The following is a 57,113-nucleotide window of genomic DNA, read 5'->3' as shown; positions in this document are numbered from 1 at the left end:
GCGTTGTAGTCCGGCCCCAACACCGTATTGAAACTCTCGCAGGCGCCATCGCGCACCTCCCGCAGAAACTGCGCCTTCGGCCCGTCCCCCTGCCAATCCTTGTGCAGCTCGATGCGCTGGCCGTCCTTCAGGCGAAAGCCGGCGATATCCAGCGCGTTGGCCGTGGCGTGCTGGCTGAGCCGGCCTTCGGCACGGTTGTAGACATTGCGGCAGGCATAGCTGCCGAGATGGTCGATCTGCACCACCGGCTGGCCGAACACCCGCTGCGCCGCCGGTTGCAGGCCATGACGCTGGAACAGGGCAAAGGCCACCGCCACAGGGCAGGTGGCGAGAAAGCTGCTGCTCAGACGCACCTCAGCGCCCTGGACCCGCACCACATCGCTCAGCGGACAGCGCGCCGTGGCGGGGCTATCGGCCTGCGGGCTGTAGTGCAGGCCTGACGTGGCCAGGGCGGCGGCGCACAGGCGTGGATCGTCGCGCAGACGGCCGAGCTTCCATGAAGTCAGCAGATTGGGCGGTTGACGCACGTCCAGCGGCGCCCAGGGATTCCAAGGGTCCGGCAGGCGCCAACCCTGCCACCAGCCGAACAGCGCCACGCCGGCCAGCACCGTCAACAGCAGCAGGCCACCATGGCGCATGAGCCGACTCAGCGCCGGAACAGGTCGTTGAGCTGGGCGAAGGACAGCGCCTTGTCGCCATGATCGAAGCGCCCCTCGCCGCGAATCCGCGTCGCGGCCTCAAAGAATGCCCCGTAGGCGACCCGGGCCAGCGACGAGCCAACACTGATGCGCTTGACGCCCAGGGCCTGCAGATCCTCGAACCCGAGGTTGACCCCGGCCAGCCCCATCAGCACGTTGACCGGCTTCGGCGCCACGGCCTTGACCACCCGCTGGATGTCTTCGGCGGTACGCAGGCCGGGGGCGTAGAGCACGTCGGCACCGGCTTCGGCGAAGGCCTGCAGGCGTGCGATGGTGTCATCGAGGTCGTTGCGCCCGTGCAGCAGGTTTTCCGCACGGGCGCAGAGCATGAACGGGAAATCCAGGCTGCGGGCAGCGGCCACGGCCGCCTCGACCCGCTCCACCGCGCGATGGAAGTTGTAGATCGGATCGTCGCTGCGCCCCGTGGCGTCTTCGATGGAGCCGCCCACCAGGCCGATGCGTGCCGCCTGCAGGATGGTTTCGGCACACTCGGCGGGCTCGTCGCTGAAACCGTTTTCCAGGTCGGCGGCGACCGGCAGGGCCGTGGCATCGACAATGGCCGCGGCATTGGCCAGGGTTTCGTCGCGGCTGATCGCACCCTCGGCATCCGGCCTGCCGAGGGCAAACGCCAGGCCGGCGCTGCTGGTGGCCAGGGCCTCGAAGCCGAGGCTGGCGAGCAGTTTCGCCGAGCCGGCATCCCAGGGGTTGGGAATCACGAACGTACCGGGGCGCTCATGCAGCGCTTTGAAGGCTTCGGCACGCAGGGTTTGCACATCCATGGTGGTACTCCCAGGGCAGACGACGGGAAATCACAGCAAGCCGAGTTGTTCGACCTCCGGTCCCCGGTCGGGTTCATGCAGGACCGGCAGCCCCGGCAGGCGCTCCATCAACCCGTGATGGAAGCGCTGGGCCAGGGCTGCGGCCAGGCGGTTGTCAGCGGTATGCAGGAAAACGTAGGGGCTGCGGCCTTCCTCGATCCAGGCGGCGACCTTGTCCAGCCACGGCAGGAGGAACGGCTCGTTGGCGGCAAGCTCGGGATGACCGATGAAACGCACCTGCGGGTGCTGGCTGAAGGCCGTGGGCCGCGGTGGCACCCGTGGTTTCTTCGACTGGGCGTGCAGCACGCTGGCCTCACGGGAGGTGCAGCTGAACAGCGCCCGCGGATCGAGGCAGATGCGTTCGATGCCGCGCGCGTGCAGCAGGCGATTGAGCTGGCGTTCCTCCTCGCCCTTGGCGAAGAAGGCGTCATTGCGCACCTCGACGGCCACCGCCACACCGATCTCGTCGACGAAGTGCATCAGTTCGCCCAGGCGCGCCGGACCGAAACTCGCCGGCAATTGCAGCCAGTACGGCGCGACCCTTCCGCCCAGCGGCTTGAGCAGTTGCACGAAGGCCCGTGCGGCTTCCAGTTGCGCGTACAGATCGCCGCTGTGGCTGATATCACCGGGAAACTTGGCGGTGAAGCGAAAGTGCGCGGGCATGAGCTGCGCCCAGCGCTCGACCGTGGCCGCTGCCGGCCGTGCATAGAACGTGGTGTTGCCCTCGACGGCATTGAACACCTGGCAGTACAGGCCAAGGAAATCGCTGCTTTTCGCGTCGGCGGGATACAGGTAGTCGCGCCAGGCGTTTTCGCTCCAGGAGGGACAACCGAGGAAATAAGGTAGGGATGCTGAGCTCATTGGCTCAAATGTACAGATCCAGCCCCAGTACTTCCATCTCCCAATCGACGAAGCCGGCGGTGGTCAGGTAGCTGGCCAGGGCGCCTGCGGTGCGCCGGTCGCGTGCACGGGGGAAGATCATGTCCTGGGGACGGGCAGGCAGGTTGGCGGTGCTGCGCTGGGCATTGCCCGCATTGCCTGCCGGTTGCGCCTCGACTTCGCCGACGATGTCGTCATCCGACTCCTCCACGCGCACCGGCCCTTTGCGCTGGGGGCGCTTGAGCGGGTAACTCTGCGAGGAAAAACCGTCGATGCGCATGGCGAAAAGTCTCAGGGCGATGATGGCAATTTAGCGGCACCTGAGATCCCTTGCAAATGCGCTACTGATAACTGGACCACATATACACAATTTGGTTTACGGCCAACGGCGATAAACGACGGGAGGTCATCAGCCCTTCTTCGGGGTCGCCACCTTGTCGCGCAGGTAGACCGGTTGGGCCTGCTCGGCGGGAACGCCTTCACCACGCTGCCAGGCGAACTGCGCCAGGGTCAGCAGGTCCAGCGCATGGGGCAGCATGCTGGCATCCTGGCCCTCGACCTTGACCGCCAGGCGCTCCGCGTAACCCCAGCCGGTGCCGGCGCCGAACCACGCGCCATCCGCACCCTCGGCAAGCGTCACCTGCTCGGGCGGCAATACCGCTTCCAGGCCCTGCAGACGCATCTCCCCTGCCACTTCCTCGTAGCAGCCCCAATAGACTTCGTCCATGCGCGCATCGATGGCCGCCGCCACCCGGTGCGCGCCGTGCTCGCGCAAGGCACGCTGGGCCAGCACCGCCAGGTTGGAAATCGGCAGCACCGGACGCTCCAGGGCGAAGGCCAGGCCCTGGACCACGCCGATGGCGATGCGCACACCGGTGAAGGCGCCCGGGCCGCGGCCGAAGGCGATCGCGTCGACGTCCTTGAGGGCGACACCGGCCTCGGCCAGCAGGGTCTGGATCATCGGCAGCAGCTTCTGCGCGTGCAGGCGCGGGATCACCTCGTAGTGGCTGGTGATCTTGCCATCGTGCAGCAAGGCGACAGAGCAGGCTTCAGTGGCGGTATCCAGGGCCAGCAAGGTGGTCATCGAGGGTTCCAGGCGAGAAAAAAAGAGCGGCAGTATAAACGACAACGGCCCGCAAGCGGGCCGTTGGCGACACAACGAACGGGATCAGCTCAGCGCTGCCAGCACCTTGGCGGTGATCGCGTCGACCGAGCCGACGCCTGGAATGTGGCTGACCTTCGGCTTGCCATCGGCGGCTTCCAGCTTCTGGTAGAAGTCCACCAGCGGCTTGGTCTGCTCGTGGTAGACCTTGAGGCGGCCACGCACGGTTTCTTCGTTGTCGTCCGGGCGCTGGATCAGGTCCTCGCCAGTGACGTCGTCCTTGCCCTCGACCTTCGGCGGGTTGTAGACCACGTGGTAGACGCGGCCGGAATCCAGGTGCACGCGGCGCCCGGCGATACGCTGGACGATCTCTTCGTCGTCGACAGCGATCTCGACCACGGCATCCAGCGCGACGCCGGCGGCAACCATGGCTTCAGCTTGAGGAATGGTGCGCGGGAAACCGTCGAACAGGAAACCGTTGGCGCAGTCGGCCTGGGCGATACGGTCCTTGACCAGGTTGATGATCAGGTCGTCGGAAACCAGCTTGCCAGCATCCATCACGGCCTTGGCTTCCAGGCCCAGCGGAGTGCCAGCCTTGACCGCGGCACGCAACATGTCGCCGGTGGAGATCTGCGGAATACCGAATTTCTCGGTGATGAACTTTGCCTGAGTACCTTTACCGGCCCCGGGAGCTCCCAGCAGAATTACGCGCATCTTGTGCTCCTCATTTTTTATAAGCAAATCAATGGATTCGCAGGATTGGCGAATCGCAGGAAATCGGGCGATGACCGCAAATCGGTCAAAAGGCTGCCCAAGATACACAGCGCACCGGGACCATACAAGCGGTCGAAAGTCGGAAAAACCTGCGACACGAAGCCACGGTGCACACGGGTTGCGCCCGGCGCAACCGACTCCTCAATAGGTCATTTCTTACAAGCTTAGGGACATCTTCCGACATCCCAAAGCTATTCATCTGACACTCAACCGGTGTTGCGCAAACCTGCCGCGATACCCGCCACCGTCACCAGCAGGGCCTGCTCCAACGGGCTGTCCAGAGCGGCTTCGCGTCCCCGCGAGCGGGCCAGCAGTTCGGCCTGGAGCAGATGCAGGGGGTCGAGGTAGGTGTTGCGCAGGCGGATGAACTCCAGGGTCGCCGGACTGTGGGCCAGTAGCACTGACTGCCCGGTCAGACCCAGCACCACTTGGCATGCCTGCGACAATAGGTCGCGCAAATGCTCGCCCAAAGGTCGCAGTTCTGGTTGCACCAGACGTTCGTCGTAGGAACGGGCGATTTCCGCGTCGGCCTTGGCCAGGACCATCTCCAGCATGTCGATGCGGGTGCGGAAGAACGGCCATTCCTCGCGCATCTGCGCCAGCAGCGGGCCCTGGCCACGGGCCAGGGCATCGCTCAGCGCCGCCTCCCAGCCGAGCCAGGCCGGCAGCATCAGGCGGGTCTGGGTCCAGCCGAAGATCCACGGAATCGCCCGCAGGCTTTCGATGCCGCCGGCGCGGCGCTTGGCCGGCCGGCTGCCCAGCGGCAGGCGACCGAGCTCCTGCTCCGGCGTGGACTGGCGGAAGTACTCGACGAAGTCCGGATTCTCCCGTACCACGCCACGGTAGGTCCTGACCCCGTCGGCGGCCAGCTGGTCCATCAGCTCGCGCCAGGCCGGCCGCGGCGGTGGCGGAGGCAGCAAGGTGGCTTCGAGGACCGCGGCCAGGTACAGGTTGAGGTTCTGCTCGGCGATATCCGGCAAGCCGAACTTGAAGCGGATCATCTCGCCCTGCTCGGTGGTGCGGAAACGCCCCGCCACCGAGCCCGGCGGCTGCGACAGGATCGCCGCGTGGGCCGGACCGCCACCCCGTCCGACGGTGCCGCCGCGACCGTGGAACAGCAGCAACTCGACCTCCTGCTCGCGGCAGATCCGCACCAGGGTTTCCTGCGCCCGGTACTGCGCCCAGGCCGCGGCGGTGGTGCCGGCGTCCTTGGCCGAATCGGAGTAGCCGATCATCACTTCCTGCGGACCGTGCAGGCCCGCGCGGTAACCCGGCAGGCCCAGCAGGCGCTGCATCACCGGGCCGGCGTTGTCCAGGTCGGCGAGGGTTTCGAACAGCGGCACCACGCGCATCGGCCGCAGCAGCCCGGCCTCCTTGAGCAGCAACTGCACCGCCAGCACGTCCGAGGCGGCGCCCGCCATGGAAATCACGTAGGAGCCCAGCGATGCCGCCGGCGCCGCGGCGATCTCGCGACAGGTGGCAAGCACTTCGGCGGTGTCGGCCTGGGGCTTGAAGTGCGCCGGCAACAGCGGCCGGCGATTGTTCAGCTCGCGCTGGAGGAAATCGATGCGGGTGTCTTCGTCCCACTCGGCGTAGCGGCCAAGACCGAGGTAGTCGGTGATTTCGCTAAGGGCGGCGCTGTGCCGGGCGGAGTCCTGGCGCACGTCGAGACGGACCAGAAACAGGCCGAACGTCACCGCGCGACGCAGGCAGTCGAGCAACGGGCCATCGGCGATCACCCCCATGCCGCACTCGTGCAGGGACTCGAAGCACAGGTGCAGCGGTTCGAACAGTTCGCGGTTGTCCTGCAGCACCTGCGGACCGGGAGCCTGTGCCGTGGTCAAGGCGGCCTGGGCCCAGGCCCGGGTCTCGCGCAGGCGTTCGCGCAGCGGCTTGAGCACCGCGCGATACGGCTCGGCGCAGTCGCCGACCTGGGCGCGCAAGGCCGGACTGGCCTGCTGCATGGACAGCTCGGCGGCGAGGGAATGCACATCGCGCAGGAACAGGTCGGCAGCCATCCAGCGCGCCAGCAGGAGCACTTCGCGGGTTACCGCGGCGGTGACGTTGGGGTTGCCATCGCGGTCGCCGCCCATCCACGACGCGAAGCGGATCGGCGCCGCCTCCAGCGGCAGACGCAGGCCGGTGGCGGCATGCAGGGCCTGGTCGGCCTTGCGCATATGGCTGGGAATGGCCTGCCAGAGGGAATGCTCGATCACCGCGAAGCCCCACTTGGCCTCGTCCACCGGGGTCGGTCGGGTACGGCGGATTTCCTCGGTGTGCCAGGCCTCGGCGATCAGTCGCTGCAGACGCTCGCGGATCTGCTCGCGCTCGGTGGGCGTCAGGTCGCGGTGATCCTGGGCTGCCAGTTGCGCGGCGATGGCATCGTATTTCTGGATCAGCGTGCGCCGCGCCACTTCGGTGGGGTGGGCGGTCAGTACCAGTTCGATATTCAACTTGCCGAGCTGGCGCGCCAGGGCGTCGTCAGTGTGGCCGGCGGCCTTGAGCCGGGCCAGCAGTTCCGGCAGCACCCGCACCTCGAAAGGCTCCGGCTGATCGGCATCGCGGCGGCGAATCAGCTGGTACTGCTCGGCGATATTGGCCAGGTTGAGAAACTGGTTGAAGGCCCGGGCCACCGGCAGCAACTCGTCGTCGGCGAGGTCGGCGAGGGCCGAACTGAGCTGTTCTTCACCACCGCTGCGATCGGCCTTGGCACTGTGCCGGATCGCCTCGATCTTCTGCAGGAAGGCTTCGCCGTGCTGCTCGCGCACGGTATCTCCCAGCAACTCGCCCAACAGATGGACATCTTCCCGCAAGCGCACATCGATATCGGTCATCAACCTTCTCCGTACCTGGAACCATTGCCTTCTTGCAGAGTGCCCCAGTACCGGTCGTGCTTTCAAGGCACGGGCGCGGACGAACTGGCTACGCTTTAACCACTTCCAATGGTTTTACGGAGGACATCATGAAAATTCGCGAACTCGTGCGGTCTTGGGAACAGAACGCCAAAGGACGCCTCAGCCCCACCGGTCACATCCTGCACCTCGATGTCGAAGCCACCGCGCGCCTGGCGGCGCTGGCCGAGATGTATCCCAAGCGCAGTCCGGAGGAACTGCTGGGCGAACTGCTCGGCGCGGCGCTGGAAGAACTGGAAGCCAGCTTTCCCTACGTCCAGGGACAGCAGGTGATCGCCACCGATGAAGAAGGTGACCCGCTGTATGAAGATGTCGGGCCAACCCCGCGTTTTCTTGCCCTTTCGCGTCAGCACCTGCACGCCCTGAGCCAGCCCGGAGACGGCTCGGGCCACTGAAATTCCCGGGGCCGCGAGGCGGCCCCTACCCTCCCTTCACACGAAAAGTTCCCGCCCTTTCGCACTGACCGATCAGTCAGAAAAAGTCGCCATCAAGCGGCACTTTTTCTGAACTTTTGCGAAAACGCCCGACTCCGAGCCATTAGCCACTACGGCAAAAATCCCTCCCGGGTCCTGATCCGGTGAGGCGTGTCGATGGACTGTTACGGACCTCGTCGTTCATCAGGAGTGATCCAATGGAGTTGACCACCATGAAGACCCACATCGAGAAATCCCCGTTCCAGCTGCGCGGGATCAAGCTGGCCGCCCTGGCCCTGGGCAGCAGCCTGGTTCTCGCTGGTTGCGCTGGCAAGCCACCTACCGAGCAGTACGCCGTGACCCAGTCGGCGGTGAACTCGGCTGTCAGCGCCGGTGGTACCGAATACGCCGCTGTTGAAATGAAAGCCGCGCAGGACAAGTTCAAGCAGGCGGAAATCGCCATGCATGACAAGCAGTACGACGAAGCGAAGGTGCTCGCCGAACAGGCCGAATGGGACGCCCGCGTCGCCGAACGCAAGGCCCAGGCGATGAAAGCCCAGAAAGCTGTGCAGGATGCCCGCCAGGGCGTCCAGGACGTGCGCGAGGAAGGCATGCGCGCCGCCGACCCGCTGCAGCCGCAGCCATAAGCGCCGCCGCCCCGTGCATTCGAAATCGATCAAAGGATGAACATTATGCGTAATCACGTGATGATCCCCGCCCTCCTGGCCCTGAGCATGGGCCTGGTCGCCTGCGCCACGCCGCCGAACCCCAACCTGGAATCGGCGCGGACCAACTTCTCCGCCCTGCAGAGCGACCCGCAGTCGAGCAAGGTCGCGGCCCTTGAAACCAAGGACGCCCAGGACTGGCTGAACAAGGCCGACAAGGCGTACATGGACAAGGAAGACACCAAGAAGGTCGACCAGCTGGCCTACCTGACCAACCAGCGCGTCGAGGTGGCCAAGCAGACCATCGCCCTGCGCAGCGCCGAAGCCAACCTGAAAAACGCCGCCGCGCAACGCGCCCAGGCGCGCCTGGATGCCCGCGACGCGCAGATCAGGAAACTGCAGGAAAGCCTCAATGCCAAGCAGACCGAGCGCGGCACCCTGGTGACCTTCGGTGACGTGCTGTTCGACTTCAACAAGGCCGAGCTCAAAGCCAGTGCCTACCCGAACATCACCAAGCTGGCGCAGTTCCTCCAGGAAAACCCCGACCGCAAGGTGATCGTCGAGGGCTACACCGACAGCGTCGGCAGTGCCAACTACAACCAGAGCCTGTCCGAGCGCCGTGCCAACTCGGTGCGCATGGCGCTGGTACGGGCCGGCGTCGACCCGACCCGTATCGTCGCCCAGGGTTACGGCAAGGAGTACCCGGTGGCCGACAACAGCAGCAACTCGGGCCGCGCGCAGAACCGTCGGGTGGAAGTGACCATTTCCAACGACAACCAGCCGGTGGCGCCGCGTAGCGTGAGCAGCCTGCAGTAACGGTTGCCAGCTGGAAGGAAAAAGCCCGCCTTCGAAAGGCGGGTTTTTATTTTAAGCACCAAAAAAAGATTCTTTAAACGCACCTTTAAAAGCACTAACATCAGAGCCCTGCCCGGCAAAACCCTGATCGGCATTCCGCCTGTCGTGGATACGGCATCAGACTACCTGTCTCGTCGCCTGCGCCTGACATCACTCATCTTCAGGAAACGATTCCATGGCAATGACATTCGCGGTCCTGGCCGATGTAGCCGCATCGGTCACCGACCTTAAAAAAGATCCAATGGGCACCCTGCGCGAAGGCAAAGGCGAAACCGTGGTCATCCTCAACAGAAACGCACCCGCTTTCTACGCGGTTCCACCGGACCGCTACGAAGCGATGATGGATCTGATCGACGATGCGCAACTGGCGGAGCTGGTACGCCAGCGACGCGGCGAGCCCTCCGTCAAGGTAGACATCGATGAACTCATCGCCGACGCCGAGGGAAGCGGCAACTGATTACACACTGATGTCCGCAGTGATCTTCCGGGCCCAATCGCTGCACAGGTGTCTACACGTCGTTGAAGGCTTGCCGGGAAACCGCATCAAGGCCACCAGGTGCCTGTCTTGAGTCTTTCAGCGCCCTGAAGATCGAGCGCCGCCCGCGCGGCGCATCGCGGGGAGGCTGTTGGGCTCGGCTCGGTACCGCGTCGAACCAACAAGGCGGTCAACCATGGCCTGTCAGGCATAGGTACGTTGCAACAAATGTGGGAGCGGATTCATCCGCGATGCGCCGCGCGGGCGGCGCTAGATCTCAAGGGCACCGCACCTGTCACGGCGAGCACCTGGCAGCCCTGATGCGGTTCTCAGCGATGAGGCCCGAAAGATCACCCCAGGATCACTTCACTTCCTGCGGCGTCTCCTGCCCCATGCAGCGCACCGCCTGCTTCTTGTTGTCCACCAGCACGCCGGTCAGGCCCTTCTGCTGCATGTCGAACAGCACCAGCACGCCATCGATGCACTGGGCCATCTGCGGCGCGGGGTTGATCGATAGCTTGTAGTCCTCCCCCGGCACGCTCTTGAGCATGGTGAACTCCGACAGCAGCAACGCATCCTCCGGTTTGGCGAAATGCAGGTAGCCGTAGTACCACAGGGCGCAGACCGTACCGACGATGCTGCAGACACCGGTGATGATCAGGGGAATGGCGTTGCGTTCTTCACTCATTGCGACTTCTCGTCAGGATAATTGGGGACTTCGGCCAGGCGACGCAGGCCGTCGAAGTGTTCGGGATCATCGAGGAAACGCAGCATGACCTGGCGCCAGGTCGGGTCGCCGAAGGTCTGCACGTGCCCGCCGCGGACCAGTTGCAGCACCCGCGGCGGCGGGGCGGCCTGGTACAGGCGGATGCCGTTGGCCAGGGGCACCAGGGCATCGTCGATGCTGTGGAAGATCAGTTTCGGCGTGCGCTTGAGTTGCGCGATGGAGTGGATCGCGCTGTCGCCATCGGGGACCAGCCACGACAGCGGCACCTGCAACGGCCAGGTCAGCCAGGAGGTACTCAAGGCGAAGCGTCCCACGTCGCGGTAACTCGCTGGCACGCCATCGAACACCAGCGCCTTGAAGCGCGCCTGCTGCTCGGGATGCTGCGCCAGGTAATGGATCGCCATCGCGCCGCCCAGGCTCTGGCCCAGTAGCACCTGGGGCTTGCCCCGCACCTCCGGGGCCTTGTCCAGCCAGGCGAAGGCGGCGTCGATGTCCTGGTAGACCTCGGGCAACGTCGGCTTGCCCTGGGACAGGCCGTAGCCACGGTAATCGATCATCAGCACCTGGTAGCCCTGCTCCGGCAGCCAGTAGCTGGCGCCGAGATGCCAGGCCAGGTTGCCGCCATTGCCGTGCAGGTGCAGCACCGTGCCCTTCACCTCGACCCCGGCCTTGGCCGGCAGCCACCAGCCATGCAGGCGGGTACCGTCGGCGGCGGTCAGGGTCACGTCGCGCCAGGCGATCCTGGCCTTCTCGGGGGTGAACGGCTGACCGGGCTCGGGATAGAACAACAGCGAACTGCAGCCGGACATCCCCAGCAACGCCAGGCACAGGAAAAGCATCCCGCGCCAGCGTTCAGAGAATGTTCGAGTAGTCGGCTTCAATCCGGTCCAGGCTCAGGTGGTTGAGGAAGTTGGAGAAACACATCCACGCCGACAGGGCGTTGAGGTCACGGAACTGCTCCGGCAGGTACTTGGGCGGCGCCACCAGCCCTTCGTCCACCAGCTGGCGCAGGGTGCGCATGTCTTCCAGGGTGGTCTTGCCGCAGAACAACAGCGGGATCTGCTCGAGCTTGCCCTTGCGCACGGCCAACTGAATGTAGTTGTAAACCATGATGAAGCCCTTGAGGTAGGACAAGTCTTTGGTGAACGGCATGCCATCGGGCACCGAGCCACGGAACACCCGGCTGGCGTTGGAGTAGCTCTCCGCCATCTCGAAGCCCTGGGCGCGGAAGAACTCGAAGACCTGGAGGAAGTCGGCCCCCTCCTCGACCATGTGGATGGCGCGGGTCCGGTTGGTCAGTTTGCGCAGGCGGCTCGGGTAGGAAGCGAAGGCGATCACCTCCATGAGAATCGCCAGGCCTTCCTGGGTCACCGTCGACGAGGGCGGGCCCTTGGCGAGGAAGGTGCAGATCGGCTGGTTGAGGCCGTTGAGGGTGGTGCCGACATGCACCAGGCCCTCGTGCACCTCCAGGGCGCGCACGTCGCGGCTGTTGAACATCGCGTCGGCGCGAATCTTGATGTAGTCGGCGCCCGCCGCGGCATCGGCGACGATACCGTCGGACTCGAACACGCGGATGGTTTCCTCGGCCTCGCCGAACACCTTGTTCAGGCGCTGCTGGAGGATTTCCACGGCCTGCTTGGCGCTGAGGCTCTTCGGCTCGTCCTTGAGGTCGCCGCGACCGTCGATGTTGTTCAGGTAGTCCGAGAGCATCAGGCCGAGGTCGGCCAGGGTCGGATCGCCGGCGTGGAAGGCGTCGGAGGCGGCGCCGTAGAGTTCCTGGGAAATCAGGCCGAAGTCCTCGGTGCCGCGCGCTTCGAGCATGCGCACCACCATGCGGTATTCCTTGCACATGCGCCGCATGATCTGCCCGACCGGGTTGAACTGGCCCAGCTGGCGGGTGATATCACGCTCGATGTTCTGGAATTCCAGCTTCAATGCGGCGGAATCGAACGACAGTGGCCTGTTCAGGTAATAGGCACGGTCCACCGCCGGCGGCTCCTTGCCCTTGGCCTTGAGGAAGCCCTGGCGAATGCTGTCGTCCCATTTCACCGCGTCGAGCACGCGAATCGGCGTCTGTGCCTGGACAATGCGGTCGGACAGGGCCCGGATCGTCTGCTGGTACTCGTCCACACTCACTCCTCGTTGGTCTTTATTTGCCGGCCCGCTGGAAGCGCGCCACTTCGACGAACAGGTCGGAGTTGGCCGGATCATCCAGGTACGCCAGCACACGCTCGGTCGGGCTGTCGATCAACACCCCGTCGCCATTCCCGTCGGGCATTTCGACGGTGCGGCCGCTCAGTTCCTTCTTGTCCAGGGCCTGGGCGACCTGCTCGACGTCGAGGTTGTAGACCACCAGTTCCTTGTTATCGATCACTTCGAAACCGCCGATGAGGAAATTGCCGCCGAGTTTCTTCGGCACACCGGCGGAGAGGTACCAGCGGTTGCCGTGGTGGGACACGGTAAAGGCATACTCCTCGCGCGGCTTGCCCTTGGCGCTGGCCACGGCCTTGTAGGCGTTGCCGCCGGAGCGACTGATCTGCAGGGTCAGCGGTTCGCCCCAGGCATCCTTGCTCGACCAGCTGCCGAGCAGCGCCTTGGGCGCCGCCTCGTTGGCCGGAATGGGCTCGTTGAAAGTCACCAGGCAGCCGTTCAACAGCAGGAAGGACAGGGCCAACAGCACACGCCAGGGGTTCATCGAAATCTCCTTGAAAGCGCTCGCGGTCTATTCCGCCGCCAGCACCAGATGCAGGTAACGGACAAGAATAGCGAGCATCTGCCCTTCAGCCTGCGGTTTTGCGGCATCGAGCAGCCCCTGATACTCCATCTGCTCGATGATTGCCGTCAATACAATGGCGTCCTGTTGCGGCTGGCGCGAGCCCACCACCTGCAGGAGCTGGCAGGTGCCACGCAGGAGAATCTGCTCGTGAGCCTTCACCAGTTCGGCCAGGCGCGGGCACAGCAGGGCCTCCTGGCGGAAGGCCTGCTCGGCCATGAGGAAGTCGCGACGGTTGTGCAACTGGCGCTGGACGTACTCGGCGGTCATCTGCGCCACCTCGTCGGCCAGCCGCGCGCGCGAGGCCGGGCTGCCGTCGCCGCGGGCGACGAGCTGGCGCAGGAGCACCTCGGTGTTCTCCCACAGCTTGGCCATATAGGCGGCGCTGCGTTCGACGTACTGGGCGAAGGTGTCGCTGAGCAGGTCCTGGATATCGTTGAAGTAGTAGGTGGTGGCGGACAGCGGCACTCCCGCCTCCGCCGCGACGGCGCGATGGCGTACGCCACGCACGCCGTCACGCACGACGATGCGCATGGCGGCGTCGAGAATCTGCTGGCGGCGCTGCTCGCTGCCCTGGCGGCTGGCCTTGCGGCCCTGGTACTGGACGCTTTCGGCGACCGCGGTGGCGACGCCGGCGGCGCCTTGTTGAGCCATTGCGGGAGTCACTGGGGTTACCTCGGGTTCGGTGAGCGGGGGCCGCTGTGCGGCCCTTTCGCGGGCAAGCCACGCTCCTACGGGGGGCGCGTTCCTCTGTAGGAGCGTGGCTTGCCCGCGAAAGGACCGCAAAGCGGTCCCCCTGCACATTTTGAAGGACATGAAAAAGCCGCCTCGGAAGGCGGCTTGTTCAGATCACTCAGGCCTGCGGACGCATGTGCGGGAACAGGATCACGTCGCGGATCGACGGCGAGTTGGTCAGCAGCATGACCAGACGGTCGATGCCGATGCCCTCACCCGCAGTCGGCGGCATGCCGTATTCCAGGGCGCGGACGAAGTCGGCGTCGAAGTGCATGGCTTCGTCGTCACCGGCATCCTTCTCGGCCACCTGGGCGAGGAAGCGCTCGGCCTGGTCTTCGGCGTCGTTGAGCTCGGAATAGGCGTTGGCGATCTCGCGGCCACCGATGAACAGCTCGAAACGGTCGGTGACGTTCGGGTTGCGGTCGTTGCGACGGGCCAGCGGCGAGACTTCGAACGGATATTCGGTGATGAAGTGCGGCTGCTCCAGCTTGCTCTCCACCAGTTCTTCGAAAATCATCACCTGCAGCTTGCCCAAGCCTTCGTGGCCGAGGACCTTGGCACCGGCTTTCTTGGCGATTTCACGGGCTTTGTCGACGTCCAGCAGGTCGGCTTCGGTCAGTTCCGGGTTGTACTTGAGGATCGAGTCGAACACCGACAGGCGCACGAACGGCTCGCCGAAGTGGAACACCTTGTCGCCGTACGGCACGTCGGTAGTGCCCAGGACCAGCTGCGCCAGCTCGCGGAACAGTTCCTCGGTGAGGTCCATGTTGTCGGTGTAGTCGGCGTAGGCCTGGTAGAACTCGAGCATGGTGAACTCAGGGTTGTGCCGGGTCGAGACGCCTTCGTTGCGGAAGTTGCGGTTGATCTCGAAGACCTTCTCGAAACCACCGACCACCAGGCGCTTCAGATAGAGCTCCGGCGCGATACGCAGGAACATCGGCATGTCCAGGGCGTTGTGGTGGGTTTCGAACGGCTTGGCCGCGGCGCCGCCAGGGATGGTCTGCAGCATCGGCGTCTCGACTTCGAGGAAGTCGCGCTTGGCCAGGAAGCTGCGGATGTGCGAGATGACCAGGGAACGCACGCGGAAGGTTTCGCGGGTTTCCTCGTTGACGATCAGGTCGACGTAGCGCTGGCGGTAGCGCTGCTCGGTGTCGGTCAGGCCGTGGTGCTTGTCCGGCAGCGGGCGCAGCGACTTGGTCAGCAGGCGCACGCTGGTCATTTCCACGTACAGGTCGCCCTTGCCGGAACGGGCCAGGGTGCCTTCGGCGGCGATGATGTCGCCGAGGTCCCAGGTCTTCACCGCGGCCAGGGTCTCTTCCGGCAGGGTCTTGCGGTTGACGTAGACCTGGATGCGCCCGGTCATGTCCTGGATGACCATGAACGAACCGCGGTTGAGCATGATGCGACCGGCAACCTTGACCGGAATCGCTGCTGCTTCCAGCTCTTCCTTGGTCTTGTCGACATACTGCTTCTGCAGGTCGTTGCAGTAGCTGTCGCGGCGGAAGTCGTTGGGGAAGGCCTGGCCCTTGGCGCGCTCGGCGGCAAGTTTTTCCTTGCGCAGGGCGATCAGGGCGTTTTCTTCCTGTTGCAGGTCTTGCGATTCGGTCTTGAGGTCGCTCATATCGTCATTCTTTCCATCAGGTATTCGTTGCCCTTTCCGGGCAGGGCACGCGCTCCCCGGCGCAAGGCCGGGGTCCCGCGGCAGTGGTGTACGGCTTACAGCCCCTGCTTGAGGCTCGCTTCCAGGTACTGGTCGAGGTCGCCGTCCAGGACCTTCTGGCAGTCGCTGCGCTCGACGCCGGTACGCAGGTCCTTGATGCGCGAGTCATCCAGCACGTAGGAACGGATCTGGTGACCCCAGCCGATGTCCGACTTGCTGTCTTCCAGGGCCTGGGAAGCGGCATTGCGCTTCTGCATCTCCAGCTCGTACAACTTGGCCCGCAGCATTTTCATGGCGGTGTCCTTGTTGGCGTGCTGGGAACGTTCGTTCTGGCAGGCAACCACGGTGTTGGTCGGTACGTGGGTGATACGCACCGCCGAGTCGGTGGTGTTGACGTGCTGACCACCGGCACCCGAGGAGCGGTAGGTGTCGATGCGCAGGTCGGACGGGTTGATCTCGATCTCGACCTTGTCGTCGATCTCGGGCGAGACGAACACCGCCGAGAACGAGGTATGACGGCGCGCGCCGGAGTCGAAGGGGCTCTTGCGCACCAGGCGGTGCACGCCGATCTCGGTGCGCAGCCAGCCGAAGGCGTACTCGCCTTTGATGTGCACGGTAGCGCCCTTGATGCCGGCGACCTCGCCTTCGGACAGTTCGATGATGGTCGCGTCGAACCCGCGCTTGTCGGCCCAGCGCAGGTACATGCGCAGCAGGATGTTGGCCCAGTCCTGCGCTTCGGTACCGCCGGAGCCGGCCTGGATGTCCAGGTAGGCGTTGTTCATGTCCATCTCGCCGCTGAACATGCGACGGAACTCGAGCTGGGCCAGGTGTTCTTCGAGGTTCTGCAACTCGGCCACGACGTCGTCGACGGCACCCTCGTCGTTCTCCTCGACGGCCATGTCGAGCAGGTCCTTGCAGTCGGCCAGGCCGCCGGAGAGCTTGTCCAGGGTTTCGACGACCTGCGCCAGCATGGCGCGCTCGCGGCCCAGGCCCTGGGCGTATTCCGGCTTGTTCCAGACGTTCGGGTCTTCGAGCTCGCGGTTGACTTCGATCAGGCGGTCATGCTTGTGATCGTAGTCAAAGATACCCCCGAATGGACTCGGAACGCTCGGTGAGGTCCTTGATGGTATTCAGAATCGGGTTGATTTCCATGGGCGGGCAGCTCTCGTGCGTAATTCGGTGAAAAGCCGGGGAGTATAGCGCAGGCGGGGGGACGGGCGACAAGCGGCAAGCTACAGGCGGCAACTATCAATGGCCTTGTGCACGTTCCTGTAGGAGCTGGCTTGCCTGCGAAAGGAGCGCAACGCGGTCCCGAAGATCTCATTGCCGCATTCATTCGGGACCGCTACGCGCTCCTTTCGCAGGCAAGCCAGCTCCTACAGGACCACGCACAAGGGCAGTGAGTCGCAGCAGTCGATCAGGCCACGCCGACCCGGTTGCGGCCCTCGTTCTTGGCCCGGTAGAGCGCATCGTCCGCCGCCGAGATCAGTTGCCGGCAATGGCTGCCGATGGCCGGGGTATGGGTGGCCAGGCCGATACTCACGGTCAGCCAGGAATTCTCGGCCGGCCGGGTATGGGCAATCCGCGCCGCTTCCACGGTCTGGCGCAGCTTCTCCGCCACCAGTCGCGCCCCTCCCGGCGAAGTGTTCGGCAGGACCAGGGCGAATTCCTCGCCGCCATAACGCGCCGGCAGATCGCTGGGCCGCGCGCAGCAGGCACGGATCGCCTCGGCGACCTGACGCAGGGCCTCGTCGCCGGCCAGGTGGCCGAAGGTGTCGTTGAACGCCTTGAAATAGTCGACGTCGATCATCAGCAGCGACAACTGCGCCTGTTCGCGCATCGCCCGCCGCCATTCCAGCTCCAGGTACTCGTCGAAATGGCGGCGGTTGGACAGCCCGGTGAGGCCGTCGGAGTTCATCAGGCGCTGCAGCACCAGGTTGGTATCGAGCAGTTGCTGCTGGCTGACGCGCAGGGCGCGGTAGGCCTCGTCGCGCTGCAGCAGGGTCATATAGGAGCGCGAGTGATAACGGATGCGCGCCACCAGCTCGATGTTGTCCGGCAGCTTGACCAGGTAGTCGTTGGCCCCGGCGGCGAAGGCCGCGCTCTTGACCAGCGGGTCTTCCTTGGTCGACAGGACGATGATCGGGATGTCCTGGGTCGCCGGGTTGGCGCGGTACTCGCGGACCAGGGTCAGGCCGTCGAGGCCCGGCATGATCAGGTCCTGCAGGATCACCGTCGGCTTGATCCGGATGGCCTGGGCCACGGCATCGTGCGGATCGGCACAGAAGTGGAAGTCGATGTTGTCTTCCTGGGCCAGGCCGCGGCGCACGGCTTCGCCGATCATCGCCTGGTCGTCGACCAGCAGGACCATCGCCGAATTCTCGTCAGCAGTTGAAAAGCCGTCGATCGGTAGATCATTCATGCGCTGTCACCTGGGCACTGCCGGCTGGCCGGCGTGGCTGAATACATATCGTCATTTCGGGAAAAATTCCATTAGTCGTGGGGCGATCCGCTCCAGCGGACGCACTTCCACGGCCGCGTCAATGGTCACGGCCGCCTTGGGCATGCCGTACACCGCACTGCTTTGCTGGTCCTGGGCGATGGTCAGGAAGCCCTGCTCGCGCATGAGCTTGAGCCCCTGCGCGCCATCGCGGCCCATGCCGGTGAGCAGCACGCCCACCGCATCGCCGCGCCAGAACCGCGCCACACTCTCGAAAAACACGTCGATCGAGGGGCGATAGATTTCGTTCACCGGCTCCGCCGTATAAGCCAGGGTGCAGTCCTTGAGCAGGCGGATGTGGTGGTTGGTGCCGGCCAGCAGGACCTGCCCCGGCTGCGGCGGCTCGCCCTCGCGGGCCAGGCGTACGGCCTGGCCGGAGGTGCTGCTGAGCCATTCGGCCATGCCCGCGGCGAACACCTGGTCGACATGCTGGACCAGCACGATGGAGGCCGGAAACGCCTTGGGCAGCCCCTTGAGCAGGACCTCCAGGGCCGCCGGCCCGCCCGCCGACGAACCGATCGCGACCAGGCCCTGGCGCTGCGCGGCCTGGCGCAGCGGCGCCGAGACCGGGCGCACGCTGCTGGCGCGCTGCTGGCCGATCAGCCAGGAGATATTGAGGATCTTGCGCAGCAACGGCGCCGCCGCCTCTTTCGGGTCGCCGCCACCGAGCACCGGGGTGTCGACCACATCGAGGGCGCCATGGCCCATGGCCTCGAACACCCGGTGCACGTTCTGCCGGCGATCGACGGTGACGATGACGATGGCACAGGGCGACTCGGCCATGATCCGCCTGGTCGCCTCGACCCCGTCCATCTGCGGCATGATCAGGTCCATCAGCAGCAGGTCGGGAGTCTGCTCGGCACAACGGCGCACCGCCTCGGCACCATCGCTGGCGACCCAGATCACCTCGTGCGCCGGCTCGAAGGCCAGCGCCCGGCGCAGGGCCTCGACGGCCAGTGGCATGTCGTTGACGATCGCGATCTTCATCCCTGCGCTCCCCCGATCAATTCGACCACGGCGTCCAGCAAGGCATCGTCATGGAAGCTGGCCTTGGCCAGATAATAGTCGGCGCCAGCATCCAGCCCGCGCCGCCGATCTTCCTCGCGATCCTTGTACGACACCACCATCACCGGCAGCGATTGCAGACGGCTGTCGCGGCGCAGCAGCGTGACCAGCTCGATACCGTCCATGCGCGGCATGTCGATATCGGTGATCAGCAGGTCGAAGTCCTCGCTGCGCAAGGCGTTCCAGCCGTCCATGCCATCCACCGCCACCGCCACCTCGTAGCCGCGGTTGCTCAGCAGCTTGCGTTGCAGCTCGCGCACGGTGAGCGAGTCGTCCACCACCAGCACGCGCTTGCGCGCCACTTCGCGGGCCGCGCCGCGGCGCTCGATACGTTCCAGGCGTCCGGTGCTGAGGAGTTTTTCCACCGAGCGCAGCAGGTCCTCGACGTCGACGATCAACACCACCGAGCCGTCGTCCAGCAGGGCGCCGGCAGAGATGTCCTGGATCTTGCCCAGGCGCGCGTCCAGCGGCATCACCACCAGCACCCGCTCGCCGATCAGGCGGTCCACGGCCACGCCGTAGAGGGTGTCGCGCTCGCGGATCACCACCACCTTGATGCGCTGCTCGCTGTTCTGGCTGGCCGGACGGTTGAGCAACTGGCTGGCCGAGACCAGGCCGATATGCCGCCCCTCGTGCCAGAACTGCTGGCGCCCCTCGATCTGCACGATGGCTTCGGGTGGCAGTTCCAGGGTGCGTTCGATATGGGCCAGGGGGAAGGCATAGGCCTCGCCGCTGACTTCCACCACCAGGCTGCGCACCACCGACAGGGTCAGCGGCACTTCCAGGTGGAAGCGGCTGCCCTGGCCGCCGCTCTGGGTCATCTCGATCTGCCCGCGCAACTGGCGGACCATATGCTGCACCGCGTCCAGGCCGACGCCGCGCCCGGACACCTCGGTGACCTTGTCGCGCAGGCTGAAGCCGGGCAGGAAGAGGAAGGTCAGCAGCTCCGCCTCGCTCATCTGCGCCACGGTCTCGGCGGGCGACAGGTTGCGCTCGACGATGCTGCGCCGCAGACGCTCGAGATCGACCCCGCCACCGTCGTCGCTGAGTTCGAGAATCAGCAGGCCGGCCTGGTGCGACGCACGCAGGCGAATGCTGCCTTCGCTCGGCTTGCCCGCCAGCAGGCGCTGCTCGGGCATTTCGATGCCGTGGTCGACGGCGTTGCGCAGCAGGTGGGTCAGCGGCGCCTCGAGCTTTTCCAGGACATCCCGGTCGACCTGGGTCTTGTCGCCCTCGATCTCCAGGCGCACCTGCTTGCCGAGGGAGCGGCCGAGGTCACGGACCATGCGGCTCTGCCCGGTGAGGACATCGGCGAACGGGCGCATGCGGCAGGCTAGCGCGGTGTCGTAGAGCAGTTGCGCGCGCTGCCCGGCCTGCCAGCCCAGTTCGTCGAAATCGGTCACCTGCTGCATCAGCATCTGCTGCGCCTCGCCCAGCAACTGCTGGGTCAGGGCCAGGGCTTCGGTGACCTCCTCGCCCTGCTCTCCCGCCTCGATCTGCGCCTTGAGCCCGTCAAGCGCGCGCATGCTCTGGCCATGCACCCGCTTGAGCCGCTGCAGCGTGGCGAGAAACGGCTTGAAGCGCTGGGTTTCCACCAACGCCTTGCTGGACAGGTCGAGCAGGCTGTTGAGGCGCTCGGCGGTGACCCGCAGCACGCGCTCGCCGCCTTCGGCGCTCTTGCCCTTGCGTGGCCGGCGCGGCTCGGGTTCCGCCTCGGCTTCGGCCTCGACCTCTGGCTCGGCAGGCACGGGCGCGGGCAGCGGTTCGGGCTCGACCAGCGGCGCCACACTCGGCGCGACCACGGGCGCCGGCGCCGCTGCGGCCTGCGCGCCGGGCTGCAGCAGGCTGGCCATCTGCACCAGGAACGCCTGCACCGCCGCGTCGACGGCGGCATCCCCCGGCGTGGCGACGCGCATCAACAGATCGGTGCCCTGGAGCAGGGCGTCGATATGTTCCGGACGCAGGCGCAGGCGCCCTTCCTGGGCTTCGACCAGGCAATCCTCCATGACATGGGCGACGCTGACCCCGGCATCGATACCGACGATCCGCGCCGCGCCCTTGAGCGAGTGCGCGGCGCGCATGCAGGCCTCGAGCTGGTCGGCCTGGGTCGGGTTGCGCTCCAGCGCCAGCAGCCCGGCGCTGAGCACCTGGGTCTGGGCCTCGGCCTCCAGGCTGAACAGCTCGAGCAGCGAGGCATCGCGCATTTGCTCTGGGGTCATGAAAGGCTCCGGTCGACGGCGGACAACAGCTGGTCTTCATCCAGAATTCGCACGCTTCGCCCACGCCACTGCAGGACCTGGCGGGTAAAGCGGTTTTCGTGGCCGGCCTCGCCGTGCAGGTGCTGGTCGAGGGCATGGATGCCGTCGACTTCGTCCACCGGCAACACCACTGCGCCGCCCTTGGCCGCGAGGATCAGCATGCGCGGCATGACCCGCGCGGAATTGACCGCTGCCGGGGTCAGCTCGAGACCGAGCAGATCGCTCAGGGACAGGCACGGCACCAGCGCGCCGCGCACATTGGCCACCCCCTGCAGCACACGCGAACGCTGGTGCGGCAACGAATGCACCGGCTGCAGCGGTGCGACTTCGGCCAGGCAGCGGGTGACCAGGGCCAGCCATTCCTCGCCGAGGCGGAACAGCAGCAACGACGGCCCGTGCTCGACCTGCTCCTCGACCGCGTCGCGGACATGGGCGTCCTGGGCCAGGGCATAGCGGTCCAGCAGGCGCGTGGCGGCCGCGGCATACACCGCGCAGTTGCGACAGTGCACGTGCTCGGCGAGCAGCGGGCAACGCTTGTCGCCATGCACGCCGATACGGTTCCAGCAGTCGTCGATCTGCTCGACGTCGCCGGTCAGCATGTTGATTCCATCGATCATCGGTCAGCCTCCCGCTCACGGCGCGCGGCGCGTTCCTGCAGGCGCCGGGCGCCCACGGTGTCGCCCTGGGAGGCCAGCAGCGCCGCCAGGTGCACCAGCGCCTCGGGGTGCTGCGGGTCAAGGTAGAGCGCCTTGCGGTACTGGCTGATGGCGTCGGCGCTGTCGCCGGCGGTATCGCTCAGCAGGCCCTGCCAGTAGAACACCTGGGCCGCGGGCTCGAACTGCTTCAGGTAGCGCTGGCAGGCGGCGCGGGCCTCGGCGCTGTTGCCGCCGTTGGCGAGCGAGGCGATCTGCGCCAGCAGTTCCGCCGCCTGTTCGTTGCGCCCCGGCAGTGGAGCGCGACTCGTCGTGGGCGCAGGCGCGGCCAGCGAACGCCGGAGCGCGGGTGCCACGGCCACCGGCCGGGGTGGCGGTGCTACTGGCGCCACCGTCGGGATGGCCGCCACGGGCTTGCCCGGCGCGGGTGGCGCCGGCACCAGGCGCACGTAGGCGAACGACTGGGCGATCCCCAGCGGGCGCATGCCCATCCGCGCCAGCAGGCTGCCTTCGGCCGGGCCGATGAACAGCACGCCATCGGCATGGGTCAGGTTCTTCAGTACCTCGAACACCCGCTGCTGGGTGGCCAGGTCGAAATAGATCAGCAGATTGCGACAGAACACGAAGTCGTAGCTGCCCTCCCGCGCCAGCAGCGCCGGGTCGAGGACATTGCCGACTTCGAACTGCACCTGCTTCTGCACCCGCTCGTCGAGGCGATGGCCGTCCTCGCGCTCGCTGAAATGCCGCTCGCGAAACGCCAGGTCGTTGCCGCGAAACGAATTGCGTCCGTACAGCGCACGCTGGGCGCGGCCGATGGAATTGGGGCTGATGTCCAGCGCATCGACGCGAAAGGCGTGGGACGGCAGACCGGCATCGAGCAGGGCCATGGCAATGGAATAGGGTTCCTCGCCGGTGGAACAGGGCAGGCTGAGGATCCGCAGCGGGCGCGTCCCGCCCAGTTCCACCAGGCGCTTGCGGGCCAGTTCCACCAGCGCGGTGAACGACTCCGGATAGCGGAAGAACCAGGTCTCCGGGACGATCACCGCCTCGATCAGGGCCTGCTGTTCCTGGTGCGACTGTTGCAGATGCAGCCAGTAGTCATCCAGGTCGACCGCGGCCAGGGCGGTGCAACGCTGGCGCAGGGCGCGCTCGACCATCTGCTCGCCGACCGAGGCGACATCCAGGCCGATACGCTCCTGGAGAAAGCGAAAGAAGCGCTGTTCGATGCTCATGCCGACACCTCGAGGGCAGACCCGTCAGGTGGAAACAGCAAGGCGCGGACCGCGTCGCTGAGCAGGTCCTGCACCCCGATCCACTGCAGCAGCCCGCGGGCGTCCTCGCGGACCGGGCCGAGATACGGTGCCTCGCGGTTGTCGACGCCGTAGGGCCGGAACTCCGCGGGATCGCAGCGCAGGGTGTCGCTCGCCTGCTCGAGAATCAGCCCGAGCAGCAGTTCCGGACGCGCCGGATCGACCCGGTAATGCACCAGCACCAGGCGCGTGCTGGTGCGCTGCGGCGCGGGCAGGCCGAAACTGAGGGCGCTGACGTCGATCACCGGCACCAGCACGCCACGGTGGGCCAGCACCCCGGCGACATAGGCCGGGGCCTGGGCGATGGGCTTGAGCGGCAGGCGCGGCAGCACCTCGGCGATTTCCCGGGTGTCCAGGGCGAAGCGCTCGCCGCCGACACGGAACACCAGGAACAGGCGCCCCTGGCTGGCCACGTCCTGACTGTGGCGGGGCTTGAGATCGTTCATCGCCACGTCAGACTTTGAACCGCGACACACCGCCGCGCAGACCGACCGCGACCTGGCTCAATTCGTCGATGGCGAAACTGGCCTGGCGCAACGACTCCACGGTCTGGCTGCTGGCGTCGCTGAGCTGGGCCAGGGCGTGGTTGATCTGCTCGGCGCCGGTGGCCTGGGCCTGCATGCCGTCGTTGACCATCAGCACCCGCGGCGCCAGGGCCTGGACCTGATGAATGATCTGGCTCAGCTGTTCGCCAACCTGCTGCACCTCGAACATGCCGCGACGCACTTCCTCGGAGAACTTGTCCATGCCCATCACCCCGGCGGACACCGCCGACTGGATCTCGCGGACCATCTGCTCGATGTCGTAGGTGGCCACCGCGGTCTGGTCGGCGAGGCGGCGCACTTCGGTGGCCACCACGGCGAAACCGCGACCGTATTCCCCAGCCTTCTCCGCCTCGATGGCGGCGTTGAGGGACAGCAGGTTGGTCTGGTCGGCGACCTTGACGATGGTCACCACCACCTGGTTGATGTTGCCGGCCTTCTCGTTGAGGATCGCCAGCTTGTTGTTGACCAGGTCGGCGGCGCCCATCACCTGGTGCATGGTTTCTTCCATCCGCGCCAGGCCCTGCTGGCCGGAACCGGCGAGTACCGAGGCCTGGTCGGCGGCGGAGGTCACTTCGGTCATGGTCCGCACCAGGTCGCGCGAGGTGGCGGCGATTTCCCGCGAGGTCGCGCCGATCTCGGTGGTGGTGGCGGCGGTCTCGGTGGCGGTGGCCTGTTGCTGCTTGGAAGTGGCGGCGATCTCGGTCACCGAGGTGGTCACCTGCACCGACGAGCGCTGGGCCTGGGACACCAGGCCGGTGAGCTCGCTGACCATCTCGTTGAAACCGGTTTCCACCGCGCCGAACTCGTCGTTGCGCGCCAGGTCCATGCGCACGCTGAGGTCGCCGCCGCGCAGGACTTCCAAGGCCCGCACAATGCGCTGCATCGGCTCGGTGATGACGCGCATCAGCAGCAGGCCGCAGATGGCCGCGGCGATGATCGCCAGGATCAGGGAAATGCCCATGCTCAGCTTGGCCGTGGCCACGGCGGCGACGATATCGTCGGTGGCGTGATCGGCGTAGCGACGATTCCAGTCGATCAGGCCGTTGAGGTGCTTGCGGCCCTCGGTCCAGGCCGGCGCCATGTCGGCCAGCAGCAGGCGCTGGGCCTCGGCGTAGTCCTTCTTGCGATAGGCATTCAGTACTGAGGCGAGGGCCGCCTGGTAGCTCTGCACGAGGCCGTTGAAGGTCTCGAAGTTGGCCATGTCCTCGGCGTCGTTCATGGTCTTGCGGTAGTTGTCCATCTGCAGGCGCAGACGGTCGTCGTTGGCCTTGTACAGCGCCAGGTCGGCGTCGGTGATTTCGCGCTGGTTGCTCAGGCCGAGCAGTTGCTGGGTCTGCACGAAGCTGTCGACCCAGGCGCTGCGGATCATCGAGCTGTAGTAGACACCGGGGATGCTGTCGGAACGGACGTCCTGCTCGCTTTCCTCGATGGCCAGCAGGCGCGAATACGCGGCGATGACCATCAGCGACATGATGGCGATGATCACGGCGAAACTTGCCAGGATCCGTTGGCGCAATGTCCAGTTCTTCACAATCAGCCCTCGAGCGTTGTACGCGGCAGGAAAAATGGGCTGATTATAGCCTACGACCTACACGCCCATGGGACCGATCCTACAGGTTTGAATGGGCAAAATGACCACGTATGTGGCCATCTGCTCATTTTATTGACTCAGGTCGTGCGCACCTGCTTTTCCAGCTCGCTCTTGAGCATCGGGTCCAGACGCAGTTGCCGCGCCAGTTCGTCGAGGTAGGCGCGCTCCATGAAATGCTCTTCGTCCACCAGCATGACGCTGGCCAGGTACATTTCCGCGGCCATTTCCGCACTGCCGGCGGCGCGGGCCACATCGGCCGGATCCAGCGGCTTGTTCAGCTCGGCGTGCAGCCAGCCGCGCAGTTCGTGGTCGTTGCCGGACAGCTTGACGAACTCGCCCTCGATCAACTCGCGCTCGCGCTCGTCCACATGCCCGTCGGCCTTGGCCGCGGCCACCAGGGCCTTGAGGATCGCCTGGCTGTGCTGCTCGGCCTGGGCCGGCGGCAGGCGGTCGACGGTCTGCGGTTCGCCTTTGGGCGCCGCGGCCTGCTGCGCCTGCCAGTTGCCGTAGGCCTTGTAGGCCAGCACACCGAGGGCGGCGAGACCGCCGTAGGTCAGCGCCTTGCCTCCGTACTTGCGGGCCTTCTTGCTGCCCAGCAGCAGGCCCAGGGCCCCCGCCGCCGCGGCCCCGCCACCGACGCCGGAAAGCAGGCCACCGAGGCCGCCGCTGCTTTTCGACGAACCACCGCCCTGTTTCTGCAGCAGGTCCTGGCCGGACTTGAGCAGTTGATCGAGTAACCCGCGGGTATTCATTGCACGCCTCCTGAGGTGGAGTTTTCGGATCTGCATCAGATGAAAGTTCATTGATGACCGTCTGAAAATCGACCTGATCAATAGGGAAAATACTGATGGATAGGAAGCCGATGCTAGCCGGTGGTTTTATCGGGGCCTGGGGAAATTATATTTCTGCGGATTTCGGAAACCGCTCAAAGGCCGCCAGTTGCCTGTCTTGAGCCTTGCAGCGCCCTTCAGATCGAGCGCCGCCCGCGCGGCGCATCGCGGGCAACGCCCGCTCCCACATTTGTTGCAACGTGCCATGGCCTGTTGGATTTGAGTTGTCAGCCTTTGTTTTTTCGGCGATGCATCGCGGGGAGGCTGTTGGGGCTCGACTCGGTATCGCGTCGAACCAACAAGGCGGTCAACCATGGCCTGTCAGGCATAGGTACGTTGCAGCAAATGTGGGAGCTGGCGTTGCCAGCGATGCGCCGCGCGGGCGGCGCTCGATCTTCAGAGCGCTGCAAGCCTCAAGACAGGCACCTAGAAGCCTTGATGCGCCCCCCGACAAGCCTTCGAAGATGTGTAGACACCCATGCACTGATTGGCCGGGTTACCTCAATGGCGCTCCCTGAGCACCCCGGTCGCCTGCCGATACTGCGTCGGGGTAAACCCGGTCAGCACCCTGAACTGCCGGGTAAAGGCGCTGTGATCGGTATACCCGCACTGCAGCGCCACCTCGGTGATCGGCAAGTCGGTATGCAGCAGGCGATGGGCATGTTCCAGGCGCACCTTGTGGATCAGTTGCCGCGGGGTCAGGTGGAACACCCGCTTGCAGTAGCGCTCCAGTTGCGCCACGGAAATGCCGGCGATCTTCGTCAGCTCGCCCAGGGTTACCGAGCGGTGGAAGTTACCGCGAATGTATTCGTCCACCGCGGCCAGGCGCTGGTAGGCCGGGTGCGTGTCGCTGGCCGACTGCAGGTCCACGGAAATCCCGGCCAGGCCGATGATCTCGCCATCGCGGTTGTACAGCGCGCGCTTGTGGGTCAGGCACCAGCCCGGCTCGCGGGTGCCGTACAGGTGCAGCTCCAGCTGGTCCTCCAGCACCCGTCCTTCTTCCAGCACGCGCCGGTCCTGCTCGGTGTAGCCGGGGCCGAGCTGCGAGGGAAACACCTCGGCGCTGGTCTTGCCGAGCATCTGTTTCATGTGCTTCAGCCCGCACCGCTGGACCAGCGCCAGGTTGGCCAGCAGGTAGCGCGCCTGCAGGTCCTTGATGAACACCGTGGCATTGGGAAGGGCATCGAACAACGGCAGCAGGAACGCCAGGCCGGACAGCAGCTCTTCGATGCTCCGCGGACGCTGCTCGGGGTTGCCCTGGCAGAGGATGGCGAAGGCGCTGGGGTTCATGGGCGTCACTCCCTAAGTTGACCGACTGGTAAAAACTCGCAGCGAAGCGGCGAGCGCGGGGCAGCTTGCCGCAGCCCGGGCGCGCTGTCGAGCTTCGCTGCATGCCTTATGGGGCGTGGCTTGCAAGGCTTCAGAAAATTTCCGAAGAGTCATAGGGAAATTTCCTAACTGTGCTGATTTCGTCATCTTCCTTGAAGAAAACCATCAAGCGCCGGCGCGCCGATGAGTCCACTGTATTGCCCATCGACCGGGTCGTCGGAAATTTCGGCTTCAGGTCGGCGAAAGTGCGTGAAGGGTCGCCAGAAGTGTGTCCGGCGATCGCAAGACAATGACTCTTGAAGACGGACCTTTATAAAAAACGCGGCTGCCCACAGCCGCACTCACGGCCTGCGGGTGATCCCCGCGACCGTGCCGCAACGACATCCATTCTGCCTATCCAATAACCCACAAGAAGGCGACGCCCATGTCAGGCAAAGGCAAGTTCAAGAAACAACTTTCACTGATAGACCTCACCTTTATCGGACTGGGAGCCATCTTCGGTTCGGGCTGGCTGTTCGCCGCCAGCCATGTCTCCGCCATCGCCGGTCCCGCCGGGATCTTCTCCTGGCTGCTCGGCGGTTTCGCCGTGCTGCTGCTGGGCATCGTCTACTGCGAGCTGGGCGCGGCCTTGCCCCGGGCCGGTGGCGTGGTGCGTTACCCGGTGTATTCCCACGGCCCGCTGCTCGGCTACCTGATGGGCTTCATCACCCTGATCGCCTTCTCCAGCCTGGTGGCCATCGAAGTGGTCGCCGCCCGGCAGTACGCCGCGGCCTGGTTCCCCGAGCTGACCAAGGCCGGCTCCAGCGACCCGACCATCCTCGGCTGGCTGGTGCAGTTCGGCCTGCTGTGCCTGTTCTTCGCGCTGAACTACAACAGCGTGAAGACCTTCGCCAAGTCCAACAACCTGGTCAGCGTGTTCAAGTTCATCGTCCCGCTGCTGGTGATCGGCGTGCTGTTCACCTTCTTCAAGCCGGAGAACTTCACCTCCCACGGCTTCGCCCCGTTCGGCCTGTCCGGCATTGAAATGGCGGTTTCGGCCGGGGGCATCATCTTCGCCTACCTGGGCCTGACGCCGATCATCTCGGTGGCCTCGGAAGTGAAGAATCCGCAACGCACCATCCCCATCGCGCTGATCCTCTCGGTGCTGCTGTCCACCGCGATCTACGCCCTGCTGCAGATCGCCTTCCTCGGCGGCGTGCCCACCGAGATGCTGGCCAACGGCTGGGCCGGGGTGACCAAGGAACTGGCCCTGCCCTATCGCGATATCGCCATCGCCCTGGGCGTCGGCTGGCTGGCCTGGCTGGTGGTGGCCGATGCGGTGATCTCGCCGAGCGGCTGCGGCAACATCTACATGAACGCCACCCCGCGCGTGGTCTACGGCTGGGCTCGCACCGGGACCTTCTTCAGCGTCTTCACCCGCATCGACGAAAAGTCCGGCATCCCGCGTCCGGCGCTGTGGCTGACCTTCGGTCTGTCGGTGTTCTGGACCCTGCCATTCCCGTCCTGGGAAGCGCTGATCAACGTGGTGTCCGCGGCGCTGATCCTCAGCTACGCAGTGGCCCCGGTGACCGTCGCCGCGCTGCGCCGCAATGCCCCTGAACTGGTGCGTCCGTTCCGCGTCCGCCATATGGGCCTGCTCGGTCCGCTGTCGTTCATCATCGCCGCGCTGATCGTCTACTGGTCCGGCTGGAAGACCGTGTCCTGGCTGCTCAGCCTGCAGATCCTGATGTTCGTCATCTACCTGCTGTGCGGCCGCTTCGTGCCGACCATGCACCTGAGCCTGGCCCAGCAGGTGCGCTCCTCGGCCTGGCTGATCGGTTTCTACGCGGTGACCATCCTCCTGTCCTGGCTGGGCAGCTTCGGCGGCATGGGCGTCATCAGCCATCCGTTCGACACCGTGGTCGTGGCCCTGTGCGCCCTGGGCATCTACTACTGGGGCGCGGCCACCGGCGTACCGGCCCACCTGGTGCGCCTGGATGCCGAAGACGCGGAAAGCGAAATCGAACACGGCGACGTGGCGGCCCCGGCGGGCGCCCGTGCCCAGTTGTCCTGAGACGCGGAGCCAGCGCGATGAGCGAACGTATCAACCTCAGCCTGCAGCAGGTCTTCGACCTGGCGCTGCGGGCCCTGACCGCCAACGGCATGGGTGACGACCATGCCCGGGCGATCGCCAGGGTGATCACCCAGGGCCAGCGCGACGAGTGCCACTCCCACGGCCTGTACCGGGTGCTGGTGTGCGTGCGCTCGCTGCGCTCGGGCAAGGTCGATGCACTGGCGCGACCGACCTTGAGCCAGCCGGCGCCGTCGATCGTCAGGGTCGATGCGCACCACGGCTACTCGTTGCTGGCTTTCGAACAGGGGCTGCCGCTGCTGGTGGAGAAAGCTCGCGAACAGGGCGTCGCCGCGCTGGTGATCCGCAACTGCTTTCACTTCTCGGCGCTGTGGCCGGAAGTCGAGGCCATCGCCAGCCACGGCCTGGTCGGCCTGGCGATGACCCCGAGCCATGCCTGGGTGGCGCCGGAGGGCGGCAGCCGCGGTGTGTTCGGCACCAACCCGCTGGCCTTCGCCTGGCCACGGGCGGGTCGCGAGCCCTTTGTCTTCGACTTCGCCACCAGTGCCATCGCCCGCGGCGACATCGAACTGCATGCCCGCCAGGGCCAGGCGATTCCGCTGGGCTGGGGCGTGGATGCCGAGGGTACGCCGAGCACCGACGCCCGCGCCGTGCTCGACGGCGCCATGCAGACCTTCGGCGGGCACAAGGGCTCGGCCCTGGCCGCGATGATCGAACTGCTGGCCGGGGCGCTGATCGGCGACCTGACCAGCGCCGATTCCCTGGCCTTCGATGCCGGTGCCGGGGCCACACCGTGCCATGGCGAGCTGTTGCTGGCCTTCGATCCGCAGCGCTTCGCCGGTGCTGACCTGGTTGCCGGGCAGCAGCGCGCCGAACGGCTGTTCGCCGCCATCACCGACCAGGGCGCGCGCCTGCCCTCGCAACGGCGCTTCGCCGCGCGCAGGCGCTCCGAGGCCGAAGGCGTCTGGGTCGAGCAAAGCCTGCTGAACGATATCCACGGCCTGATGGCCTGACCCACCCAAAGCATTCACGAAGGGGACAGCTTCATGAAACAGATCCATGTCATCGATTCACACACCGGCGGCGAACCGACGCGCCTGGTGCTCAAGGGCTTCCCGGCCCTGGCCGGCGCGAGCATGGCGCAGAAACGCGATGCCTTGCGCGAGCAGCATGACCAATGGCGCCGCGCCTGCCTGCTGGAGCCGCGCGGCAACGACGTGCTGGTCGGTGCGCTGTACTGCGAGCCGGTCTCGGCCGATGCCACCTGCGGCGTGATCTTCTTCAACAACGCCGGCTACCTGGGCATGTGCGGCCACGGCACCATCGGCCTGGTCAATTCGCTGCAGCACCTGGGCCTGATCGCGCCGGGCGTGCACCGCATCGACACGCCGGTGGGCCAGGTCAGCGCCACCCTGCATGACGACGGCACCGTGACCGTGGGCAACGTGCCCTCTTACCGCTACCGCCAGCAGGTCGCGGTGGAGGTGCCGGGGCATGGGCGCTTCCTTGGCGATATCGCCTGGGGCGGCAACTGGTTCTTCCTGGTCTCCGAGCATGGCCAGGACCTGCGCCTGGACAACGTCGAGCGGCTCACCGAGCTGACCTGGAAGATGCTCCGCGCCCTGGAAGAACAAGGCATCACCGGCGAGGACGGGGCGTTGATCGACCATGTCGAGCTGTTCGCCGACGACGCCGAAGCCGACAGCCGCAACTTCGTCATGTGCCCGGGCAAGGCCTACGACCGCTCGCCCTGCGGCACCGGGACCAGCGCCAAGCTGGCCTGCCTGGCCGCCGACGGCAAGCTCGCCGCCGGGGACACCTGGGTCCAGGCGAGCATCACCGGCAGCCGTTTCCTGGGCCGCTTCGAATGGGAGGGCGAGCGGATTCGCCCGTTCATTACCGGCAAGGCCTGCATGACCGCCGACAGCACCTTGCTGATCGATGAAACCGATCCGTTTGCCTGGGGTATCTAGCCCGAACTGCACGTGCTCCCGTAGGAGCGTGGCTTGCCCGCGAAGGCTCGCGATAGGGGACCGCCTTGCGGTCCTTCGCGGTGGTTCGTCACACGACACGCCAGCTCCTATGGGGCCTTCGCAGGCAAGCCAGCTCCTACAGGGCCTTCGCGGACAAGCCAGGCCCCTGCGTCGACACCTAACTGAAAACCAAAGGAACACCAGCATGACCACCAACATCTTCACCGGCACCATCCCCGCCCTGATGACCCCCTGCACCGCCGAGCGCAAGCCGGACTTCGACGCCCTGGTGCGCAAGGGCAAGGAACTGATCGAGATCGGCATGAGCGCCGTGGTCTACTGCGGCTCCATGGGCGACTGGCCGCTGCTGACCGAGGCCGAGCGCCAGGAAGGCGTGGCGCGCCTGGTCGCCGCCGGCGTGCCGACCATCGTCGGCACCGGCGCGGTCAACAGCCGCGAGGCCGTGTCCCATGCCACCCATGCCGCCAAGGTCGGTGCCCAGGGCCTGATGGTCATCCCCCGCGTGCTGTCCCGCGGGGCCTCGCCAGCGGCCCAGGAAGCCCACTTCGCGGCCATCCTCGAAGCCGCGCCGAACCTGCCGGCGGTGATCTACAACAGCCCGTACTACGGCTTCGCCACCCGCGCCGAGCTGTTCTTCAAGCTGCGTCGCAAATACGCGAACCTGATCGGCTTCAAGGAATTCGGCGGTGCCGCCGACATGCGCTACGCCGCCGAACACATCACCTCGCAGGACGATGAGGTGATCCTCATGGCCGGCGTCGACACCCAGGTGGTGCACGGCTTCGTCAACTGCGGCGCCACCGGGGCCATCACCGGTATCGGCAACGCCCTGCCGCGCGAAGTCCTGCTGCTGGTGGAACTGAGCAAGCGCGCCGCCAAGGGTGACGCCGACGCACGCAGCCGCGCACTGGAGCTGTCCGAGGCGCTGAACGTGCTGTCGTCCTTCGACGAAGGCTGCGACCTGGTGCTGTATTACAAGTACCTGATGGTCATCAACGGCGACCTCGAATACACCCTGCACTTCAACGCCAGCGACGTGCTCAGCGACGCCCAGCGCAACTACGCGCAAACCCAGTACGCGCTGTTCCGCGCCTGGTACGCCAACTGGTCGACCCGGCACAACCTGGTCTGACCCCCTCGCGGCGCGTTGCGCGCCGCTTCTTTTCTCGCCGAGCGCGCGCTGTGTCGTCACGCGCTCGGCCCCGCATTCTTTTCAGGAGGCGCCATGACCCTGACAGGCACCATGCTGATCGGCCAGCAAGCCGTTGCCGGCAGCCGCGAAGCCATCCGGGCGATCGATCCGGCCACCAACCAGACCCTCGAGCCGGCCTGGCTGGGCGGCACCCTCGCCCATGTGGAACAGGCCTGCGCCCTGGCCTGGGCGGCCTTCGACCGCTACCGGGAAACCTCGCTCGAAGCCCGCGCGGCGTTTCTCGAAGCCATCGCCACGCAGATCGAAGCCCTCGGTGACGAACTGATCGACCGCGCCGTGGCCGAAAGCGGCCTGCCGCGAGCGCGCCTCCAGGGCGAGCGCGGCCGTACCTGCGGCCAGTTGCGCACCTTCGCCCGAAGCGTGCGCGCCGGCGAATGGCTCGATGTGCGCGTCGACAACGCGCTGCCCGAACGCCAGCCGCTGCCCCGCGCCGATCTGCGCCAGCGCCAGGTCGCGCTGGGCCCGGTGGCGGTGTTCGGCGCCAGCAACTTCCCCCTGGCGTTCTCCGTGGCCGGTGGCGATACCGCCTCGGCCCTGGCCGCCGGCTGCCCGGTGGTGGTCAAGGCCCACGGTGCGCACCCGGGCACCAGCGAGCTGGTCGGCCAGGCCGTGGCCCGTGCGGTGAAACAGTGCGAGCTGCCGGAGGGGGTGTTCTCGCTGCTCTACGGTTCCGGGCGCGAGGTGGGCATCGCCCTGGTCTGCGACGAGCGGATCAAGGCGGTGGGCTTCACCGGTTCGCGCAGCGGTGGCATCGCCCTGTGCCAGGCGGCCCAGGCGCGCCCCGAACCGATTCCGGTATACGCCGAGATGAGCTCGATCAACCCGGTGTTTCTCTTCCCGGCGGCCTTGCAGGCCCGTGGCGAGGCGCTGGCGCAGGGCTTCGTCGCCTCGCTGAACCAGGGCGCCGGCCAGTTCTGCACCAACCCCGGCCTGGTCATCGCCCGCCAGGGACCAGACCTCGACCGCTTCATCGCCAGTGCCGCCCAGCACATCTGGCAGAGCCCGGCGCAGACCATGCTTACCCCGGGCATCTACAGCGCCTACCGCAACGGGGTCGAAGACCTCAACGCCAACCCCAATGCCGATACCGCGGCGGCGGGCCTGGTCGGCGACGGCCCGAACCAGTGCCAGACCCACCTGTTCGTCACCTCGGCGCGCGACTTCCTCGACGATCCGCGCCTGCGCGGCGAAGTCTTCGGTTCCGCCTCGCTGGTGGTGACCTGCAGCGACGAGGCGCAAATCCGCGACGTCGCCGAGCATCTGGAAGGGCAACTGACTGCTACGCTGCACCTGGATGACGCCGACCTGGATGCCGCCCGCGCGCTGCTGCCGGTACTCGAGCGCAAGGCCGGGCGCCTGCTGGTCAACGGTTGGCCGACCGGTGTGGAAGTCTGCGATGCGATGGTTCACGGCGGGCCGTTCCCGGCCACCGCCGATGCCCGCAGCACCTCGGTGGGCACCGCCGCGATCCAGCGATTCCTGCGTCCGGTGTGCTACCAGGACTTTCCCGACAGCCTGCTGCCGGTCGCGCTGCAGCATGGCAACCCGTTGCACCTGCGGCGTCTGCTCGACGGCCAGAGAGAAGCGTGAAGCATGGGCACGACGTTCACTTGCAATGATCTGGATATTGCCGTGGTCGGCGCCGGCATCGTCGGTGTCGCCTGCGCGCTGCAACTGGCGCGGCAGGGCAAGCGGGTGGTGCTGCTGGATCGGCAGGCGCCGGGGATGGGCGCGTCGTTCGGCAACGCCGGGCACCTGGCCACCGAGCAGGTGTTTCCCATTGCCGACCTGTCGATTCTCAAGCGCCTGCCGGCCATGCTCATGGACCCCATGGGGCCGCTGCGCCTGGACTGGAAGTACCTGCCCAGGGCCCTGCCGTGGTTCGTCCGGCTGCTGCTGAACCTGCGTTCGACACCGTTCCGCCGCAGCGTGGCCGGCCTGCGCGCGCTGAACGAAGCCAGCCTGGCGGCGTGGCAACGGCTGCTGGGTTCCATCGGCCAGGACGAGTTGCTGCGTGAGGATGGCTCGCTGCTGGTGTTCGAAAAGCCGGAATCGCGGCCGCTCATCGACGCCCTGCAGGCGCGCATGCGCCAGCAGAACGTGGCGGTGGAGCACTGGCCGGCGGAGGCGGTGAAGGCGGCCGCGCCGCAACTCAGCGAGCACCTGCTGGGCGGGCTGTTCTTCCCCGCCACCGGGCACTTTCTCGACCCGCACCAGGCGGTGGAAGCGCTCTACGAAGCGGCGCGGGCGATCGGCGTGCGCTTCATCCGGCGTGACGTGCGCGGTGGCCGGGTGACGGCCGATGGTGTCGCGCTGCATACCGATCAGGGCGAGCTGAGCGCGAAACAGGTGCTGATCGCCTGTGGCGCGCACTCGGCTGAGTTGACCCAGGCCCTGACCGGCAAGCGCATACCGCTGGACACCGAACGCGGCTATCACCTGATGCTGCCCAGGGAGCATGGACGGCTGCCGTTCGCGGTCACCTCGCTGGAACGCAAGTTCATCATGACGCCGATGGCGGGTGGTTTGCGCCTGGCCGGCACAGTCGAGTTCGCGGGTTTGCGCAGCCCGCCGAACATGGGCCGGGCGTGGCAGTTGCAGCACCTGAGCCAGGGCCTGTTCAAGCGTGACCTGGATGTCGCAGATGCCACGCCATGGATGGGCTTCAGGCCGTCGTTGCCGGATTCGCTACCGGTGATCGACCGGGTAGGCGGCGGCAAAGTGCTGCTGGCCTTCGGGCATCAGCACCTGGGCCTGACCCAGGCGGCGGTAACCGCAGAGATGGTGGCGGGACTGGTCGGTGCCGAGGTGGCTGGGCTGCCGGGGTACGAGCGGTATCGGTTGGGAAGGTTCTGATACACCGGAAACACCTCCCACACCGACCTTGCTGCGCCCGCGTCAGTGCTCCGAGCCCACCAGCACCTCCTCCCCCAGCGCCCCGTTCACCGGCAGCGGCTGGTTGGTCGAGTTGCTCGCCCGCATCACCCGGATCGGCCGCGCGCCGGCCTCGCGGGCCGAGGTAATGTCGTTATCGGAATCCCCGTAGTACACCCGCAAGCCCCGGTCATGGATGAACCGGGTCTTGTCCGGCCCCGAGCTGAACACCACCGGCTGCATGTCCTCGATGGCGAAGGTCTGCCGCAGGATCCCGGTCAGTTGCTCACCCTCGGTCCGCGGCCGCGCGGTGATGAAATACAGGGTGTCCCCACGTCGCTGATGCTCGGCGATCAAGGCCCGCGCCACATCCTTGGGAATCGAGTAGCGGTCGCAACCGCCATTGGCTTGCGTCCAGAACGCCATGTTCTGCAGGTACTGGTTGCTGCCCGGCGAATACGTCTGCTGCCCTTCATAGAAACACGGGCTGGAGTACAGCACGGTGTCATCGACATCGAAGCCGACCGCCATCGGCGCCGTGTTGCCGAGGCTGGCGAACAACTGCTCGAGGGTGATCCAGCGGACCTCGCGCTGCTCCGCCGGCGCAGAACAGCCCAGCAGCGAAACGGCCAGCACGGCGGCCAGGGTGGTGGGAAAAATTCGCACGAAAACCTCATGGGTCGAAGAAAGCACAAGTCCTGACAGCACTGTCAGCATTCACGGAGCGAACCTTAATACCTGACAGCGGTGTCAGTTATATTTCAAGCCTCTCCCCGCCAGCCCAAACCGCGACCCACTGCTTGAGTTTCGTTCTCAAATGCTTATTTTGCGAGCAATTTCCCGATTTAGACTCGCCTATCATTCGTTTTTATCCAGCAAACCCGCTCGCCCGTGGCGCTCACGATCTGGCATTTCGCCACTTAATCAAATTGTAACTTCTTGCCCCTAGGGTGTTCCTGACACGAGTGACAGCTTTCGAATTTGCGTGACGGGGCTCTCACATTCACATCCGAGTCGTCCTGCCAGCGAGGCTCGAGCGACGAAGAGGCTGGAGAGCCAAAGCCATGCGCAGTTGGGAAGAACCGAAAAAGAAACGCCTGCACATCGAGATCATTCCGATGATCGACGTGATGATGTTCCTGCTGGTGTTTTTCGTGCTGATCAGCCTGAACGTGATTCCGGCCCTGGGCATCAAGACCCAGTTGCCCGGCGCCGCCCATGCCCAGCAGTTGAAGCCGCAGAACAAGGCGGTCATCACCCTCGGCGTGAACGACCGCCTGCAACTGGACGGCCAGGACCTGCGCGAAGATGCACTGGTCAGCCAATTGAAGGCGCTGGAGAACAGCAGCGAGAAGCTGGTGATCATCCTCAACAGCGATCAGGTCGTCGAAGTGGGTCGGCTCGTGGCAGTGATGGACCTGCTCAAGAGCAACGGCTTTTCTTCCGTCTCCATCGCCACGCGAAAGCTGTAAGTCATGTCGGCCCTGTTCAAATCGCGAAAAGTCCTCGCGTGCCTGCCGGCGATCTGCCTGTTGATGATGGCCGTGCAGAGCGCCTTGAAGGCGGAGCTGAAGATCACCCCGAAATACGACGAAAGCACCGTGGAGGTGGCATTGATCGATCCGGCCGAGTTGCAGCCGGAACCACCGCCACCGCCGCCGCCAACGGAACCCGAGCCTGAGCCCGAGCCACTGCCGGAGCCCGACCCGGAACCGCTGGTGGAGATACCGGAGCCGCCGCCCAAGCCCAGGCCCAAGCCGCCTGAGCCCAGGCCGCAGCCAGCGAAGCCGAAACCGCAAGTCGCAGCAAAACCGGCGCCCACCCCCGCGCCGCCCCAGCCGGTCACCCCACCGGCACCGAGCACACCGGCCCCGGCGCCGATCGCCGCCAGGCCCGCACCGCCACCACCCCCGGCGGCTCCCGCGGTCAACGTGGCGGCACTGGAAAACAGCTACATCGCTGCCCTGCACGGGGAGCTGGAGAAGTACAAGCAATACCCGCGCGGCCGCGAGGCCTCGCTGCAACGCCCGGAAGGCAACGTCGTGGTCTGGCTGCTGATCGACCGGGGAGGAAAAGTGCTCGACTCAGGGATCGAGAAGAAGGCGGCGAACATGCTGCTGAACAAGGCGGCGCAAACCAGCCTGCGCCGCATCGAGCAAGTAAGGCCCTTCCCCGACGCGGTTTTCGCGGGCCGGGATAAGTACCGCTTCATCGCGACGCTTGTTTACAACATAGAAAACTAGTGGCCTGTACGGCCAATTCGTTTGCTCAAGTTCGAGCCCAAGGGTTTGCCAGGCAAGGCGCCACGACGAGTCGTAGCCCAGCTACGGCGAGGAATGGCAACGCAGCATGGCAAAGCCTTGGGCCGAAGTTGAGTAATCGAATCAGCCACACAGGCCACCGGCTCCAAGGAACGCTACCCGCCGACGCCCCACCCCTGGCGTCGCGCGGGCGGCTGCCCGCGGAAACCCGAAACCTGTCTTCGACACAAACCACATTCAGATATGGGAGGGAAGCTCGGTGAAACTCGATCGGCTGTTCGTCATGATGTTGGCTGTAGGTTGCGGCAGTTGGACTGCCTCGGCCCTGGCGCAGGATTCCGTGGATGTCGGTCAGGTGAACGTGACCGGCCAGACCGTCGGCAATGGCCAGATGATCCAGGAAGAAGCGGCCAAGGCACGCTCCACCGTGACCAGGGAAGCCCTGGAAAAGATGTCGCCGACCGGCAACGGCATCGACAAGTTGAAATACACCCCCGGCATCAACGTCTCCAGTGACGACAGCAGTGGCCTCTCCGGCTTCAACTTCACCATGCGCGGCATGAACTCCGACCAGATCGGCATGACCATGGACGGCGTGCCGATCAACGATTCGGGCAACTATGCCGTGTACCCGAACCTGCTGGGCGACCCGGAAAACCTCCAGGAAGTCTTCCTCACCCAGGGCTCCTCCGAACTGGACGCGCCGCATATCGGTTCCAGCGGCGGCAATATCGGCCTGGTGTCGATGGCTCCGACCCGGGACGCCGGGGTGTTCTTCAAGCAGACCGTGGGCAGCAACAACCTGACCAAGACCTTCGTGCGCCTGAACACCGGCGAATACAACGGCCTGAGCAACTACATTTCCGCGTCGAAAACCAACAGCGACAAATGGAAAGGCAAAGGCGACCTGGATGCCGAGAAGTTCGAACTCAACAGCCTGTTCAAGTTCGGCGAAGGCAACTCGATCAACGGCATCATCAAGTACCACAAGCAGGAAAACTACAACTACGTCTCCCCGAGCCTGGCGCAGTACAAGTCGGACCACGACTACGACTTCCCCAACGTGCCGACCTACAACCCGACCACCGGCAAGCTCACCACCGCCAGCTACAAGACCAGCGTCAACCCGTTCGAAACCGTGACCGCCTCGCTGACCAGCCGCTGGCAGCTGCGCGACGACCTGCAACTGACCGTCGCCCCCTACTATTACTGGGCCAACGGCGGCAGCTACCGCGCCTTCGGCTCGCCGGCCACCCTCAACCGCACCACCAGCAGCTCCGGCAACTACGACTTCAGCAACCTGAAGACCAACGCCCAGTACAACGCCGACCGCGATCCGGTCAGCGGCCGCTACTACCGTCCCTCCTGGACCGAGACCTGGCGTCCGGGGATCAACACCAAGCTGAGCTGGGCGTTCAACGACGAACACACCATCGATGTCGGCTACTGGTACGAACGCGCCCGCCAGCGCCAGACCCAGCCGTTCATCCCGCTCAAGGCCGATGGCAGCCCGACGGACATCTGGGGCGACTATGAAAGCGGCAACCAGGTTCGCGACGCCAAGGGCAATGTCGTGCAAGGCCGCAACTACTTCACCGTCACCCCGGTGCACAAGCTGTTCCTCCAGGACACCTGGAGCGCAACGCCCGACCTGACCCTGACCGCTGGCATCGCCTACGAGCACTCCAAGCGTGACGGCGACATGAAGGCCAGCCTGAATGACAAACCGGAGAAGCGCGACAAGACCTACCACCAGTTCCTCCCGAGCTTCAGCGCGCGCTACCAGGTCAACGAGGAACACCAGGCGTTCTACAACATCACCCGGAACATGCGCACGCCGCCGAACTACGTGCTCTACAACACCGCGGATTCGATCAGCCTCAAGCCCGAGCTGAGCTGGAACCAGGAACTCGGCTGGCGCTACGCGACCGACGACATGGCGCTGTCGGCCACGCTGTTCTACCTCAAGTTCAAGGATCGCCAGGTATCGAGCCGCGACGAGGTGACCGGCGAATACGAGATGCTCAACGTCGGCAAGGTCGAGAACCGCGGTGTGGAACTTGAGTTCAGCGGCCTGCTGCCGCACAACTTCAACTACTACGCCTCCTACACCTACACCGAGGCCGAGCAGCAGAACGACACCCTCTACTACGGCGTGTACGTGCCGACCAAGGGCAAGCAGATCGCCGGTGTGCCGAAGAACCTGTTCAACCTGAGCCTGGGCTACGACGACGGGCGCTTCTACGGCAACGTCATCGGCAAGTTCGTCGACAACCAGTTCGGCGACCTGACCAACAACCAGAGCATCCCGCACTACACCACGGTGGACATGAACGTCGGCTACCGCCTGCCGGTGAACAAGAAGTTCGTCAAGGACGCCACCGTGCGCCTGTCGCTGAACAACGTGTTCAACCGCGAGTACCTCTCCGGCGTGCAGACCACCGTCTTCAACTCGGTGCGCTACAACGGCAACGGCGCGTCCTTCGCCGGCGCGCAGACCCCGTACTACACCATCGGCGAAGAGCAGACCGTCGCGCTCTCCGTGGAAGCCAACTTCTGAAACCCTCCGGGGCCGGCGATCACGCCGGTCCCGGCCATGCCCAGCACCCGAGGTAACCCAGCATGAACATGGACCTGCTCCACGCCATCACCTTCTACATCCTGTACGGCGCCGCCGCCCTGGCCGCCTTCGTGGTGGTGGAACGGGGGATCTTCTTCGCCTACAACCTGCGCAAGGCGCGCGGCCTGGAGGCGGCCCTGCACAGGAAAACCCGCTATTTCGACGAGCTCCCCGCCGAGCTGCGCCAGCGCGACAGCCTGCCCCTGGAACTGCTGCGCCAGCTGTTCGAAGGCCGCGGCCAGGTGCATTCGCAGCATGAGCTGGAAGACCTCGGCCAGGCCATCTACATCGCCATGCGCGGCAAGCTGTCCCAGGGGCTGTGGATCCTCGAAGCCGTGGTTGCCGGTGCGCCGCTGCTCGGCTTGCTCGGTACCATCCTCGGCATCATCGATACCTTCAAGGCCCTCGCCGAAGCCGGCGTTTCCGATCCCGGCGAAGTCTCCCGCGGCATCGGCACCGCGCTGTACGCCACGGCCCTGGGTATCGCCATCGCCCTGGTCGGCCTGGTGTTCAACAACCACCTGCAAGACCGCCTGGAACTGATCAACGACCACCTGAAGATGCTCCTGCTGCGCGCCGGCATGGGTACTCCGTTCGCCAGCAAGACGGTCGCCGCTCCGGCCACCAGCCTGCAACCCGCCTGAGAGGCCGAGAATCATCATGTCCCGCACCCGTCATGCTGTACGCCCGCTGTCCCTGTTGCTGGCCACGCTGTTGCTGGTCAGCGGCTGCGAGAAAGCCCCGGCGCCGGTCGAGGTCACGATCGCGGCCCTCAACGACTTCCACGGCAACCTCCTGGCCAGTCCGCTGCAGTACCCGGGCGCGAGTGGCAGCGTGAAGCTCAAGGCCGGCGGCCTGGCGGCCCTCAGCGGCGCCCTGGCCGAGCTGCGCCAGCAAGACCCGCAACTGCTGCTGATCGGCGCCGGCGACATGATCGGCGGCAGTCCACCGATTTCCTCGATGTGGGCCGACGAGCCGAGCCTGAAGGCGCTGCAGCTGCTCGGCCTGAAGTTCTCCGTGGTCGGTAATCATGAGCTGGACCAGGGCAAGGGCGAGCTGCTGCGCCAGATCGAGGGCGGCTGCCAGTCCGCGCGTGCCGAGCAGGCCTGCCAGTTCGACAAGGACTACCAGGGCGCCGGCTTCCCCTACATCTCCGCCAACCTCATGGACAAGCACAGCGGAAAACCGCTGTTCGCCGGCTACCACATCGAGCAGGCCCACGGCGCGAAGATCGCCTTCGTCGGCGCCACCCTGCGCGATGTCGGCGCCTATGTCAGCGCCAGGCACATGGACGGCCTCTACACCCTCGACGAGGCCGAGGCGATCAACGCCCTGCTGCCGGAACTGCGCCGGCAGAAGGTCGATGCGATCGTCGCGGTGATCCACCAGGGTGGTGCCACCCCCGAGCGCTTCGACCAGCAGGATTGCAGCCAACTCAGCGGCGATGTGGTGGAAGTGGCCAAGCGTCTCGACCCGCAGATCAAGGTAGTGGTCACCGCCCACACCCACGAAGGCTACCTGTGCCGCGTCGGCGACAAGCTGGTGACCCAGGGCGCCTCGTTCGGCCGCCTGCTGACCCGGCTGACCCTGACCGTGGATACCGCCAGGCACCAGTTGCTCGACGTCAAGGCGAGCAACCTGGTAATCGACGCCCAGCGCTACAGCGCCAGCCCCGAGGTCGTACCGTTGCTGGCCGAGGTGCAACGCCGCAGCCAGGCGCAACTGGGCAAGCCGGTCGCCCGCCTGGCTGCCCGCGAAGTGCTGCGCGTCACCAACGAGGCCGGTGAGTCGCCGATGGGCGACCTGATCGCCGACTCGCAGCTTGCCGCTACCCGCGCCCTCGGCGCCCAGGTGGCCTTGATGAACCAGGGCGGCATGCGCATGGACATCAACCTCGACGAAGGCCAGGAGCAGGTGAACTACGGCCAGGTCGCCACGGTGCAGCCGTTCAACAACAGCCTGACCCTGGTCACCCTCAGCGGCGCACAGTTGCATGCCCTGCTGGAGCAGCAATGGCAGGACGGCGGCGCGGGGTTCTACCCGCTGCAACCCTCGGCGTCACTGAACTACCGCTTCGATGACAGCCGGCCCAAAGGCCAGCGCGTACTGCTCGACAGCCTGACGGTCGATGGCCAGGCGGTGCAGCCCGAACAGGACTACCGCATCGTCATGAACGCCTTCCTCGCCGAGGGCGGCGACAACTTCAGCGTGCTCAAGCAAGCCCGCGACCGCCTCGATACCGGCATCAACGATCTCGACGCGATGATCGCCTACCTGCAGGAGCGCGATCGTGCCGGTCAGCCGGTCGGTTTCGCCCAGGCCCAGCAACGCATCCGCAAGGTTGCCGCGGAGGTCGCCGGGAATGCGCCCTGAAGACTGGCAGGCCCTGCAGCATCGCCTGCTGCCCCATGCCATCGCCGCCGCCGACAGCGCCTGGTGCCCGTACTCGGAGTTCCCCGTGGGTAGCGCACTGCTGACCGCCGACGGCGCGATCATCCGCGGCTGCAACGTCGAGAACGTGTCCTACGGCCTGAGCAACTGCGCCGAGCGCAGCGCGCTGTTCAACGCCATCAGCCAGGGACTCGCGCCCGGGAGCTTCAAGGCGCTGCTGGTGTACGCCCGCGGCTTGCCGGTGATCTCCCCGTGCGGCGCATGCCGCCAGGTGATGATCGAGCTGCTGGACCCCGAGTGCCCGGTGATCGGGGTCGGCCATGACGCCACCGCGACCCGGCACTGGACCGTCGGGCAACTGCTGCCCGGCGCCTTCAGCGAGTTCTGACAAAACACGCCGACCGGCCACAGAGGTCGGCGGCCTTCGACGTGAATCTTCTGGGGAACCATCGATGGGTCTCATCGGTATCGTGGTGCTGTTGCTGTTGGCCGTGGCGCTGTCCAGCAACCGCAGGGCCATTCGCTTGCGTACCGTCGGCGCGGCCTTCGCCGTGCAGGCCGGGCTGGGCGCTTTCGCCCTCTATGTGCCCTGGGGCCAAAGCACGCTGGCCGGGATTTCCGACTCGGTGGGCTCGTTGCAGGGCTACGCCAACCAGGGCATCGACTTCATCTTCGGCGGCCTGAGCAGCGCCAGGATGCAGGAAGTGTTCGGCAACGGCGGCTTCGTCTTCGCCATTCGCGTGTTGCCGCTGATCGTGTTCTTCAGCAGCTTCATCGCCGTGCTCTATTACCTGGGGATCATGCACTTGGTCATTCGTGTGATCGGCGGCGGCCTGCAGCGGGTGCTGGGCACCAGCCGCACCGAAGCGATGGCGGCCACGGCGAACATCTTCGTCGGCCAGACCGAAGCGCCGATGGTCATCCGCCCCTTCGTCCGTCGCCTGACTCGTTCCCAGCTGTTCGCGGTGATGGCGGGCGGCATGGCGTCGGTGGCCGGCTCGGTGCTGATCGGCTATGCCAGCCTGGGGGTCGAGCTGAAATACCTGATCGCCGCCAGCTTCATGGCCGCCCCCGGCGGCCTGCTGATGGCCAAGCTGATGGAGCCGGAAACGCAGCAGCTCCACGACGACCCGGACGACCTGCCGGACGAGCCGGGCAGCACGCCGGCCAACGTCATCGACGCCGCCGCCCTCGGCGCCTCCGCCGGCCTGCACCTGGCCCTCAACGTCGGCGCCATGCTGCTGACCTTCATTGCCCTGATCGCCCTGCTCAACGGTCTGCTCGGCTGGACCGGCGACTGGTTCGGCTTCCCGCACCTGACCCTGCAATTGCTCCTCGGCTACCTGCTGGCTCCGCTAGCCTTCGTACTGGGTGTGCCCTGGCATGAGGCGATTACCGCGGGCGGGCTGATCGGGGAAAAACTGGTGCTCAACGAATTCGTCGCCTACGTCGACTTCGCCAGTCACCTCGACCCGGCGCAAGCCGCCGCCAGAGGCGTGGCCGTGCTGTCAGCGCAGACCCAGGCGATCGTCACCTTCGCCCTGTGCGGCTTCGCCAACCTGGCGTCCATCGGCATCCAGCTCGGCAGCCTGGGGATGATGGCGCCGGAGCAGCGCGCCGATATCGCCCGGCTCGGCCTCAAGGCAGTGGCGGCGGGCACCCTGTCCAACCTGATGAGCGCGGCAATCGCCGGGGTCTTCCTGGCCCTGTGAACCTGAACCCATGAATTCCCGTGAAGCCGATATGACAGAACTCGATGCAACCCTGGCACGCAACATCATTGCGCTGCTGGACCTCACCTCGCTCAACGACGATGACAGCGACGCACGCATCGTCGCTCTCTGCCAGCGCGCCCTGACCGCGCTCGGACCGGTGGCCGCAGTGTGCGTCTACCCGCGCTTCGTCGCCCTGGCGCGGCGCACCCTCGATGCCCTGGGCGGGCAGACCGTGGCGGTGGCCACCGTGACCAACTTCCCGGCCGGTACCGCGCCCCTCGCCGAGGTCCTCGAACAGACCCGCCAGGCCCTCGGCGACGGCGCCGACGAGATCGACGTGGTCTATCCCTGGCGGGCGCTGCTGGCCGGCGATGCCGACAGCGGTTTCGCCCTGGTCCGCGCCTGCAAGGCCCTGTGCGCCGATCGGGCGCTGCTCAAGGTGATCCTGGAAACCGGCGAACTGGCCGATCCGGCGCTGATCCGCCAGGCCAGCCTGGACGCCATCGAGGCCGGTGCCGACTTCATCAAGACCAGCACCGGCAAGGTCGCGGTCAACGCCACCGCCGAGGCGGCGCGGATCATGCTCGAATGCATCGCCGCCAGCGGCGTCAATGTCGGCCTGAAGCCGGCCGGGGGCATCAGGACCCTGGCCGATGCCCGGGTCTATGTGGAACTGGCCGAAGGCATCAACGGTGCACGGTGGATCTCGCCCCGGCACCTGCGCTTCGGCGCCTCCAGCCTGCTCGACGACCTCCTGCAGCGGCTCGGCGTCCCGGCGCTGGCCGATCACGGAGGGCGCTACTGATGGTCTGGCTGGCGCAGGAAGTGATTCGTCGCAAACGTGACGGCAAAGTGCTCGACGATGCCGATATCCGCCGCTTCGTCAGCGGCATCACCGACTTCAGCATCAGCGAAGGCCAGGTCGCCGCCTTCGCCATGGCCGTGCTGCTCAAGGGCCTGAATGTCGCTGAACGCATCGCCCTGGCCTCGGCCATGCGTGACTCCGGCCGGGTGCTGAGCTGGCACCTGCCCGGCCCGGTGGTGGACAAGCACTCCACCGGCGGCATCGGCGACCTGGTCAGCCTGCCCCTGGCGCCCCTGCTGGCCGCCTGCGGCTGCTATGTGCCGATGATCTCCGGACGCGGCCTCGGCCATACCGGTGGCACCCTCGACAAGCTCGACAGCATCCCCGGCTACGACAGCCAGCCGGACATGGCCCGCCTGCGCGAGGTGGTGACCAGCGTCGGCTGCGCCATCATCGGCCAGACCCACGACCTGGCCCCGGCGGACAAGCGTCTCTACGCCATCCGTGACACCACCGGCACCGTGGAGTCGATCGACCTGATCATCACCTCGATCCTCAGCAAGAAGCTGGCGGCGGGACTCGATGTGCTGCTGATCGACGTCAAGGTCGGCAACGGTGCGTTCATGGCCCAGGCCAGCGATGCCGCGGCCCTGGCCGAAAGCATCGTCGCCGTGGCCAATGGCGCCGGTGTGCGTACCCGCGCGCTGATCACCGACATGAGCCAGCCACTGGCGCGTTCGGCGGGTAATGCCCTCGAAGTCGAAGAAGCCATCGCCCTGCTGCGCGGCGAAGTGCGCAGTCAGCGGCTGTGGGAGGTCACCCTCGCGCTGGCCGAACAGACCCTGCTCTGCGCCGGGCTCGCCAGCAGTGCCGAACTGGCCCGCGAGCAGTTGCTGAAGGCATGGAAGAGCGGCGCGGCGCTGCAACGATTTTCGCGCATGGTCGCGGCCCTGGGCGGCCCGGCGGACCTCGTCGAGCGCCCGCACAACCATCTGCCGGCGGCGCCGCTGGTGTTCCCGGTGGTGGCCCCGCAAGCCGGTATCGTGCAACGCATCGATACCCGGGAAATCGGCCTGGCGGTGGTCTGTCTCGGTGGCGGCCGGCGCAATCCCCAGGACCCGATCGACCCGGCAGTGGGCCTGAGCCAGCTGTGCTTCCCCGGCGAGGCGGTGGGGCCCAACCGGCCGCTGGCGCTGGTGCATGCCCGTGACCTGGAGCAGGCCGAGCGCGCGGCGGCGGCGGTGCGGGCGGCCTACACCATCGCCAGCGTGCCCTACGAGGCGCCGGCACTGATTTCCGGCCTGTGCCTGGAGCCCGCATGAAACGCGCCCTGCTGCTGGTCCTCGACTCCTTCGGCATTGGCGCCAGCGCCGATGCCGAGCACTTCGGCGATGCCGGGGCGAATACCCTGCTGCATATCGCCGAGGCCCGTGCCCGTGACGGCCGGCCGTTGCAGTTGCCCAACCTCACCCGCCTCGGCCTGGGCCATGCGGCGGCGCTGAGCGGCGGCACCCTGCCGCCGGGCTTCGCTGCCGATATCGCCGTCGAGGGGGCCTGGGGTTATGCCCGGGAACGCTCCAGCGGCAAGGACACGCCGTCCGGGCACTGGGAAATGGCCGGAGTGCCGGTATTGTTCGACTGGGGCTATTTCCCGGCGCTGGAGAACAGCTTTCCCCCCGCCCTGCTCGATGCCCTGGTCGCCCGCGGCGGCCTGCCCGGCATCCTCGGCAACTGCCATGCCTCGGGCACCACGATCATCGAACAACTGGGCGAGGAGCACCTGCGCAGCGGCAAGCCGATCGTCTACACCTCGGCGGACAGCGTGCTGCAGATCGCCGCCCATGAAGAGCAGTTCGGCCTGCAGCGCCTGTACGCCCTGTGCGAACTGGCCCGCGAGCTGTGCGACCCGTACACCATCGGCCGGGTCATCGCCCGACCGTTCCGCGGCGCGGACGCGGCCAGCTTCCAGCGGACCGGCAAGCGCCGCGACTACTCGGTGCCGCCACCGGCGCCGACCCTGCTCGACCACCTCTGCGCGGCCGGCGGCCAGGTGTTCGGCGTGGGCAAGATCGGCGATATCTTCGCCCACCAGGGCATCAGCCGCCTGTACCAGGCCGACGGCAACGACGCCCTGTTCGACACCACCCTGCAGGCCCTCGCCGAGGCGCCGGACAACACCCTGGTGTTCAGCAACTTCGTCGACTTCGACATGCTCTACGGTCACCGCCGCGATATCGAAGGCTACGCCGCCGCCCTCGAAGCCTTCGACCGCCGCTTGCCACGACTGCTGGCGAGCATGGGCGCGGACGACCTGCTGATCCTCGCCGCCGACCACGGCTGCGACCCCAGCGCGCCGGGCAGCGACCACACCCGCGAGCACATTCCCGTGCTGGCCTGGGGCAACGGCGTGAGCGCCGGCAGCCTGGGTGCCCGGGACAGCTTCGCCGACATCGGCCAGACCCTCGCGGCGTTCTTCGCCCTGCCCGCCCTGGCCCATGGCCGCTCGTTCCTCAATGCCCTCCAAGGAGAACCTGCAAGTGACTGTTAGCAAATCCCTCCGCAACGGCCTGGCGCTGCTCGCCGGCCTGTGGGCTGGCCAGGTGTTCGCCTGGGGCCAGCAAGGCACCGCCCTGGTCGGTGAACTGGCCCAGCGTCAGTTGACCCCGGCAGCCAGGGCCGAGGCCATGCGCCTGCTGGGCCTGATAAAGCAGAACGACTTCGCCGTGGTCGCCAACTGGGCCGGCAACCTGGACCAGAACCCGCAGACCAGGGCGCTGTGGGAACAGACCAGAAACCAGCGCCTGGTCATCTACCAAGCCGACGACTGCACCTTCCAGCCACCCCGCGACTGCCCCGGCGGGGCCTGCAGCGTGGCCGCCATCGAACAGAATCGCGCCGCCCTCGCCGACCCCAAGGCGCCCAACCAGACCCGGCTGATGGCCCTGCTGTTCCTGATCCACCACAGCAGCGATGCCAGTTCGCCGCTGAACAACAGCTTCAAGGACGACAAGGGCGGCTACGACTTTCCGGTCAAGGCCGGGGGCAGGACCTACAACCTGCGCCAGGTCTGGGACGACTTCCTGCTCGGCTCGGCGCAGCTGGACGTCAAGGCCTACGCCGACAGGCTGCAGGCCAGCCTGCCCGGCGTCGATTCCAGCGATCCGGCGCAATGGTCGCAGCAGGCCTGCCGCATCGTTCGCGACGACGGCATCTACCCGCAGAAAGCCGAGAACAAACGCAAGCTGCCGACCCACCGCGCCCAGGGCGATGACGATGATGACGGCGGTGTCGACTACGCCGCCAGGACCATCGAGTACAACCGCACCGGCAAGGACTACAGCCGCGGCGACAAGCTGATGAACGAGAAGCCCGGGGGCGCTGGCGACGGCATCGACGCGCAGTACATGAGCACCTTCGTGCCGGTGGCCGAGAAGCAGGTGCAATTGGCCTCGGTGCGCCTTGCGCAACTGCTCAACGCGGCATTGGTCGCCGGTCGCCCCGGCGCCTGACGGCGCGCCCCCCCCTTGTAGGAGCTGGCTTGCCTGCGAAGGACCGCACAGCGGTCCCAGAACTCACCGCTATCAGGGACCGCTGCGCGGTCCATCGCAGTGGTTCGTCACACGACAAGCCAGCTCCTACGAGAAATGGGTGCAAATCGATTGGATAAGACTGAGAAATATGAACACCATGATCCCCCTGCCCTTGCGCCACCTGCCCCTGCTGCTCGCCCTCGGCCTCGCCGGCTGTGCCTCCACGCCCGCTCCGCCGCAGGGCGAACACCGTGTTTCGCTGATGACCTGGAACGTCGAGAACCTCTTCGACACCGTCCACGACGCCGGCAAGGAAGACTTCGCCTACCTGCCCTTGGACCTGAAGCAGGCGCACCCGGAATGGCTGGCGACCTGCGCCACTATCAACGTGCAGGCCTGGCGCGACGAGTGCGAGAACAACGACTGGAGCGATGCCCGGCTCACCGAAAAACTCACCCGCCTGGCGGCGGTGATCCAGCAGATCGATGCCGGTCGCGGCCCGGACATCCTGCTGCTGGAGGAGGTGGAAAACCGTACCGTGGTGGAGCTGCTCAATGCCCGCCTGGACACCTCCGGCTACCAGACCCGGGTGCTGCTCGAAGGCTGGGACGAGCGCGGCATCGACACCGCCGTGCTCAGTCGCCTGCCGCAGTGGGGCGAGCCGATCCTGCATCGCGTGCCGTACCGCAACGAGCACGGCGACAGCTCGGACAAGACCGGCAAGACCCGGGGCATCCTCGAAGTACGCCTGCTGCTGCCGGACGGCCAGAAGGCCTCGGTGTTCGCCGTGCACCTGCCGTCCGGTGGCGGGCCAGGCTACCTGCGCCGCCAGGCGGTGGAGTATCTGGCCGAGCTCAAGCGCCAGTTGCCGGCGGACGTGCTGCCGATCGTCGGCGGCGACTTCAATATCAATGCCGGCGAGGAACGCCAGCACCACTACATCGCCAACGGCCTGGCCAGCACCTGGAGCGTGTCGCACCTGATCGGCTGCGACACGTGCAAGGGCAGCTACTACTATCATCGCGAGCGGCAGTGGTCGTTCTTCGACATCCTGCTGTTCCCCAGGGAAATGACCGGCAACGGCTTCAATGGCTGGAAAGTGGACAGCGCCAGCATCCGCACGCCCAAGGACAGCCCGTACCAGGTCAACCAGTGGGGCTCGCCGGCGCGTTTCGAAGGCGGCCAGTACCCGCAGGGTGTCTCCGATCACTGGCCGATGTACGGGGAAATCTATCGCCGCGCGCCCTGACCCGGGGCAATGCCGTCCTTGCCTGATCGCGACAGGATGCCAATCCGCGCCACAGGATGTGGCGCCACGCCCGCGATCGGGCGTCTGAACCTGAACAACTTACCCCTGGCCGGGAATGGAATGAGCAATCACAAGATCAACATTCGCCGCAAGAACGTCGAGAAAATCCTCCTGGTTGCCGAGCAGGTGTTCGCCGAACAGGGCCATGCGGGCACGTCCATGTCCGATATCGCCAGGCGCGCCGACCTGCCGCGCTCCAACCTGCACTACTACTTCACCACCAAGGACGAGCTGTACCGCGAGGTGCTGGTCAACCTGCTCAACGTCTGGGAAAAGGAAGGCGCCTGCTTCGCCCACTTCGACGACCCCAGGGTGGTGCTGACCAGCTACGTGCGGGAAAAGATGACCCACTCACGCACCCGTCCTCACGGCTCGAAGCTCTGGGCCAACGAAATCATGCATGGCGCCCCGCTGTTCCGCGACATCCTCGACGAACACCTGTTCGCCGGGGCGAAGTTCAAGGAGAACAAGATCCGCCAGTGGGTCGAGGAGAAGCGGATCAAGCCGATCGCGCCGTTTGCCTTGCTGTACCTGATCTGGGCCTCGACCCAGCACTATGCCGACTTCGACTACCAGGTGCGGGCCCTCAACGGCCATCAGCCGTTGAGTGACGAACAGTTCGAGCAGGCGGTGCAGACCATCACGGCGGTGGTGCTGCGGGGCATCGGCCTGGAGCCCTGAAGCGGACCGAGGGGCAGACGGCGCCGCTATGGCAACGATCAGAAGAAATCCCTGAACATCCCCTGCAACTGCCGGTTCCCCGAATCCACCAGGTGGTTGTCGTCGAAGTACAGCGCGCGCCCCTCCAGCGAGCCCATGCACTGCCCGTTCGGGCACAGCCACGGCGCCGGATCCAGCACCTGCACCTGGCAACGCCGGGCAGCGAAGTCGATGGCTTCGTTGGCCCGCCGGTTGCGCTCGCGGTACGCCTCCAGTGGCACCGAGATATCCGCCTTGCTGCCGAGGATCCGCGCCTGCAGGTTGAGCCCCTTGTAGACGCTGACCGGCATCTCCGGAATCGGCCGGACGATGTACACCGGCCGCTGCTCGGCGATCGAGCACACGGTGCGGGCATACTCCTCGTCGAAAGCCCGGGCGAAGGTCGGCTCATCGAGGTTGCGCTGCCCCTGGAAGTACACGCGGAAGCGGTTTTCCCGGCGATTGTCCGAATACAGCGCCGCGCGGCTGAGCAACACCACCGGCACGCCAGGGTATTCATGCTTGAGCAGGTCGAGCTTGCGCTGGTTGAAGGCGTGGCATTTGCGCTCCAGTTCGCGGTCCTGCATCTGGAAGTCGATCAGGGTCGGGCAACCACCCCGCGACCACGACAGCGCCGCCTCGCGATTGCCCACCTGCACCGCAGCCGCGCTGGATTCGGCATGGCTGTCGCCGAACAGGATCACCCGCACCTCGCCAGTCCCCAGCCGGCAGTCGACCACCTCGGCGTCCGCCGGGTCCTGAGCGCATTCGCGGCTGTACAACTCACTGAGGTAGCGCGGGCGTTCGTTGTCGACGAAGGCGAAGCGCATCTGCGGGTACTTCTTCACCAGCGAACCGCCGACGGCAGCGATCACCACCAGGCCCAGGGCGAGGCTGGTGTGGCGCAGCAAGGTGCGCGACGGCGAACGACGCTGGCGCGCCGGCGACTCCACCCAGCGGTACGAGGCGGCGCCGAGGGCGAAGGTCAACAGCAGCGCCGCCAGCACGTGGGGCGCGCTGCCGAGCAGGCCGCAGGTGTAGAGAAACACCACCAGCGGCCAGTGCCACAGATACACCGAGTAGGAGATCCGCCCGACCCACTGCAACGCCGCGGTGCGACTGAACAACGAACGGCTGTTGGCCTGGATCACCAGCGCCGCGCCCAGTGCCGGCAGCACGGCAAGATACCCCGGCCACGGATCCTGCCCGGAAAACACCAGCACCGCGAGCAGGACCAGCGCCAGGCCGGTGACCTCGCACGCCACCTGGCCAGCCCGCGACAGCGTCAGCGGAAAGAGAAAGACCAGACCACCCAGCAGCATCTCCCAGGCCCGGGTCGGCAGCAGGTAGAACGCCGCCACCGGACGGCTTTCGGTCAGCAGCACCGACGCCGCCAGCGACGCGGCGCAGAGCAGCACCAGAGCCCAGGTCACGCCGCGCTCGCCGAACAGGCGAAAGAGCAGCGCCAGCAGCACCGGATAGAACAGGTAGAACTGCATTTCCACCGACAGCGACCAGGTGTGCAGCAGCCAGTTCTCGTGCAGCGGTGCGGAGAAGTAGTCGCCGTCCTCGGCAAAATGCAGGTTGGAGGTGAACAGCAGGCTGTTCTTCGCCGTGCGCAGCAGTTCGCGGTAGTCGTCCAGCGGCAGGTAGACGAAGCCGAACAGCATCAGCAGCAGGCACAGTAGCGCCAGCGCCGGAATGATCCGCCGCGCCCGCGAAGCGTAGAAAGCGACCAGGGAAAAGGCGTTGCGGCGCAGCCCCTCGACGATGATGCCGGTCATCAGGAAGCCGGAGATCACGAAGAACACGTCGACGCCGACGAAGCCGCCGTCGAAGCCGGGAACGCGGAAATGGAAGAGCACTACAGCGATCACGGCCAGCGCGCGCAGGGCGTTGATGTTGTTGCGAAAAAGCATCGGGAATATCCGTTTTCTTTATTGTTATGGACCCGTCACTGGGCCAGTTGCGGTGGAGCAAGGAGTCACCATAGCCCGTTGGGCAGCACGCCGCCCGATTGGTTTCCCGCACCTGCCCATCGAAAAAAAAGATATAGACTGGCACCTACCCCTGAAAACTCATGAAAGCCCTCTCCTCATGATGACCCTGCGCCAGATCCGCCACTTCATCGCGGTCGCGGAAACCGGTTCGATCTCCGCCGCCGCCCAGGCGGTGTTCATTTCCCAGTCCACCCTGACCCTGGCGATCCAGCAGCTGGAGCAGGAAATCGGCGTCAGCCTGTTCAACCGTCATGCCAAGGGCATGACCCTGACCCACCAGGGCCATCAGTTCCTGCGCCAGGCGCACCTGATCCTGGCCACCGTGGACAACGCCAAGCGCAGCCTGCAGCAGAGCACCGACCAGGTCGCCGGGCAGTTGACCATCGGCGTGACCAGCCTGGTCGCCGGCTACTACCTGGCCGACCTGCTGACCCGCTTCCAGCGCGCCTACCCCAATGTGGAAATCCGCGTCACCGAGGACGAGCGGCCGTACATCGAGCACCTGCTGGTGTCCGGCGAGATCGATGTCGGGGTGCTGATCCTGTCCAACCTGGAGGACCGCCTGGCCCTGCAGACCGAAGTGCTCACCCATTCGCCGCACCGCCTGTGGCTGCCGGCCCAGCATCCGCTGCTGGAGCGCGACAGCATCAGCCTTGCCGATGTCGCCGACGAACCGCTGATCCAGCTGAACGTCGACGAGATGGAACAGAACGCCCGGCGCATGTGGGCCAGTGCCGGGCTGCAGGCGCAGATCAGCCTGCGCACGGCGTCCACCGAGGCGGTGCGCAGCCTGGTGGCAGCGGGGCTCGGGGTGTCGATCCAGCCGGACATGACCTACCGTCCGTGGTCGCTGGAAGGCGACATCATCGAGGCGCGGCCCCTGGCCGACCTCAGCCAGACCCTGGATATCGGCCTGGCCTGGCGCCGCGGCACGGCGCGGCCGGCGCTGGTCGATCCGTTCCTGACCGTGGCCCGGGAACCGGGCTCGGGGCGCAAGCTATCGATTTAATCGAACGCCCCCTTCAGTATTTAGAATTTGTCGACCTGCGTGCTGCGCTCTAGGCTCTGTAAGAAATATCGCCCCCCCTGTCGGGCGACGCATAAAAACAGAACAAAGAGAATTCGCATGTCCGGCGCGCCCTCGACCCCGCTGTCCACCGCCTTGCTGATCGACGGCGAACTGGTTGCTGGCGCCGGTATTGCCGAGCCGATCTTCAATCCGGCCAGCGGTGAAGTCCTGACCCCTATCGCCGAGGCCAGCACCGAACAGGTCGAGAGCGCGATCCAGGCGGCCCACCGCGCGTTCGCCGGCTGGTCGCGGACCACCCCGCAGCAGCGTTCGCACATCCTCCTCGCCATCGCCGATGCCATTCAGCACCAGGCCGACCACCTCGCCCGCCTCGAAGCCCTGAACTGCGGCAAGCCGCAGCACCTGGCGCGCCAGGACGACCTGGAGTCGGCCATCGACGTGTTCCGCTTCTTCGCCGGCGCGGTGCGCTGCCAGACCGGGCAACTGGCCGGGGAATACGTGCCCGGCTACACCAGCATGGTGCGCCGCGACCCGCTCGGCGTGGTCGCCTCCATCGCGCCATGGAACTACCCGATCATGATGGCCGCGTGGAAGATCGCCCCGGCCCTGGCCGCCGGCAACACCCTGGTGTTCAAGCCGTCCGAGCACACCCCGCTGTCGATCCTGGCGCTGGCGCCGGCCCTCGCCGAGCTGCTGCCGGCGGGTGTGCTGAACATCGTCTGCGGCGGTGGCGAAGGGGTCGGCAGCCATCTGGTCAGCCACCCGCGGGTGCGCATGGTGTCGCTGACCGGCGATATCGTCACCGGGCAGAAGATTCTCCAGGCGGCCTCGAAAACCCTGAAACGCACCCACCTCGAACTGGGCGGCAAGGCGCCGGTGATCGTCTGCAACGACGCCGACCTCGAAGCCGTGGTCCAGGGCGTGCGCACCTACGGCTACTACAACGCCGGGCAGGACTGCACCGCGGCCTGCCGCATCTACGCCCAGGCCGGCATCCACGACAAGCTGGTCGCCGAACTCGGCTGGGCGGTGAGCAGCCTGCGCTTCGCCAGCAAGCGCGACGCCGACAACGAGATCGGCCCGCTGATCAGTACCCGCCAGCGCGACCGCGTGGCCAGCTTTGTCGAACGGGCGCTGAGCCAGCCGCACATCGAGCGGGTCACCGGCGCCGCCGTGCATTCGGGGGCCGGCTACTATTACCAGCCGACCCTGCTGGCTGGCTGCCTGCAGCGCGACGAGATCGTCCAGCGCGAGGTGTTCGGCCCGGTGGTCACCGTGACCCGCTTCGACGAACTGTCCCAGGCCGTGGACTGGGCCAACGATTCCGAATACGGCCTGGCCTCCTCGGTCTGGACCCGCGACCTCGACAAAGCCATGCAGATCGCCGCGCGCCTGCAGTACGGCTGCACCTGGATCAACAGCCATTTCATGCTGGTCAGCGAGATGCCCCACGGCGGGCTGAAGCGCTCCGGCTACGGCAAGGACCTGTCCAGCGACTCGCTGCAGGACTACAGCGTGGTCCGCCACATCATGGCGCGCCATGGCGAGACCCTGGCCTGAAGAGGTTCGCACTACAACAAGCTGCACCGCTGCACCGTTTGCCAACCTGCCCCCGACAATGATTTGAACAAGAGGGAACACCATGTTCGTGCACAAGACCGCAATGCTCAGCGCCCTGAGCACCGCCCTGCTGGCCAGCGCCAGCCTGCAGGCCGCCGAACCGTTGAAGGCCGTGGGTGCCGGCGAAGGCCAGCTGGATATCGTCGCCTGGCCGGGCTATATCGAGCGCGGTGAGAGCGACAAGGCCTACGACTGGGTGACCGGCTTCGAGAAGGAAACCGGCTGCAAGGTCTCGGTGAAGACCGCTGCCACCTCCGACGAGATGGTCAGCCTGATGACCAAGGGCGGCTACGACCTGGTCACCGCCTCCGGCGACGCCTCGCTGCGCCTGATCGTCGGCAAGCGCGTGCAGCCGATCAACACCGCGCTGATCCCCAACTGGAAGAACCTCGACCCGCGCCTGCAGGACGGGCCTTGGTACGTGGTCAACAAGCAGGTCTACGGTACGCCGTACCAGTGGGGACCGAACGTCCTGATGTACAACACCAAGGTGTTCCCGCAGGCGCCGACCAGCTGGGGCGTGGTGTTCGAGCCGCAGAACCTGCCCGATGGCAAGCCGAACAAGGGCCGCGTGCAGGCCTACGACGGGCCGATCTACATCGCCGACGCGGCGCTGTACCTGAAGTCGGCCAAGCCTGAGCTGGGCATCCAGAACCCCTACGAGCTGAACGAAACCCAGTACAAGGCCGTGCTCGACCTGCTGCGCCAGCAACAGCCGCTGATCCACCGCTACTGGCATGACGCGACGGTGCAGATGAGCGACGTGAAGAACGAAGGCGTGGCCGCGTCCAGCTCCTGGGGCTACATGGTCAACGGCCTGAAGGCCGACAACCAGCCGGTAGCCTCGACCATTCCGCAGGAAGGCGCCACGGGATGGGCGGACACCACCATGCTGCACGCCGAAGCCAAGCACCCGAACTGTGCCTACAAGTGGATGGACTGGTCGCTGCAGCCGAAGGTCCAGGGTGACGTCGCGGCCTGGTTCGGCTCGCTGCCGGCGGTGCCCGCGGCCTGCACCGGCAGCGAGCTGCTCGGGGCGGAGGGTTGCAAGACCAACGGCTTCGACCAGTTCGACAAGATCGCCTTCTGGAAGACCCCGCAGGCCGAGGGCGGCAAGTTCGTGCCGTACAGCCGCTGGACCCAGGACTACATCGCGATCATGGGTGGGCGCTGACAGAACCTAGCCACGCCCCTCTGCTGTAGGAGCGTGGCTTGCCCGCGAAGGACCGCACAGCGGTCCCGGACCTCACCGCTATCGGGGACCGCCATGCGGTCCTTCGCGGGCAAGCCACGCTCCTACAAGGGAACGCCCCTCCTTAACACCTCAGTACAGTCGTCCAGGCCTGGGCCGCTGCACACACCCACGCCTATCCGGAGCACCGCACCATGACCCTTGCAGTCCAGTTCACCCAGG

51 protein-coding genes (1 of these 51 running past the window's edge) are annotated in these 57,113 nt (G+C 66.1%); 26 read left to right on the top strand and 25 right to left on the bottom strand.

Annotation, left to right across the window (positions count from 1 at the left end; genetic code table 11):
• The 7 genes from RTI28_RS21150 to ppc form a co-directional block, all read right to left on the bottom strand.
• Positions 1–638, bottom strand: the 5' portion of a protein-coding gene (locus tag RTI28_RS21150; RefSeq protein WP_316922243.1) for an extensin family protein. 55 nt of this gene lie to the left of the window's left edge; 638 of the gene's 693 nt are visible here — the first part of the coding sequence; its start codon is at positions 636–638; its stop codon lies beyond the left edge, outside the window.
• Between the two features lie 8 nt (positions 639–646).
• On the bottom strand, positions 647–1,477 hold the full coding sequence (locus RTI28_RS21145) for an isocitrate lyase/phosphoenolpyruvate mutase family protein (protein ID WP_316922242.1): 831 nt from the start codon (positions 1,475–1,477) through the stop codon (positions 647–649).
• Between the two features lie 30 nt (positions 1,478–1,507).
• Positions 1,508–2,377, bottom strand: coding sequence for a DUF72 domain-containing protein (locus RTI28_RS21140; protein WP_316922241.1), 870 nt, complete (start codon positions 2,375–2,377; stop codon positions 1,508–1,510).
• A gap of 4 nt (positions 2,378–2,381) precedes the next feature.
• Positions 2,382–2,675: a hypothetical protein gene (locus RTI28_RS21135; protein WP_042121968.1), complete on the bottom strand. Its 294-nt coding sequence runs from the start codon at positions 2,673–2,675 to the stop codon at positions 2,382–2,384.
• Positions 2,676–2,804: 129 nt separating this feature from the next.
• A complete protein-coding gene (gene tsaB / locus RTI28_RS21130) occupies positions 2,805–3,479 on the bottom strand; it encodes a tRNA (adenosine(37)-N6)-threonylcarbamoyltransferase complex dimerization subunit type 1 TsaB (protein ID WP_316922240.1) in 675 nt (224 codons plus the stop codon).
• Between the two features lie 84 nt (positions 3,480–3,563).
• Positions 3,564–4,211 (bottom strand): adenylate kinase, encoded by a 648-nt coding sequence (gene adk / locus RTI28_RS21125; protein ID WP_316922239.1) that lies wholly within the window; start codon positions 4,209–4,211, stop codon positions 3,564–3,566.
• Between the two features lie 266 nt (positions 4,212–4,477).
• Complete coding sequence (gene ppc, locus RTI28_RS21120) at positions 4,478–7,105, bottom strand: phosphoenolpyruvate carboxylase (protein ID WP_316922238.1); 2,628 nt, start codon at positions 7,103–7,105, stop codon at positions 4,478–4,480.
• 128 nt (positions 7,106–7,233) lie between these two features.
• Between ppc and RTI28_RS21115 the strand changes: the two genes are divergently transcribed.
• From RTI28_RS21115 to RTI28_RS21100, 4 genes are all read left to right on the top strand, one after another.
• Positions 7,234–7,578, top strand: coding sequence for a pilin assembly protein (locus tag RTI28_RS21115; protein ID WP_316922237.1), 345 nt, complete (start codon positions 7,234–7,236; stop codon positions 7,576–7,578).
• Between the two features lie 236 nt (positions 7,579–7,814).
• Positions 7,815–8,243: a DUF4398 domain-containing protein gene (locus RTI28_RS21110; RefSeq protein ID WP_316922236.1), complete on the top strand. Its 429-nt coding sequence runs from the start codon at positions 7,815–7,817 to the stop codon at positions 8,241–8,243.
• Positions 8,244–8,288: 45 nt separating this feature from the next.
• The gene (locus tag RTI28_RS21105; RefSeq protein WP_316922235.1) at positions 8,289–9,077 is read left to right on the top strand and encodes an OmpA family protein; all 789 of its coding nucleotides are present in this window, start codon (positions 8,289–8,291) and stop codon (positions 9,075–9,077) included.
• A gap of 220 nt (positions 9,078–9,297) precedes the next feature.
• Positions 9,298–9,573, top strand: coding sequence for a type II toxin-antitoxin system Phd/YefM family antitoxin (locus RTI28_RS21100; protein WP_316922313.1), 276 nt, complete (start codon positions 9,298–9,300; stop codon positions 9,571–9,573).
• A gap of 379 nt (positions 9,574–9,952) precedes the next feature.
• Here the strand turns inward: RTI28_RS21100 and RTI28_RS21095 are convergent, their stop codons facing one another.
• From RTI28_RS21095 to RTI28_RS21020, 16 genes are all read right to left on the bottom strand, one after another.
• Entirely contained in the window at positions 9,953–10,279 is a 327-nt protein-coding gene (locus RTI28_RS21095) for a hypothetical protein (RefSeq protein ID WP_042121979.1), read from the bottom strand.
• Positions 10,276–11,199, bottom strand: a complete 924-nt coding sequence (locus tag RTI28_RS21090; protein ID WP_316922234.1) for an alpha/beta hydrolase — start codon at positions 11,197–11,199, stop codon at positions 10,276–10,278. The genes RTI28_RS21095 and RTI28_RS21090 overlap by 4 nt, the downstream gene beginning before the upstream one ends.
• A complete protein-coding gene (locus tag RTI28_RS21085) occupies positions 11,171–12,448 on the bottom strand; it encodes a flavohemoglobin expression-modulating QEGLA motif protein (protein WP_316922233.1) in 1,278 nt (425 codons plus the stop codon). Before RTI28_RS21085 ends, RTI28_RS21090 begins: the two co-directional genes overlap by 29 nt.
• A 19-nt stretch (positions 12,449–12,467) precedes the next feature.
• On the bottom strand, positions 12,468–13,013 hold the full coding sequence (locus RTI28_RS21080) for a hypothetical protein (protein WP_316922232.1): 546 nt from the start codon (positions 13,011–13,013) through the stop codon (positions 12,468–12,470).
• A gap of 27 nt (positions 13,014–13,040) precedes the next feature.
• Positions 13,041–13,745: a TetR family transcriptional regulator gene (locus RTI28_RS21075; RefSeq protein WP_316922231.1), complete on the bottom strand. Its 705-nt coding sequence runs from the start codon at positions 13,743–13,745 to the stop codon at positions 13,041–13,043.
• A gap of 199 nt (positions 13,746–13,944) precedes the next feature.
• The gene (gene lysS, locus RTI28_RS21070; RefSeq protein ID WP_042121988.1) at positions 13,945–15,447 is read right to left on the bottom strand and encodes a lysine--tRNA ligase; all 1,503 of its coding nucleotides are present in this window, start codon (positions 15,445–15,447) and stop codon (positions 13,945–13,947) included.
• Between the two features lie 95 nt (positions 15,448–15,542).
• A protein-coding gene (gene prfB, locus RTI28_RS21065) for a peptide chain release factor 2 (RefSeq protein ID WP_316922230.1) occupies positions 15,543–16,638 on the bottom strand; the annotation gives its coding sequence in 2 pieces (ribosomal slippage) (positions 15,543–16,565 and positions 16,567–16,638; 1,095 coding nt in all).
• Positions 16,639–16,903: 265 nt separating this feature from the next.
• Complete coding sequence (locus RTI28_RS21060) at positions 16,904–17,908, bottom strand: PleD family two-component system response regulator (RefSeq protein WP_316922229.1); 1,005 nt, start codon at positions 17,906–17,908, stop codon at positions 16,904–16,906.
• Between the two features lie 51 nt (positions 17,909–17,959).
• Positions 17,960–18,973 carry a chemotaxis response regulator protein-glutamate methylesterase gene (locus RTI28_RS21055; RefSeq protein ID WP_316922228.1) on the bottom strand — a complete coding sequence of 338 codons (1,014 nt, stop codon included), beginning with the start codon at positions 18,971–18,973 and terminating at the stop codon, positions 17,960–17,962.
• Positions 18,970–21,270: a hybrid sensor histidine kinase/response regulator gene (locus RTI28_RS21050; protein ID WP_316922227.1), complete on the bottom strand. Its 2,301-nt coding sequence runs from the start codon at positions 21,268–21,270 to the stop codon at positions 18,970–18,972. The genes RTI28_RS21055 and RTI28_RS21050 overlap by 4 nt, the downstream gene beginning before the upstream one ends.
• A complete protein-coding gene (locus RTI28_RS21045) occupies positions 21,267–21,926 on the bottom strand; it encodes a chemotaxis protein CheW (RefSeq protein ID WP_316922226.1) in 660 nt (219 codons plus the stop codon). Before RTI28_RS21045 ends, RTI28_RS21050 begins: the two co-directional genes overlap by 4 nt.
• Positions 21,923–23,194 carry a CheR family methyltransferase gene (locus RTI28_RS21040; protein WP_316922225.1) on the bottom strand — a complete coding sequence of 424 codons (1,272 nt, stop codon included), beginning with the start codon at positions 23,192–23,194 and terminating at the stop codon, positions 21,923–21,925. Before RTI28_RS21040 ends, RTI28_RS21045 begins: the two co-directional genes overlap by 4 nt.
• Positions 23,191–23,718 (bottom strand): chemotaxis protein CheW, encoded by a 528-nt coding sequence (locus RTI28_RS21035; RefSeq protein ID WP_316922224.1) that lies wholly within the window; start codon positions 23,716–23,718, stop codon positions 23,191–23,193. Before RTI28_RS21035 ends, RTI28_RS21040 begins: the two co-directional genes overlap by 4 nt.
• 7 nt (positions 23,719–23,725) lie before the next feature.
• Positions 23,726–25,348, bottom strand: a complete 1,623-nt coding sequence (locus tag RTI28_RS21030; RefSeq protein ID WP_316922223.1) for a methyl-accepting chemotaxis protein — start codon at positions 25,346–25,348, stop codon at positions 23,726–23,728.
• 137 nt (positions 25,349–25,485) lie between these two features.
• The gene (locus RTI28_RS21025; RefSeq protein ID WP_316922222.1) at positions 25,486–26,160 is read right to left on the bottom strand and encodes a tellurite resistance TerB family protein; all 675 of its coding nucleotides are present in this window, start codon (positions 26,158–26,160) and stop codon (positions 25,486–25,488) included.
• 579 nt (positions 26,161–26,739) lie between these two features.
• Positions 26,740–27,528, bottom strand: coding sequence for an AraC family transcriptional regulator (locus RTI28_RS21020; RefSeq protein WP_316922221.1), 789 nt, complete (start codon positions 27,526–27,528; stop codon positions 26,740–26,742).
• A 463-nt stretch (positions 27,529–27,991) separates the two neighbouring features.
• On the opposite strand from RTI28_RS21020, the gene RTI28_RS21015 reads away from it, so the two are divergent.
• The 6 genes from RTI28_RS21015 (at position 27,992) to RTI28_RS20990 (ending at position 35,701) form a co-directional block, all read left to right on the top strand.
• On the top strand, positions 27,992–29,620 hold the full coding sequence (locus RTI28_RS21015; protein ID WP_316922220.1) for an APC family permease: 1,629 nt from the start codon (positions 27,992–27,994) through the stop codon (positions 29,618–29,620).
• A gap of 17 nt (positions 29,621–29,637) precedes the next feature.
• The gene (locus RTI28_RS21010; protein WP_316922219.1) at positions 29,638–30,651 is read left to right on the top strand and encodes an Ldh family oxidoreductase; all 1,014 of its coding nucleotides are present in this window, start codon (positions 29,638–29,640) and stop codon (positions 30,649–30,651) included.
• A gap of 33 nt (positions 30,652–30,684) precedes the next feature.
• Positions 30,685–31,611 carry a 4-hydroxyproline epimerase gene (locus tag RTI28_RS21005; protein WP_316922218.1) on the top strand — a complete coding sequence of 309 codons (927 nt, stop codon included), beginning with the start codon at positions 30,685–30,687 and terminating at the stop codon, positions 31,609–31,611.
• A 205-nt stretch (positions 31,612–31,816) separates the two neighbouring features.
• The gene (locus tag RTI28_RS21000) at positions 31,817–32,764 is read left to right on the top strand and encodes a dihydrodipicolinate synthase family protein (RefSeq protein ID WP_316922217.1); all 948 of its coding nucleotides are present in this window, start codon (positions 31,817–31,819) and stop codon (positions 32,762–32,764) included.
• Positions 32,765–32,857: 93 nt separating this feature from the next.
• Positions 32,858–34,435, top strand: coding sequence for an aldehyde dehydrogenase (NADP(+)) (locus tag RTI28_RS20995; protein WP_316922216.1), 1,578 nt, complete (start codon positions 32,858–32,860; stop codon positions 34,433–34,435).
• A 3-nt stretch (positions 34,436–34,438) separates the two neighbouring features.
• Entirely contained in the window at positions 34,439–35,701 is a 1,263-nt protein-coding gene (locus RTI28_RS20990; RefSeq protein WP_316922215.1) for an FAD-dependent oxidoreductase, read from the top strand.
• Between the two features lie 42 nt (positions 35,702–35,743).
• Here RTI28_RS20990 and aphA read toward each other — a convergent pair whose 3' ends face one another.
• Positions 35,744–36,385: an acid phosphatase AphA gene (gene aphA / locus RTI28_RS20985; RefSeq protein ID WP_316922214.1), complete on the bottom strand. Its 642-nt coding sequence runs from the start codon at positions 36,383–36,385 to the stop codon at positions 35,744–35,746.
• A gap of 398 nt (positions 36,386–36,783) precedes the next feature.
• Between aphA and RTI28_RS20980 the strand changes: the two genes are divergently transcribed.
• The 13 genes from RTI28_RS20980 (at position 36,784) to RTI28_RS20920 (ending at position 51,031) form a co-directional block, all read left to right on the top strand.
• Positions 36,784–37,191 carry a biopolymer transporter ExbD gene (locus RTI28_RS20980; protein ID WP_316922213.1) on the top strand — a complete coding sequence of 136 codons (408 nt, stop codon included), beginning with the start codon at positions 36,784–36,786 and terminating at the stop codon, positions 37,189–37,191.
• 3 nt (positions 37,192–37,194) lie between these two features.
• A complete protein-coding gene (locus RTI28_RS20975) occupies positions 37,195–37,962 on the top strand; it encodes an energy transducer TonB (RefSeq protein WP_316922212.1) in 768 nt (255 codons plus the stop codon).
• Positions 37,963–38,239: 277 nt separating this feature from the next.
• Entirely contained in the window at positions 38,240–40,540 is a 2,301-nt protein-coding gene (locus tag RTI28_RS20970) for a TonB-dependent receptor (RefSeq protein WP_316922211.1), read from the top strand.
• A gap of 62 nt (positions 40,541–40,602) precedes the next feature.
• On the top strand, positions 40,603–41,244 hold the full coding sequence (locus tag RTI28_RS20965; protein ID WP_316922210.1) for a MotA/TolQ/ExbB proton channel family protein: 642 nt from the start codon (positions 40,603–40,605) through the stop codon (positions 41,242–41,244).
• 16 nt (positions 41,245–41,260) lie between these two features.
• A complete protein-coding gene (locus RTI28_RS20960; RefSeq protein WP_316922209.1) occupies positions 41,261–42,973 on the top strand; it encodes a bifunctional metallophosphatase/5'-nucleotidase in 1,713 nt (570 codons plus the stop codon).
• On the top strand, positions 42,963–43,379 hold the full coding sequence (locus tag RTI28_RS20955) for a cytidine deaminase (protein ID WP_316922208.1): 417 nt from the start codon (positions 42,963–42,965) through the stop codon (positions 43,377–43,379). The genes RTI28_RS20960 and RTI28_RS20955 overlap by 11 nt, the downstream gene beginning before the upstream one ends.
• Before the next feature lie 64 nt (positions 43,380–43,443).
• Positions 43,444–44,703 (top strand): NupC/NupG family nucleoside CNT transporter, encoded by a 1,260-nt coding sequence (locus tag RTI28_RS20950; RefSeq protein WP_316922207.1) that lies wholly within the window; start codon positions 43,444–43,446, stop codon positions 44,701–44,703.
• A gap of 31 nt (positions 44,704–44,734) precedes the next feature.
• Positions 44,735–45,511: a deoxyribose-phosphate aldolase gene (gene deoC / locus RTI28_RS20945; protein ID WP_316922206.1), complete on the top strand. Its 777-nt coding sequence runs from the start codon at positions 44,735–44,737 to the stop codon at positions 45,509–45,511.
• Positions 45,511–46,833, top strand: a complete 1,323-nt coding sequence (gene deoA / locus RTI28_RS20940) for a thymidine phosphorylase (protein WP_316922205.1) — start codon at positions 45,511–45,513, stop codon at positions 46,831–46,833. The genes deoC and deoA overlap by 1 nt, the downstream gene beginning before the upstream one ends.
• Positions 46,830–48,059: a phosphopentomutase gene (locus tag RTI28_RS20935; protein ID WP_316922204.1), complete on the top strand. Its 1,230-nt coding sequence runs from the start codon at positions 46,830–46,832 to the stop codon at positions 48,057–48,059. Before deoA ends, RTI28_RS20935 begins: the two co-directional genes overlap by 4 nt.
• Complete coding sequence (locus tag RTI28_RS20930; protein WP_316922203.1) at positions 48,049–49,020, top strand: S1/P1 nuclease; 972 nt, start codon at positions 48,049–48,051, stop codon at positions 49,018–49,020. The genes RTI28_RS20935 and RTI28_RS20930 overlap by 11 nt, the downstream gene beginning before the upstream one ends.
• Before the next feature lie 169 nt (positions 49,021–49,189).
• Complete coding sequence (locus tag RTI28_RS20925) at positions 49,190–50,290, top strand: endonuclease/exonuclease/phosphatase family protein (RefSeq protein WP_316922202.1); 1,101 nt, start codon at positions 49,190–49,192, stop codon at positions 50,288–50,290.
• Between the two features lie 120 nt (positions 50,291–50,410).
• Positions 50,411–51,031, top strand: a complete 621-nt coding sequence (locus RTI28_RS20920) for a TetR/AcrR family transcriptional regulator (protein WP_316922201.1) — start codon at positions 50,411–50,413, stop codon at positions 51,029–51,031.
• 38 nt (positions 51,032–51,069) lie between these two features.
• Here the strand turns inward: RTI28_RS20920 and RTI28_RS20915 are convergent, their stop codons facing one another.
• Positions 51,070–52,968: an acyltransferase family protein gene (locus RTI28_RS20915; protein ID WP_316922200.1), complete on the bottom strand. Its 1,899-nt coding sequence runs from the start codon at positions 52,966–52,968 to the stop codon at positions 51,070–51,072.
• Positions 52,969–53,146: 178 nt separating this feature from the next.
• Between RTI28_RS20915 and RTI28_RS20910 the strand changes: the two genes are divergently transcribed.
• The 3 genes from RTI28_RS20910 (at position 53,147) to ydcS (ending at position 56,873) form a co-directional block, all read left to right on the top strand.
• Complete coding sequence (locus RTI28_RS20910; RefSeq protein WP_316922199.1) at positions 53,147–54,058, top strand: LysR family transcriptional regulator; 912 nt, start codon at positions 53,147–53,149, stop codon at positions 54,056–54,058.
• Positions 54,059–54,175: 117 nt separating this feature from the next.
• Complete coding sequence (locus RTI28_RS20905; protein ID WP_316922198.1) at positions 54,176–55,639, top strand: gamma-aminobutyraldehyde dehydrogenase; 1,464 nt, start codon at positions 54,176–54,178, stop codon at positions 55,637–55,639.
• Positions 55,640–55,721: 82 nt separating this feature from the next.
• The gene (gene ydcS / locus RTI28_RS20900) at positions 55,722–56,873 is read left to right on the top strand and encodes a putative ABC transporter substrate-binding protein YdcS (RefSeq protein WP_316922197.1); all 1,152 of its coding nucleotides are present in this window, start codon (positions 55,722–55,724) and stop codon (positions 56,871–56,873) included.
• Positions 56,874–57,113: the final 240 nt, after the last annotated feature.

The organism is Pseudomonas sp. zfem002 (genome assembly GCF_032621685.1).
In the GTDB taxonomy this organism is placed as follows: domain Bacteria; phylum Pseudomonadota; class Gammaproteobacteria; order Pseudomonadales; family Pseudomonadaceae; genus Aquipseudomonas; species Aquipseudomonas japonica.
The sequence above is the reverse complement of the archived record's forward strand: the minus strand, read 5'-3'. Positions and strand labels throughout refer to the sequence as shown.

Bases quoted from the DNA above. Each gene is read 5' to 3' on its own strand.
- RTI28_RS21145 (WP_316922242.1), bottom strand. From the start codon at position 1,477: ATGGATGTGCAAACCCTGCGTGCCGAAGCCTTCAAAGCGCTGCATGAG.
- RTI28_RS21140 (WP_316922241.1), bottom strand. From the start codon at position 2,377: ATGAGCTCAGCATCCCTACCTTATTTCCTCGGTTGTCCCTCCTGGAGC.
- RTI28_RS21135 (WP_042121968.1), bottom strand. From the start codon at position 2,675: ATGCGCATCGACGGTTTTTCCTCGCAGAGTTACCCGCTCAAGCGCCCC.
- tsaB (WP_316922240.1), bottom strand. From the start codon at position 3,479: ATGACCACCTTGCTGGCCCTGGATACCGCCACTGAAGCCTGCTCTGTC.
- adk (WP_316922239.1), bottom strand. From the start codon at position 4,211: ATGCGCGTAATTCTGCTGGGAGCTCCCGGGGCCGGTAAAGGTACTCAG.
- ppc (WP_316922238.1), bottom strand. From the start codon at position 7,105: ATGACCGATATCGATGTGCGCTTGCGGGAAGATGTCCATCTGTTGGGC.
- RTI28_RS21115 (WP_316922237.1), top strand. From the start codon at position 7,234: ATGAAAATTCGCGAACTCGTGCGGTCTTGGGAACAGAACGCCAAAGGA.
- RTI28_RS21110 (WP_316922236.1), top strand. From the start codon at position 7,815: ATGGAGTTGACCACCATGAAGACCCACATCGAGAAATCCCCGTTCCAG.
- RTI28_RS21105 (WP_316922235.1), top strand. From the start codon at position 8,289: ATGCGTAATCACGTGATGATCCCCGCCCTCCTGGCCCTGAGCATGGGC.
- RTI28_RS21100 (WP_316922313.1), top strand. From the start codon at position 9,298: ATGACATTCGCGGTCCTGGCCGATGTAGCCGCATCGGTCACCGACCTT.
- RTI28_RS21095 (WP_042121979.1), bottom strand. From the start codon at position 10,279: ATGAGTGAAGAACGCAACGCCATTCCCCTGATCATCACCGGTGTCTGC.
- RTI28_RS21080 (WP_316922232.1), bottom strand. From the start codon at position 13,013: ATGAACCCCTGGCGTGTGCTGTTGGCCCTGTCCTTCCTGCTGTTGAAC.
- RTI28_RS21075 (WP_316922231.1), bottom strand. From the start codon at position 13,745: ATGGCTCAACAAGGCGCCGCCGGCGTCGCCACCGCGGTCGCCGAAAGC.
- lysS (WP_042121988.1), bottom strand. From the start codon at position 15,447: ATGAGCGACCTCAAGACCGAATCGCAAGACCTGCAACAGGAAGAAAAC.
- RTI28_RS21060 (WP_316922229.1), bottom strand. From the start codon at position 17,908: ATGAATGATCTACCGATCGACGGCTTTTCAACTGCTGACGAGAATTCG.
- RTI28_RS21055 (WP_316922228.1), bottom strand. From the start codon at position 18,973: ATGAAGATCGCGATCGTCAACGACATGCCACTGGCCGTCGAGGCCCTG.
- RTI28_RS21050 (WP_316922227.1), bottom strand. From the start codon at position 21,270: ATGACCCCAGAGCAAATGCGCGATGCCTCGCTGCTCGAGCTGTTCAGC.
- RTI28_RS21045 (WP_316922226.1), bottom strand. From the start codon at position 21,926: ATGATCGATGGAATCAACATGCTGACCGGCGACGTCGAGCAGATCGAC.
- RTI28_RS21040 (WP_316922225.1), bottom strand. From the start codon at position 23,194: ATGAGCATCGAACAGCGCTTCTTTCGCTTTCTCCAGGAGCGTATCGGC.
- RTI28_RS21035 (WP_316922224.1), bottom strand. From the start codon at position 23,718: ATGAACGATCTCAAGCCCCGCCACAGTCAGGACGTGGCCAGCCAGGGG.
- RTI28_RS21025 (WP_316922222.1), bottom strand. From the start codon at position 26,160: ATGAATACCCGCGGGTTACTCGATCAACTGCTCAAGTCCGGCCAGGAC.
- RTI28_RS21020 (WP_316922221.1), bottom strand. From the start codon at position 27,528: ATGAACCCCAGCGCCTTCGCCATCCTCTGCCAGGGCAACCCCGAGCAG.
- RTI28_RS21015 (WP_316922220.1), top strand. From the start codon at position 27,992: ATGTCAGGCAAAGGCAAGTTCAAGAAACAACTTTCACTGATAGACCTC.
- RTI28_RS21010 (WP_316922219.1), top strand. From the start codon at position 29,638: ATGAGCGAACGTATCAACCTCAGCCTGCAGCAGGTCTTCGACCTGGCG.
- RTI28_RS21005 (WP_316922218.1), top strand. From the start codon at position 30,685: ATGAAACAGATCCATGTCATCGATTCACACACCGGCGGCGAACCGACG.
- RTI28_RS21000 (WP_316922217.1), top strand. From the start codon at position 31,817: ATGACCACCAACATCTTCACCGGCACCATCCCCGCCCTGATGACCCCC.
- RTI28_RS20995 (WP_316922216.1), top strand. From the start codon at position 32,858: ATGACCCTGACAGGCACCATGCTGATCGGCCAGCAAGCCGTTGCCGGC.
- RTI28_RS20990 (WP_316922215.1), top strand. From the start codon at position 34,439: ATGGGCACGACGTTCACTTGCAATGATCTGGATATTGCCGTGGTCGGC.
- RTI28_RS20980 (WP_316922213.1), top strand. From the start codon at position 36,784: ATGCGCAGTTGGGAAGAACCGAAAAAGAAACGCCTGCACATCGAGATC.
- RTI28_RS20975 (WP_316922212.1), top strand. From the start codon at position 37,195: ATGTCGGCCCTGTTCAAATCGCGAAAAGTCCTCGCGTGCCTGCCGGCG.
- RTI28_RS20965 (WP_316922210.1), top strand. From the start codon at position 40,603: ATGAACATGGACCTGCTCCACGCCATCACCTTCTACATCCTGTACGGC.
- RTI28_RS20960 (WP_316922209.1), top strand. From the start codon at position 41,261: ATGTCCCGCACCCGTCATGCTGTACGCCCGCTGTCCCTGTTGCTGGCC.
- RTI28_RS20955 (WP_316922208.1), top strand. From the start codon at position 42,963: ATGCGCCCTGAAGACTGGCAGGCCCTGCAGCATCGCCTGCTGCCCCAT.
- RTI28_RS20950 (WP_316922207.1), top strand. From the start codon at position 43,444: ATGGGTCTCATCGGTATCGTGGTGCTGTTGCTGTTGGCCGTGGCGCTG.
- deoC (WP_316922206.1), top strand. From the start codon at position 44,735: ATGACAGAACTCGATGCAACCCTGGCACGCAACATCATTGCGCTGCTG.
- deoA (WP_316922205.1), top strand. From the start codon at position 45,511: ATGGTCTGGCTGGCGCAGGAAGTGATTCGTCGCAAACGTGACGGCAAA.
- RTI28_RS20935 (WP_316922204.1), top strand. From the start codon at position 46,830: ATGAAACGCGCCCTGCTGCTGGTCCTCGACTCCTTCGGCATTGGCGCC.
- RTI28_RS20925 (WP_316922202.1), top strand. From the start codon at position 49,190: ATGAACACCATGATCCCCCTGCCCTTGCGCCACCTGCCCCTGCTGCTC.
- RTI28_RS20920 (WP_316922201.1), top strand. From the start codon at position 50,411: ATGAGCAATCACAAGATCAACATTCGCCGCAAGAACGTCGAGAAAATC.
- RTI28_RS20915 (WP_316922200.1), bottom strand. From the start codon at position 52,968: ATGCTTTTTCGCAACAACATCAACGCCCTGCGCGCGCTGGCCGTGATC.
- RTI28_RS20910 (WP_316922199.1), top strand. From the start codon at position 53,147: ATGATGACCCTGCGCCAGATCCGCCACTTCATCGCGGTCGCGGAAACC.
- RTI28_RS20905 (WP_316922198.1), top strand. From the start codon at position 54,176: ATGTCCGGCGCGCCCTCGACCCCGCTGTCCACCGCCTTGCTGATCGAC.
- ydcS (WP_316922197.1), top strand. From the start codon at position 55,722: ATGTTCGTGCACAAGACCGCAATGCTCAGCGCCCTGAGCACCGCCCTG.